The organism is Marinovum sp. (assembly GCF_048263515.1).
GTDB lineage: Bacteria > Pseudomonadota > Alphaproteobacteria > Rhodobacterales > Rhodobacteraceae > Marinovum.
This window is the reverse complement of the sequence record NZ_JBLXEC010000022.1, coordinates 1-55,929: the sequence shown is the minus strand read 5'-3', so window position 1 is coordinate 55,929 and position 55,929 is coordinate 1. Positions and strand designations below refer to the sequence as shown.

Below are 55,929 nucleotides of genomic sequence, written 5' to 3'. Positions count from 1 at the left end.
ACGGCTCGGCCGAGGGAGCCCCCTCGGCCGAGCTGACGGGGTAGGCCAGCACAGCCGCCTATCGTCAAGCCGACAGCTTTTCTCCATCCCTCGCGACCAGGCGAGGGCCTCGGGCCTCTGTCGAGGACGGACCGAAGCGTCGCGTAACCATCGTGAGGTCCAATTGCTCCTGTTCGATATAGGCCTTCAACGTTCTGAGCGGGAATCCCTCAGGGAGATAGTTCGTGATGCCGACATCACCGTTCTTGTGGCCCATCAGATAGCGCCGCGCCGTGTCCGGAACCGATCCCGCAACCAGAGAGCTGTTGAACGTGCTGCGCATGGCGTGCAGATCGCGCCGCTTGTCGTATACCTTGCGTGATGTGCGGTAGTAACTGAATTTCTTGGTGAAATTGGCGGTGTAGGACAGCTTCTTGGACTTCGAGCGCGAGACCTTGTCGAAGATCCGGATCTTGCCGAGGCGACGCTGGCGATCAACCAGCTGGAGAAATCCGAGCTCGATCAACTGCGAGTGTATCGGGACCATGCGACGGGCATTGTTGCTCTTCAGGCTCTGTCCGGTGCCACGTTCGACGTCGAAATAGTGGATATCGGCGTCGTAACGGACGTTGTCGGGCGTCAATTGGAGGATTTCCTCGCTCCGCAGACCATGCAACAGCGCGATGAGAGGGACCCAATAAACGGGATCGTCGATCTCCGTTTTTGCAGATTGCCACCTTTCCGTGGAAAGCAAGGCAGCCAGATCCTTGCTGTGCCAGATGCGACGGGTGGTGTCTTCCCGGCCTTTGCGCAAATCGTTGATGGCATTCTCCCCGAGAACGTAGGGCTTGAAAGGATTGACGGACAACCAGCCGCGATCCACGGCATAGTCGAGCGGGCTGGATAGGTACTTCTGGTGTCGCTGGAACGTCCGGGGCGCAATCCGTGGGTACTTGGAATCCCGGAGGAGCGCTTGCTTCGCATCCCCTTCCAGTCCTTCCTTCTCGATCCTCGCCCGCGCCGATTTCTCCGCGCGGTTTTCCTTCGTCTTGGCGCGCTTGACGATTTCGAAACAGGACATCTGCCGGTGTTCGGAGGGGCGGCCATGGTTCTTGGGCAAGGCCATCACCATATCGTTGAAGCGGATCCAGTCGCTTGTGCCGATTTCGCTCATTCTCCGGTGCCCGAAAGTGTCGGCAACGAGTTTGCGTGTGGAGACAATCGTGTCGGACTCGGCTTTGAAGCGCGCTGCCTTGCCTTCGTCTTCATAGACGTAGGCGCCTTTGATGGTCACCCCGCGGCTGCGTTCCTCGAACCAACGGTCCCAGATCTCCAACAATCGCGGGTCCTCCCCATGTGGGCTCTTTTCCTGCTGCGACGCCCTTGGGTCAACGGTGATCCTGACGCCATCGCCCTCATGGAAAACCCGAGATACCGGTTCAGCGATGTCTTCCAGTTTTTCCGGCTCATCGTGCTGGGAGGGAGCACCTTCATCCTGCGCCTTCGGTCCAGTCGTCGCTTGGGGCTCGATGTCCACGGCACGCGGTGGCTCCGCGAGGGACTGGGTCCCGGCCGTCAGGGCCATGGCGAGATAAGGCTGCGGGTCTGAAAACTGCCCCCGCGCGCGACGTTCCTTTTCCTCGCTGAGTTCGATCAGGAGTCGCAGCATCCGGTCTGCGAGAATGGCGAAGTCGTCCTCGTTTTCGTCGATCTCCAGGCCAAGTCGAGCTGCGATGTCGCGGATCGGCTGCAACGCGGGTTCCCGGTCGCAAAGGAAAATGGCGTCGCGCAGTGAGGCGCGTGCTGCGAGTTCCAGGGCGAGCGAGGCTTCGGCTGCGGCCCGGGTGCGCGGTCCCGTGAGGGCACGCAGGCGGTCTGCAGTGTCGATCTCGAGGCGTGCGTAGGTCACCAGGATCTCGGTCATCATTTCTGGCGGCATGGTCTGCTCCGCGTTGAAGCAAAGCTCGCTGACAGCGGTCAGTCGCCGGGCGAGCTCTGCGGCATCGCGAGGGAGGTGCGTCCGAAGTGAAAAGCAGAAGAATCGTGGTTTGATCCATTTTCTTGCCCGTGCGGGAACGCGACGCCGGAAATAGAAGCCGGTCGGTCGAAGCTCGAGAAACGGATGTTTTGTCGTCATGATGACGTGCCTCCTGATGTGGGAGGTGCCGCGAGAAAACCGGAGAAATGTGCCCAGCATTGTGCCGAGAAAACGAAAAATCCCCGGGTCTCGGCGAGAGACCCAGGGATTTTATCTTTGACTTCAGCGCTTTGCGGAAGTTTTGGCTCCGGCGGTAGGGATCGAACCTACGACCAATTGATTAACAGTCAACTGCTCTACCGCTGAGCTACGCCGGAACACGAGGGGTGATATAGCGATGCCGGTTCGGGGCGTCCAGAGGATTTTGGCAGAAAATTGCAGAAAATTTCAGGACGTCGGGGAAAGCGCAAAATCGCCGGCAAAAGACAGGGTCGAAACCGGCGTGACGCGGTTTTTCCCGGTGAGATCAACGAGGTGGGCAAAGACATTGCGGGCGGCGGCGGGCAGCAGGGCCGGGGGCACGTCGTGATAAATCTGTCGGGCGAGGGCCTGGGCGGTCGATGGCCCTCGGGCGAGGGCTGCGAGGATTTCGGCCTCGCGGGCGCGGCGATGGGTGATCAGCCAGTCGAGGCGGGCAGAGGGGTCCTCAACAGGTGCGCCGTGGCCGGGGTAGAAGCGGCTCCAAGGCCGTGCGGCCAGGCGCGCGCAGGAGGCCATGAAGTCGGTCAGGTCGCCGTCGGGGGGCGAGACCAGCGACGAGGCCCAGCCCATGACGTGATCGCCGGAAAACAGCGCGTCGCCCCAGGCGAGGCAGATGTGGTTGCCCATGTGGCCCGGCGTATGCAGCGCGGTGAGCTGCCATTCGCGGGTGCTCAGGCTGTCGCCATCTCTCAGGACCTCGTCCGGCATGAAGTCGCGGTCGATACCCTCGCCGCCGCCGGTCAGACCGGTCTCGGCCAGCGCCGTCATCACCGCGCTCCGGCCGGCGCTGGCGGGGCCGAAGGCGTAGACCTTGGCGCCGGTGGCCTCTGACAGCGGCCGCGCGAGGGGCGAATGATCAAGGTGCGCATGGGTGACGATGATATGGCTCAGGGTGCTGCCGGCGGGCAGGGCGCGCAGGATCGCCTCGAGATGCGCCGGATCGTCGGGGCCGGGATCGATCACCGCGACCTCGCGTTCGCCCAGCAAATAGGTGTTGGTGCCCCAGAAGGTCATCGGCGAGGGATTGGGCGCGAGGAGGCGGCGCAGCCCGGGGGCCAGCATCTCGGCATGTCCCGGAACGGGCGGGTTTTCCTCGGCGGCCATGCGGGTTTTCCTTCTAAGCTACGAAATGACCGGATAAGCCTTACCCATGTCGTTCGAATGGCTCAAACGTTATATGCCGCGCAGCCTCTATGGCCGCGCCGCGCTCATATTGGTGCTGCCGGTGGTGACCCTGCAACTGGTGGTCACGGTGATCTTTGTCCAGCGCCATTTCGAGGGGGTGACGGAACAGCTCACCCGCTCGGTGCGTGACGAGATCCGGCTGATCTCGGCACAGGCCGAGGGGGTGGCGGACCGCGACGCCGCCCTTGCAGCGATGCAGCCGCTGGCCAGCGCGCTGGACTACACGCTGTCCTGGCAGGAGGCGGCGCCGGCAGAGGACAGCCGTCGCTGGTTCGACCTGTCCGGGCTGGTGGTGATCCGAGAATTGCGCAGCGAGCTGGACGGAATCGCCGCCATCGACCTGCCCAACGACCGCGATACGTTGGTCTACCTCGAGCTGCCGCAGGGGGTGCTGAAGCTGCGCTTCGACCGCAAGGGCGTCTCGGCCTCGAACCCGCATCAGCTGATTCTCAACATGTTCCTGTTCAGCCTGATCATGACGCCGATCGCCTATATCTACCTGCGCAACCAGCTGCGGCCGATCACCCGGCTGGCGGATGCGGCTTCGGCCTTTGGCCGCGGGCGGGTGGTGCCCTATTCGCCGGGCGGGGCCAACGAGGTGCGGGCGGCGGGGCACGCCTTTCTCGACATGCGGGCGCGGATCGAGCGGCAGATCGAACAGCGGACGCTGCTGCTTTCGGGGGTGAGCCACGATCTGCGTACGCCGCTGACCCGGCTCAAGCTGGGGCTGTCGATGCTCGACGACGACGAGGTGATCGACCTCCAGCGTGACGTGCGCGAGATGGAGCGGATGCTGGACGAATTCCTCGACTTCGTGCGCGGCAATGCCGAAGAGACCGAGCCGGACATGGTCGATCCGATCGCCCTGGTGCAGCAGATCGTCGAGGATGCCCAGCGGGCGGAAAAGCCGGTCACCCTGGGCGAGGTCGAAGGCGCCGGTCAGGTGGCGCTGCGGCCCGGGGCGATCCGGCGGGCGGTGGAAAATCTGATCGAGAATGCAACGCGCTACGGGACGAACTGCAGGGTCAGCGTGAGGCTGTCCGGCACTTCGCTGCGCATTCGTGTCGAGGATGACGGGCCCGGTATCCCCGAGGACATGCGCGCGGCCGCGACGCGGGCCTTCGTGCGACTTGACAGCTCTCGCAACCAGAACAGGGCGCCGGGTGTGGGGCTCGGGCTGGCGATTGCCACCGATATCGCACGGGCGCATGGCGGCACGCTGCGGTTGGGGGCGTCAGAGACCCTGGGCGGGCTGCAGGCGGATATCGTCGTCGCACGGTGAAACTACCCTGTTTTCAGAGGTTTGTTTGCAACTTTTGACGTTCTGCCTCAATTGCGGATGTCGGCGCTCTGCCGCGTTCTGTCCTCTCGCCAGGCGGACGGGTCTTCGATCAGCAAGCCGATCTCGGCGAGCGGCGCGGGCGCTGGCGGCGCCAAGTGCACGGGCTCTTCGGCGCTGTCAGACGCCACCGCCTCGGCGGCAGGGAAGTACATCTCCACCGTCGTGCCTTCGCCGGGCTGGCTCTTCAGCGTGATATGCCCGCCGGACTGCGCGATGAAGCCATAGACCATCGGCAGGCCGAGCCCCGATCCCTTGTCGATCGGCTTGGTGGTGTAGAAGGGCTCGAACACACGGGCCTGAGCGTCTTCGCTAATGCCTGTGCCGGTGTCCGAGACCGAAATCACCACGTAATCCCCGGGCTCCGGGCCGCTGCCACCTGCGGGCTCGGTCACCCGTTGATGGCGCGTTTCGACCTCGAGCGCGCCGCCCTCGGGCATGGCGTCGCGGGCGTTGATGGCAAGGTTCAGAAGCGCGCTTTCCAGCTGGATCGGGTCGGCCTTGACCGCCGGAAGATCGCAGTCCAGCCGGGTCCTGACCTTGATGTTGCAGGGCAGCGTGCGACGAAACAGCGTGTCCATCCGGTTGATCACCAGGTTGGCGTCCAGCGCCTCGGGCGCCAGCATCGAGCGGCGACCGAAGGCCAGCAACTGCTTGGTCAGCTTGGCCCCGCGCGAGGCCGCGTCGAGCGCCTCGGTCAGCAGACGGTGCTGATCGGCGCTGGTGCTGTCATAGCGCGACAGCTCAAGTCCCCCGGTAACAACGGTCAGTATATTGTTGAAATCATGCGCAATTCCGGCGGTAAGTCGACCGACGGAATCCAGGCGCTGCGCCTCGGCAAAGAGCCTCTCGTTGGTCTTCTGATCGGTGATGTCGAGCGAGGCGCAGATCTCACGCACCACGCGGCCGCTGTCATCCGTCTGTGGCTGGACGATGGTGCGAATCCACTTGGTGTCGCTGCCGGTCGCAACGCGATATTCCACCGTAACGGGCAGGCCATTGCGCGCCTCTTTGTAACCGGCGATGACCCTGGCGCGGTCTTCGGGATGGACGAGGGTGATGGCGCTGCTGAGCGTGGTGACGGTCCTGAGGAACCCCTCGACGCTGGTGCCGTGGTTGCGGGCATGCTGGTCAGAGACAACCACCGGCTGATCGTTGACCGTGTCCCAGATGTAATAGCCCAGCTTGGCAATCTTGGCGGCCAGCAGGAGGGGCTGTTCCTGCTCGCGCCGCTGCTCCTCGATCCGCTTGTCGATCAATGCGTTACGCTGATCGGCGATGCGGCCGGTCATGTAGCCGATAAGGATGAAGATCGCCATCGATCCAAGCGTCTGCGGCAGCGAAGAGGTCACCGCCTCGGGGCCGATGCCGACCACATGCGCATGCAGCAGCTGGCCGGCGCCGATCATCCCGGCCAGCGCCCCGGCAAAGCGGCCGCCGGTCACGCCGGCATACATCGCCGCCACAACCAGCAGCAGATAAGGGATCGGCAGCCAGGGCCCGAAGTGATGCCCGGCCTCGATGGCGATGACCACGAGGAGGGTGGGAACGACAGCGATGAGGGTTTGCCGAGGATCGGTTGATTTCATGACGCAACAAACTCTCGGCTACCGTTTTCGTAAGCACGTCGAAGTTATATCAATCAGGAGTAGAAATGTAAAAAAATTGCGCAACCTGCGTAGGTGACGCCACGTCAATTGCGCGGCGGGCTTGCACAAGGCACCGTTTGTTGCAGCGCGGCAATTTCGGGGTCTGACAGGCGAGGCGGCGTGGTAGGCCCGGCAGGACTTGAACCCGCAACCAAAGCGTTATGAGCGCTCTGCTCTAACCAATTGAGCTACAGGCCCGCCTGAGGGTGGGATTATCCAGCCACGGCGGGAGCGTCAAGGCTTTCAGATTGCGCCTTCGGGCGTGATGTTTTAACCGGGCTCAGACCAGTTGACAGGACGGAGCGGGCGATGAGCGCTGAGAACGGCAAGACGGGGCTGACCTACAGCCAGGCCGGTGTGGATATCGACGCGGGCAATGCGCTCGTCGAGCGGATCAAACCCGCGGCAAAACGCACGGCGCGGCCCGGCGTGATGTCGGGGCTGGGCGGCTTTGGCGCGCTCTTCGACCTCAAGGCCGCGGGCTATAACGACCCGATCCTGGTGGGCGCCACCGATGGCGTCGGCACCAAGCTGCGCATTGCCATCGACACCGGCGAGGTCGACGGTGTGGGCATCGACCTTGTTGCCATGTGCGTCAATGATCTGGTTTGCCAGGGCGCCGAACCGCTGTTCTTTCTCGACTACTTCGCCACCGGCAAGCTCGAGACCGAGACCGCCGCGCGGATCATCGAAGGCATTGCCGAGGGCTGTCATCGCTCCGGCTGCGCGCTGATCGGCGGTGAGACCGCCGAGATGCCCGGCATGTACACCGAAGGCGATTTCGACCTGGCGGGCTTTGCCGTGGGCGCGATGGAACGGGGCACGGCGCTGCCCGACGGAGTCAAGGTGGGCGATGTCCTGCTTGGCCTTGCCAGCGACGGCGTGCATTCCAACGGCTACAGCCTGGTGCGCAAGATTGTCGAAGTTTCCGGCCTTGGCTGGGACGACGAGTGCCCGTGGGGCGAGGGCACGCTGGGCGCGGCGCTGCTGACACCGACGCGGCTTTATGTCAAACAGGCGCTCGAAGCGGTGCGCGCCGGCGGCGTGCATGCCCTGGCCCATATCACCGGCGGCGGTCTGACCGAGAACCTGCCGCGGGTGCTGGACGAAGGGCAGGGCGCCGAGATCGACCTCGATTCCTGGGAGCTGCCGCCGGTCTTCCAATGGCTCGCCGAAACCGGTGGTCTGGCCGAGGCCGAGATGCTCAAGACCTTCAACTCTGGCATCGGCATGATCCTGGTGGTCGACGCCGATCGCGGCAGCGAGATCATCAAGGTGCTGATCGCCGCCGGCGAGCGGGTGCATGCTCTGGGCCATGTGACCCAAGGTGAAGGTGTGCGCTATCGCGGGACGCTTGCATGAGCCTGCGCGTCGCCATCCTGATCTCTGGCGGCGGATCGAACATGGTGACGCTGGTCGACAGCATGACCGGCGATCACCCGGCGCGGCCCTGTCTGGTGCTGTCGAACCGGCCCGAGGCCGGCGGGCTGGACAAGGCCCGCGCCCGCGGCATCCCTGTAGCTGTTGTGGATCACCGCCCCTTTGGCAAGGATCGCAAGGGGTTCGAGGTTGAACTTCAGGCAGCGCTTGAAGCGGCGAAGCCGGATGTGATCTGCCTTGCCGGCTTCATGCGGGTGTTGACGGCGGAGTTCGTGACCCGCTGGCAGGGGCGCATGCTCAACATCCATCCCTCGCTTCTGCCCAAGTACAAGGGCCTCGACACCCATGCGCGGGCGCTGGCCGCCGGCGATGCCGAGGCCGGCTGTTCGGTGCATCTGGTCACGCCAGAGCTTGATGACGGCCCGGTTCTGGGTCAGACATCTGTGGCAATTGCCCCCGGCGACACGGCTGACAGCCTTGCGGCGCGGGTTCTTGTCGAGGAACACAGGCTTTATCCGGAAGTTTTGCGCCAATTCTGCGAAAACCTCCGGCAATCATAAGAGATCGCACACTCTTTTCATCCCGACTTTTAAAACATATGTTGGTCTAGAGGGAGCGCGAAAAGAAGAAAAAGGGCGCCTATGCGTATCATCACGACGACTGCGGAACTGGCCGAATTTTGCACAGCTGCGCGTCAGGAACGTTATGTCACTGTGGACACCGAGTTTCTGAGAGAGCGCACATATTATTCGAAACTGTGCCTTGTCCAGATGGCCATGCCCGGCAAGGACGACAGCACCGCCGCGCTGATCGATCCGCTGGTCGAGGGCCTCTCGCTCGAGCCGATGTACGAGCTCTTCCGCGACAGCAACGTGGTCAAGGTCTTCCATGCCGCGCGCCAGGATCTCGAGATCTTCTTTGTCGATGCCGGGGTGATCCCGCATCCGCTGTTCGACACCCAGGTCGCCGCCATGGTCTGCGGCTTTGGCGAGCAGGTGGGCTATGAAAAGCTGGTGCGCTCGATCGCGCGTCAGGGGCTCGACAAGACCTCGCGTTTCACGGACTGGTCGCGCCGTCCGCTGACCGAGGCGCAGCAGAAATACGCTCTGGCTGACGTGACGCATCTGCGCACGATCTACGAATTCCTCGCTGCCAAGCTGGAAAAGACCGGCCGCGCGCCCTGGGTCGAAGAGGAGATGTCGATCCTCGAGGACCCGGAAACCTATATCATGCGGCCGGAAGAGGCCTGGCAGCGGGTGCGCACCCGCACCACCACGCCGAAATTCCTCGCCATCGTGCGGGAACTGGCCAAGTTCCGCGAATCCTATGCCCAGACCAAGGACATCCCGCGCAACCGGGTGTTCAAGGACGACGCCATGCTCGAGCTGGCATCGACCAAGCCGACCTCGGCCGCCGATCTCAGCCGTTCGCGGCTGCTGTTGCGCGAGGCGCGGCGCGGCGAGATCGCCGATGGCATCCTCGAGGCGGTCAAGGCCGGGCTGAACTGCCCGCCCGAGGACATGCCCGAAATCGACCGTTCGCGCGACAAGCTGCAGGTCAACCCGGCGCTGGCCGATCTTCTGCGGGTGCTGCTCAAGGCCAAGACCGAGGCCAGCGATGTGGCCTCGCGCCTTGTGGCGCCGTCCTCGGACCTCGATGCGCTGGCGGCGGGGTTGCGGGATGTGCCGGCGCTGCGCGGCTGGCGGCACGAGGTCTTTGGCCGCGATGCGCTGCGGCTTTGCGATGGCAAGGTGGCGCTGACCGTGCGCGGCAACGACGTGCAGATCGTCGAGCTCTGACACGAAAAAGGGGGCCTCGGGCCCCCTGATTTTTGCCTGACTTCCTGGCCTGACCTCAGCGCTGTGCGCTGCGAATATTGTTCCGCGCCAGCACGCGGATGGTCTGCACCCCGGCCAGTTCCTGATCGGTCAGCTTGACCGCAGCGGTGACCGCGCGGGCATGGGCATTGCCGACGCCTGTGCCGTATTGCGGCTGAACGGCGCGGAATTCATAGCTCAACGTGCCGGCATCGCCATCCTCGACCGGGATCAGCCGCACGTCGAAGCCTTCGATTGAGGTCAGCACGCCCGACACCTCGATCAGCGCGCCGCCACCGACGCGGCGGACGTGCAGCTCGGTCACCTGTTCCACCAGCTCGCCGGCGTAGGGCGGCGCATCGCGCTTGCCGAAAAAGGCGCGGCGTTCGGGGATCAGGGTGTTGACCTCGCTCTCGCCGGGGGAGACCTCGACCGACTGGCTGCGGCCGAACCAGTTGAAGGGATTGACCCGCGACTCGCGCACCGTGGCGCAGCCGGCCAGCGAGGTTGTCACCACCAGTGATGCCAGAACCAGTTTGCGCATGGGTCACTCCCTTTGTCTTTGCCTTGGGTTAGCGCATTGGCTGCGGGTTGAAAAGCGATTGCCGCTGGACCTTTGGCATTTGGCTCCCTAGGTGAGGGGCAGTTGCATCGGAGGGGTTATGGCCAGCGCTGCATTTGAAGAGATTGTCGAGGATTTCGAATTCCTCGAGGACTGGGAAGACCGCTATCGCTACGTGATCGAGAAGGGCCGCGACATGGCGCCCCTCGATGACGCGCTGAAGGTGCCGGCGACCAAGGTCGATGGCTGTGCCAGCCAGGTCTGGCTGCACATCCGGCCCGAGGGCGACCGGTTCCATTTCGACGGCGACAGCGACGCGATGATAGTGCGCGGGCTGATCGCCGTGCTGCGGGCGCTCTATAACGGGGTGCCGGTGGGTGAGGTGCCTGCCGTCGACGCCGGGGGCGAGCTGGCGCGGCTGGGGCTCAACGATCATCTGTCGGCGCAGCGGTCGAACGGGTTGCGGGCGATGGTGGAGCGGATCCGCGAACGGGCGGCAGAGGCGGCCTGAGGGCATGGGTCTTTCAACGAGAGGCCCGAACAGCGCCGAAGGCGCCGGGCCAGCGGCTGCCCGCCCCCCGGGCTGCCGCTTTGGCTGAGGTGGGCGCATCGCTCAGAGGTCTTCCGGATTTGGCTGAGATAAAACGCTGCTGAACAGATGTTGAGGCGGCATCCCGCGGGCAGCCACTGCCCCGGCCTCCCAATGGTTGACGCTGACGGTCAAACCCTCAGATCACAAAGCGAAACAGGCGGTCTTCTCGCAGCCCGACCAGCGCCGAAGGCGCCGGGCCAGCGGCTGCCCGCCCCCCCGGGCTGCCGCTTTGGCTGAGGTGGGCACATCGCTCCGAGGTCTTCTGGATTTTGCTTAGATAGAGCGCTGCTGAACAGATGTTGCAGCGGCATCCCGCGGGCAGCCACTGACCCGACTGGCCATTGACTGACGTTGAGGGGCAAGCCCTCAGATCACAGAGCGAAACGGGTAATCTTCTCGCAGCCCGAACAACGCCGAAGGCGCCGGGCCAGCGGCTGCCCGCCCCAACGGGTTGCCGCTTTGGCTGCGGCAAGCACCTCGATCAGAGGTCTTCCGGGTTTGGCTGATATAAAGTGCCGCCGAACAGGCGTCGCAGCGGCACCCCTTGGGCAGCCGCAGGTCCGGCGCGCAGCAGACCGCGCGCCGGGGGATGGCTCAGAACGGGATTTCGTCGTCGATGTCGCGGCTCGGCGGAGTTCCGCCGCCTTGACCGCCGCCCTGGCTGCCACCACCGTAGCCGCCCTGATCCTGCGGACCGCTGTCGTAGCCGCCGCCAAAGCTGCCACCACCGGCGCCGCCGCCGAAGCTGCCACCGCCACCGCCGCCGCCAGCAGCGCCGTCACGACCGTCGAGGAAGGTCAGCTCGCCGGCGAAGGGCCGCAGCACCACCTCGGTGGAATAGCGGTCCTGGCCGGACTGGTCCTGCCACTTGCGGGTTTCCAGTTTGCCTTCGACGTAAACCTTTGAACCCTTGCGCAGATATTGCTCGGCCAGCCGCGCGAGGTTCTCGTTGAAGATGGCGACCGAATGCCATTCGGTACGCTCGCGCCGCTCGCCGGTGTTGCGGTCTTTCCAGTTTTCCGAGGTCGCGATGCGCAGATTGCAGACCTTGCCGCCATTCTGAAATGTCCGCACTTCCGGGTCGCGCCCGAGATTTCCGATGAGAATGACTTTGTTGACTGACCCGGCCATATTGCCCCCAAGTTGCACGTTCTGATTGCGCCGAATTCCGAATCCGGCGGCGAAGTTCGGCAGAGCCTACCTCACCTGATCATGGTTGATAAATGGCAAACGGGCGCCGGTCTGGCGTAATCGGGAAATTTGGGTATATTCGGGGAAAACGACGTAGGGACAGTGGGTATGCGCAAGGTTTTGAGCGTAGCGTTGGTGGCGGCCCTAACGGCAGTGCCGCAGGTCTTTGTGCCGACGGCCGCATCGGCCGAGACGATCTCGACGAAGGGCAGGGCGTCGCTCTTCAAGTCCAAGACCGGCGTGCTCGACCGCCGGGCCGCCCAGCAGTACAAGAGCTCGGTCAGGCTGCAGCCCCCCAAGGTTGTCACCCCCACCAAGTGGGACGCCGAGAAAGCCCCAAATCACCGCTATACCGGCAAGTACAAGGGCGTCTATTCCGGCATGGCCCGTGATGCTGCCCGCGCCCATGGCGTGCCGGAGGACCTCTTCCTGCGGCTGGTGCAGCAGGAAAGCGGCTGGAATCCCAAGGCGTTGAGCCACAAGGGCGCCTATGGTCTCGCGCAGCTGATGCCCGGCACCGCTCGCAGGCTTGGCGTCAACCGCGAGGATCCGGCGCAGAACCTCTCTGGCGGGGCGCGCTATCTCAAGCAGCAATACGACCGCTTCGGTTCGTGGAAACTGGCGCTGGCGGCCTACAATGCCGGGCCGGGCGCGGTCACCAAGTACGGCGGCGTGCCGCCTTACAAGGAAACCATGAACTACGTGAAGGTGATCTGGGGCAGCTGAGCCACTCAGGCCTCGTCCCAGCCCTCCGGCAGCGGGCGGAAGGGATAGTCCGCCAGATCGTCATAGACCGGCGCGCCGCCGCCCAGCGTGGACCGGGTGAGGGTAAGCCCCCGCGCCACGAAGCCGGGGAGCTCGGCGCGCGCAGTGTCTGACAGGTAGCGTTGCACCTCATCGGCCAGAGAGGCCGGCGGTCGCGCACCGAACCGTGCCAAGGTCACATGCGGTTTGAACTTCTGCCGGTCCGGCGTCAGCCTGGCCTGTCGCGCCGCGCCCTGCACCGCGCGGTGCAGGGTGTCGAGCTCCGGCGAAGGGCGCACCATGGCCGCCAGCAGCCGTGGGCGGCTGCCGCCGAAGATATCGACCCCGGAAAAGGCGACATCGAAAGGCCAGGCGGTGATTTCGTCCAAAGCGGCATCGAGATCGGCGCAGGCCTGCGGTGCGACCTCTGGCAGGAAGGCCAGGGTGATGTGGAACTGATCGGGGTCAACCTGACGGCCGACGCGCAGGCCTGCCTGCAGATCGCTCAGCGTATCGCGCGCGGCATCGGGCAGGGGGATCGCCACAAAGAGCCGCATGGCGGTTCAGCTTCCGCTGGTGTGACGGCGAAACATCGGCCCGGGCGCCGGTTTCGGCCGGGGCGGCGCATCGGGCTGGGCGGCACGGCGCAGGGCCGAGGGCGGCTTGCCGGTGTGATGCTGTACAAAGCGCGAGAAATAGGCGGCCGAGCCAAAGCCCAGGTGCCGCGCCACCTCCTGCACCGGCGGGTCGGCCTGCATCAGCAGGGTCCGGGCCTCGTGCAGCACCCGCTGGGTGATCATCTCGGCGGCGGTCAGCCCGGCGTTTTCACGACAGACCCGGGTCAGATGGGTCGGCGTCACCTCGAGCATTTTGGCGTAATCGGCCATGTTGCGGCCACTGCGGAACTCGGCCTCGAGCAGATCGGCAAAGCGCCGCACCAGCCGCTGGCCGGCGGTCTCGCGGCTCATCAGCGCCGGCGAGACCTTGTCGCCCTCTTCGAGCATCACCAGCATCTGCCGCCGCAGCCAGACCGCGGCGAGGTTGAACCGCGCGACCAGCGCCTCGGCCTGAAGCGGTTGTTGCGTGGTAAGTTCGCGCTGCAACATCTCAAATATGCCCGACAATTCGCCTTGGGCCACCACGTCGCGCATGCGCAGATGCTGGGGGTCTTCCGGCAGCAGCGGATAGGCGCCATCCTCGATCAGGATCGTCTGGCCGAAACATTGCGGCCCGGTCTCGATCGAGAACTGCGTGCCGCGCGGCAGGTAGATCACGTTGTTCGCGCCGATGCCGCGGCGGATACCGCGGATCGTGGCGCGCCCCTGTCCTCGGGTGATCCAGATGAACAGGTGGTCCGGGCGGCCATGCGGCAGGCTGGCCTGCCAGCTGCCGGCCGGGGTCATCTGCGCCAGCGTCACCACCCGCAGGGGCAGGGCCGCGCGCTTTGCAGGCTCTGATCGATCAACCGTCACGCCACACCGGTCCTTTCGGTCACAGGGGCTTTGCAAGTCAGATACCTGTTGATGCCGCGACGCAGCATCAATCGCAAGAGAATTCCGGGTGTTCAACACAAAGACGCCGCCTCCACCGCCCGCCAGAGCTTCATCCGTGACCGTAGCCAGGTGCGCTGGCGTTTTGCAAACTGGCAGGTGGCGATGGTGGCCTTTTCCCGCGCATCGGCGAGCGAAAGTTCGCCGCGCAGATGGGCGATCAGCTCCGGCGCGCCGATGGCCTTGAAGCTGAGCAGCGCCGGGTCCCAGCGCGGCAGGTTCTCGCGCGCCTCGTCAAGCGCGCCGTGCTCGAGCATCAGATCGAAGCGGCGGGCGATGCGGGCATTCAGCCAGTCGCGCTCGACATCGACGCGCAGCGCCTGAGCCTGAGACAGGGGCAGCAGCGGCGGCGGCGTGTCATCCTGCCAACTGGCCAGCCCGCGACCGGTGGCGCGCTGCACCTCCCAGGCGCGCTGCACCCGCATGGGGTTGAGCGTGTCGATGCGCGCGCGGGTCTCGGCGTCGATCTCCGGCAGAAAGACGTCATGACCGTGCTCGCGCCGGCGGGCATCGGCCTCGGCCCGCACCTCTGGCGGCGTGGCGGGTATCTCCGCCAACCCCTCGGTCAGCGCCGCGAAATAGAGCCCGGTGCCGCCGATGATGATCGGCCGTTGCGGCCCGTCCAGCAGCGGCGCCACCTCGCGCAGCCAATGGCCGACGGAATACTCCGCGTCCCAGGCGACATGGCCATAAAGCAGATGCGGCGCGCGCGCGAGATCCTCGGGCGCGGGCCGCGCGGTCAGCACCCGCCAGTTCCCGAACACCTGGATCGCATCGGCGTTGACGATCACGCCGCCCTGATGCTCGGCGATCTCCAGCGCCAGCGCCGACTTGCCGCTGGCGGTGGGCCCGGCGATCAGAACCGGCTGTTCCGGCGACAGATCCGCAAGCTCAGGCCGCATCCCGACTGCCCCCTGTGCAAGGGATCTCGCTTTCCCCCGAATGCTGCATTGAACTGCCCCGCGTTTTCCGACATTTTGCCGCCAATTTAGCCAGCCGCCTCACCGGAGTACACCATGTCAGCTGCCACCGACACCGATGCCCGCGCCACCAAGTACAAACGCGTCCTTCTGAAAATTTCCGGCGAGGCGCTGATGGGCGACCAGGGCTACGGGTTGCACCCGCCCACCGTCGAACGCATCGCCCGCGAGGTGCAATCGGTGCACGCCCTAGGTGTCGAGATCTGCATGGTCATCGGCGGCGGCAACATCTTCCGCGGGCTGCAGGGCTCGGCCCAGGGGATGGAGCGGACCACGGCCGACTACATGGGCATGCTGGCCACGGTGATGAATGCGCTGGCGATGCAATCGGCGCTCGAGGGGCTTGGCGTCTTTACCCGGGTGATCTCGGCCATTCCGATGGACCAGGTCTGCGAGCCCTACATCCGTCGCCGCGCCGTGCGCCACCTGGAAAAGAAGCGGGTCTGCATCTTTGCCGCCGGCACCGGCAATCCCTATTTCACCACCGACACCGCCGCCACCCTGCGCGCCAACGAGATGTCCTGCCAGGCGATCTTCAAGGGCACCAAGGTCGACGGCGTCTATGACAAGGACCCGGTCAAACACGCCGACGCGGTGCGCTACAAGGAGGTGAGCTACGACGAGGTGCTGCAGAAGCATCTCGGCGTGATGGACGCCTCGGCGATTGCGCTGGCGCGCGACAATTCGCTGCCGATCATCGTCTTCTCGCTGGACGAACCCGGCGGCTTCCGCGGCATCCTGGCGGGCGAGGGCACCTATACCAAGGTCGGCCCCTGATCCGTTTGTCCCCGGCCCGCGCCGGGCGTCTGCGCCGGTTTGACGGCGCGGGCGCGCGGGCCAAGAGCGCTATACATCGGCGTTCCAATGTCTTATGACCCGGGAAATACCGCCTGTACCCAAGGGGAATGAGCAGAATGTCCGACGATTTCATTCTTGATACCGACGATCTCGAGCGCCGCATGCAGGGCGCCATGGCCAGCCTGAGAACCGAGTTCGCCTCGCTGCGCACCGGCCGGGCCTCGGCCTCGATGCTGGAGCCGGTGATGGTCGATGCCTATGGCAGCCCGACGCCGATCAACCAGGTCGGCACCGTCAACGTGCCCGAGCCGCGCATGGTCACCATCAACGTCTGGGACAAGGGCCTTGTCGGCAAGGTCGAAAAGGCGATCCGCGAAAGCGGTCTGGGCATCAACCCGCAGCTCAACGGCACCATCATCATGCTGCCGATCCCCGAGCTCAACGAAGAGCGCCGCCGCGACCTGACCAAGGTGGCCGGGCAGTACGCAGAGCACGCCCGCGTGTCGATCCGCAACATCCGCCGCGACGGCATGGAGCAGATCAAGAAGGCCAAGTCCGATGGCCTCTCCGAGGACGACCAGAAATTCTGGGAAAACGCTGTCCAGGAGCTGACCGACACCTATGTCAAGAAGGTGGACGAAGCGCTCGAGACCAAGCAAGCCGAGATCATGCAGGTCTGAGCGACCTTGCCGCCCCGCCTGCGGGGCCGGTTCGACACCTACGGAGGATCAATGGCGCGCGACGCAAACCATCCGGAGACGCACCGCGGCCCGCGCCATGTGGCGATCATCATGGACGGCAACGGCCGCTGGGCGCAGCTGCGCCACCGGCCGCGGCTGTTCGGCCACCAGGCCGGCGCCCGTCGGGTGCGCGAGATCGTCGAGGCCTGCCCGGATTTCGGGGTGAAATACGTCACCATCTTTGCCTTCTCGACCGAGAACTGGAAACGCACCCAGACCGAGGTCGCGGGGCTGATGAGCCTGTTCCGGCGCTACATCCACAAGGAGATGGAGGCGTTCCGGCGTGAAAACGTTCAGGTCCGCTTCATCGGCGACCGGGTCAAGCTCGACGCCAAGCTGCGCGCGCTGATGGACGAGGCCGAGGCGCTGACCGCGGAATGCACCGGCACCAACCTCACCATCGCGCTGAACTACGGCGGCCGGGACGAGGTGGCCCGCGCCACCAAGCGGCTGGCCCGCGACGTGCGCGACGGCAAGCTCGATCCCGAAAGCGTCGACGAGGAAACCCTGCCGAAATACCTTGATACCTGCGTGCTGCCTGATCCCGACCTGGTGATCCGCACCAGCGGCGAGGCGCGGGTCTCGAACTTTCTGCTCTGGCAATCGGCCTATGCGGAATACGAATTCATCGACACGCTCTGGCCCGACTTCACCCGCGAGGAATTCGGCAGGCTGGTCGGCGCCTATGGCAAACGCGAGCGCCGCTTCGGCGCAGTAAAGGTCTGAGATCATGGCTGACAAAAGCGGCAAATGGGATGACCTGATCGTGCGCCTCGGCTCGGCCGTGGTGATGGTCGGCGTCGGTCTGGTGGCGATCTGGATCGGCGGCTGGGTCTTCGGCGCGCTGGTCGCGCTGATCGGCGGCGCGATGATCTGGGAACTGGTGCGGCTGATCGGCGGCGGCTCGCAGCAGGCGCTGATGCTGGCGGGACTTTCGGGCCTCTGCCTGCTGGTCGGCGGGGTGATCCCGGCGGGCTTTGCGCTGCCGCTTCTGATGGCGCCGGCCTTCGTGGGTCTCAGCCAGCTCAAGGCACATCGCACGGTTTTCATGACCTTTTCGGCGGCGATCCTGCTGGCGTCCTTCGGCATGGTGGCGCTGCGGCAGGACTACGGCATGGCCTGGCTGATGTGGCTGGTGTTGGTGGTCGTGGTCACCGATGTGGCGGGCTATTTCGCCGGGCGGATGATCGGCGGTCCCAAGTTCTGGCCCCGCGTCAGCCCCAAGAAGACCTGGTCTGGCACCGTCGCCGGCTGGATCGGCGCGGCGCTGATCGGGCTGATCTACTGGCTGTCCGGTACCGCCACGGCCAGCGTCATCGGCGTGTCGATCGCGGTCTCCATGGCCTCGCAGATGGGCGACATCGCCGAAAGCGCGGTCAAGCGGCGGGTTGGCGTCAAGGATGCCTCGACGCTGATCCCGGGCCACGGCGGGCTGCTCGACCGGTTTGACGGCATGCTGGGCGCGGCGCTCTTCCTGCTGCTGGTGGCGCAGTTCCTGATCTTTCCCGCCGGGGGCACGCCATGACGCGACGCGTCTCCATTCTTGGCGCGACCGGCTCTATCGGACAGAACACCATCGACCTGATTGCCCGCGATCCGCAGGGCTATCAGGTCGAAGCCTTGACCGGCGGTCACAACATCAGGCAGCTCGCCACCGATGCGCGGCGGCTGGGCGCGAAGCTGGCTGTCACAGCGCATGACGGGCGGCTCGACGACCTGCGCGCGGCGCTCGACGGATCCGGCATCGAGGCGGCGGCGGGGGCGACCGCGCTGATCGAGGCAGCAGCACGCCCGGTCGACTGGGTGATGTCGGCAATTGTCGGCGCGGCGGGGCTGGCGCCGGGGCTCAGGGCGCTGGAACATGGCGCGACACTGGCGCTGGCCAACAAGGAAAGCATGGTCTGTGCCGGCGCACTGGTCAGCGCCACGGCCAAGGCCCACGGCGGCCGGGTGCTGCCGGTCGACAGCGAACATTCGGCGGTCTTTCAGGCGCTGATCGGCGAGGATATCGCGGCGGTCGAACGGGTGATCATCACTGCCTCGGGCGGCGCCTTCCGCGACTGGCCGCTGGAAGACCTGCAAAAGGCCACGCCGGAGCAGGCGGCGACCCATCCCAACTGGGACATGGGCCAGCGGATCACCATCGATTCAGCCTCGATGTTCAACAAGGCGCTGGAAGTCATTGAAACGCGAGAATTCTTCGGATTGTCGCCTGACAAGATCGAGGTGCTGGTCCACCCCGAAAGCCTGGTGCATGCGCTGGTGGGCTTCTGCGACGGCGGGCTGATGGCGCACGTCGGACCGCCAGACATGCGCCATGCCATCGGCTTTGCGTTGCATTACCCCGAACGCGGAGTGGTGCCGGTGGAACGGCTGGATCTGGCACAGATCGCCACGCTGTCGTTCCGCGCGCCTGACGAAAAGCGCTGGCCGGCGCTGCGGCTCGCGCGCGAGGTGATGGCGATGGGCGGGCTGGCCGGGGCGGCCTTCAACGCCGCCAAGGAGCGCGCGCTCGATCGCTTCATCGCCCATGACATCGGTTTTACCCGGATGGCCGAGGTGGTCGAAGAGGTGCTCACCCGATTGTCAGGTCAACCGGGCCTCATTGACGCCGCAATGACCCTTGATAACGTCGCGCGCGTAGACCATTTGGCACGGAAAGAAGCAGACCGGGTCATCCGGGACAAAACATAAAACAAAGGTAGGGCGGCTTGGATATCTCGCAGTTGATTCCGCAATTCGGCGGCACGTTGTTCACATTGGCGGCCTTCGTGGTGGCCCTGTCGATCATCGTCGCCATCCACGAATACGGCCATTACATCGTGGGCCGCTGGTCGGGGATCAAGGCGGATGTCTTCTCGCTGGGGTTCGGGCCGGTGCTGTTCAAGCGCACCGACAAGCACGGCACCGTCTGGCAGGTCGCGGCACTGCCCCTGGGCGGCTACGTCAAGTTTCGCGGCGACGCCGATGCGGCCTCGGCCGGCAAGGACGACGCCGCGCTGGCCGAGATGAGCGAGGCCGACCGCCGCACCACCATGGCCGGCGCACCGCTCTGGGCGCGAACCGCCACCGTCGCTGCCGGGCCGATCTTCAACTTCGTGCTGGCCTTCGTGCTGTTCTCGGCGCTGTTCCTGACCCGGGGCGTGATCTCGGAGCCGCTGACCGTGGGCGAGCTGCGCCCGATGCCCACCACGCAGGAGCTGCAGGAGGGCGATGTTCTGCTCTCGGTCGCGGGCCAGGACGTGCCGGACTTCAGCGACAGCCAGGGTTTTGCCAATTTCGTGGCGGCGCTGCCGCCGTCGAACGACCTCGACTACCGCATCCTGCGCGACGGTGACGAGATCACGGTGACCGGGCCGTATCCCTATCCGCCCAATGTCACCCGGCTGGTGCCGCGTTCGGCCGCCTATGACGTCGGGCTGGAGCCCGGCGACGTGATCCTTTCGGTCGATGGCGAAGAGATCGCCACCTTCGACCAGATCAAGGAAAAGGTCGAAACCTCGGAGGGCAGGGCGCTGCTGCTCGACGTCTGGCGTGATGGCGAGGTGCTGGAATTTGCCCTGGCGCCGCGCCGCGTGGACGAACCCGGCGCCGAGGGCGGCTTTGTCACCCATTGGCGCGTCGGTGTCGTCGGCGGATTGTTCTTCGAGCCCGCCACCTCGGCCCCCGGCGTGGGCGATGCGCTCAAGGGCGGCGTGCTGCAGACCTGGGCGATTATGAAGGGCTCGGTCTCGGGGCTCTGGCACATCATCACCGGCCAGATCTCGAGCTGCAATCTCTCGGGCCCGGTGGGCATTGCCGAAACCTCTGGGCAGATGGCAGCGCAGGGCACCTCGAACTTCCTGTGGTTCGTCGCGGTGCTCTCGGCGGCGGTGGGGCTGCTCAACCTCTTCCCGATCCCGGTGCTCGATGGCGGCCATCTGGTGTTCTATGCCTACGAGGCCGTGGTCGGCCGTCCGCCGCATGACAAGGTGCTGGGCGTGCTGATGACCATCGGTTTGGGCATCGTGCTGTCCGTCATGGTCTTTTCGCTCTCGAATGACCTGATCCTCTGCCCCTAGGCAGAGGATCGCCGAGCCGCCGGGGCACCCGCGCCTGTGCACAGGCAGGGGGGCACCGGCGCTTTCGGCACATGCCCTAATCTTGCCCAATTCGCCTGCTAGGCTCTTCTTCGTAACACCCGAGAAAGAGCGGAAAAATGCAGACATTGGCCCAGGGATACCGCGGATTGCGCCTGATCGCGCAGCTCAACACCGACCGGATTCTGTTTGTCGGCACGATGGCTGGCGCCTTGATGCTGAGCGGATATCTGGCGACTTTTCTCTGATCACACCCATATTTTGTGGCAACACCCGGAAAATTCCTCGCTTTGCGGGGTTGCATGCTTTTGACAACCCGCCATGATCCCGATACCTACCAAGACGTGGGAAGTTAACGGATTGGCTCATGAAAAATCGAGTGGGAACGCGCGTCAACGAACGTGCGGCAGCAAAAGCGGTCAAATCTGTCCTGTTTGCCAGCGCGGCGGCAATCGCCGTCGAGGCGACGCTGGTGCCGATGCCGGCGCTGGCGCAGAGTTACACCTTTACCGAAGTGTCGATCGAGGGCGCCGGGCGCATCGAGCCGGCGACGATCCTGAGCTACGCGGGCATTGCCCGCGGCCAGACCGTCACCGCCGCCCAACTGAACGATGCCTATCAGCGCATCCTCGGCTCCGGTCTCTTCGAAGAGGTCGAGATCGTGCCGGTGGGCAACAAGCTGGTGATCCGCGTCACCGAATACCCGACGATCAACCGCGTCGTGTTCGAGGGCAACCAGCGGATCAAGGACGAGGACCTTGCCGGTCTGGTGACCTCTGAATCCCGCAAGGTCTTCAACGCCGCCACCGCCGAGCGTGACGCCGAGACCATCGTTCAGGCCTATGCCGAACAGGGCCGCGCCGCCGCACGGGTGACGCCCAAGCTGATCCGCCGTTCTGACAACCGCGTCGACCTGGCCTTCGAGATCCTCGAGGGCGGGGTGATCGAGGTCGAGCGGATCTCGATCGTCGGCAACAACGTCTATTCCGACCGCCGTCTGCGCCGGGTGCTGGGCACCAAGCAGGCCGGTCTGTTCCGCGCGATCATCCGTCGCGACAGCTTTGTCGAGGACCGGATCGAGTTCGACAAGCAGGTGCTGACCGATTTCTACCAGTCGCGCGGCTATGTCGATTTCCGCATCAACTCGGTCAATGCCGAGATCGCCGAAGAGCGTGACGGCTATTTCGTCACTTTCAACGTGCAGGAAGGCCAGCAGTTCACCTTCGGCCAGGTCACCGCGACCTCGGACCTGCCGGATGTCGATCCGCAGGACTTTGCCGAGATCATCCGCATCCGCCCCGGCGTGGTCTATTCCCCGGCACTGGTCGAGAGCGAGATCGCCCGGATGGAGCGCCTCGCCAACCGCCGCGGGCTCAACTTCATCCGTGTCGAGCCGCGCATCACCCGCAATGACCGCACGCTGGAACTGGACGTGGAATTCGTGCTGTCGCGCGGACCGCGGATCTTCATCGAGCGGATCGATATCGAGGGCAACACCACCACGCTCGACCGCGTGGTGCGGCGCCAGTTCAAGGTAGTCGAGGGCGACCCCTTCAACCCGCGCGAAGTGCGTGAATCGGCCGAACGCATCCGCGCGCTGGGCTTCTTCAGCAAGGCAGACGTCAACGCCCGCGAAGGCTCCACCCCGCAGCAGGTGATCATCGACGTCGATGTCGACGAGGCGCCCACCGGCTCGATCGGTTTTGGCGGCACCTATTCCACCGATGGCGGCTTCGGCGTCAACCTGTCGTTCAGCGAGCGCAACTTCCTTGGCCGTGGTCAGGCGCTGGGTGTCGAGGTTTCGACCGCGTCGGGCAGCACCAGCTACGCCTTCAACTTCGCGGAACCGGCATTTTTGAACCGCGATCTGCGCTTCGGCATCGGGCTCAGCTATTCCGAGACCGACAACCAGTATGACGACAGCTACGACACCGCGATCGGCCGGTTCTCGACCAGCCTGACCTTCCCGGTGGCGGAATACAGCACGCTGCAAACCCGCTACACCGCGCGCTATTCCGAGATGCTCAACGCCGGCAGCGATCTGGGCGACATCCTTAGCGCCGAGGTGGCGCAGGGCCCGCTCTATTCCAGCGGTCTGGGCTATACCTACACCTATGACACCATTGACACCGGGCTCGATCCGACCGCCGGCGTGCGGTTGCAGTTCAGCCAGGATTTCAACGGCTTGGGCGGCGACGTCAAATCGGTCACCACGACCGCCCGCGCCATCGGCCAGAAGAAGGTGCGCAACGAAGAGGTCACCCTGCGTGCGGTGATCGAGGGCGGCGCGCTCTGGACCGGCGACACCGACAGCCGGGTGATCGACCGCTTCTCGCTTGGCTCGTCGCGGATGCGCGGCTTTGAACCCGGCGGCATCGGCCCGCGCGAGATCGGCCCAGATGTGAACGATGCGCTCGGCGGCAATTACTACGCGGTGGCCCGGCTCGAGGCCGAGTTCCCGCTGGGTCTGCCAGAGGAATACGGCCTGTCCGGCGGTGTCTTCTACGATGTGGGCTCGCTCTGGGGGCTCGACAATACGACGACCACTTCTGCCGGCCATTCCGTGGTGCATGACGAGCCTGCGGCGCGTCACGTGGTGGGGGCGTCGCTGTTCTGGACGACGGCCATCGGGCCGCTGCGGTTCAACTTCACCAAGACGCTGAAAAAAGAAGAACATGACGAGGATCGCTTCTTCGAGTTCACGCTTGCCACCAGCTTCTGATCCGGCGCCATCGGGCCGGGCACAGGCGCTGCGGCGTGCCGTGGCGCGGGGGCTTCTGGCCCTGGCGCTGCTGGCGCCGGGGCCTGTGCTGGCCGCCGATGACACCGAGCAGAGATCGCCGGTGCTGGTGGTGGATTTCGACGAGGTCTTTCGCCAGTCCGACCGCGGCCAGGAGATCCTGCGCGAGTTCGAGACCCGCAGCCGCGAGCTTGCGGATGAGATCGCCCGCATCGACCTCGAGATGGCGGCCGAGGAAAAGCTGCTGACCGAAAAACGCGCGACGCTGCCGGCGGCCGAGTTCCGGACGCTGGCCGATGCCTTTGATGCCAAGGTCCAGGCCCTGCGCGCCGCCCAGGATGCCCGCGCGCTGGAGCTGAACCGCGATCAGTCCAATGCCCGGCTCGAATTTCGCCAGACCGCCTTTCCCATCCTCGGCCAGCTGATGCTGGATGCCGGCGCGGTGCTGGTGGTGGAAAAGCGCAATGTTCTGGTCTTCAACGATGCCATCGACGTGAGCCGGATCACCGCGCAGCGGCTGGACGCGGCCTTTGCCGAACGTGCGCCGGGCGATGCGGCGGTCGACGAAACCGTGCCCGAACGCCCGCCAGAGCCGCAGCCCGACAGCCCCCCCGGCGTCAGCGTTCCCGACGCCGCGTCAGAGCCGCAAGAGAGCGCCGAGCCTACCGAGAGCCGGCCCGCCCCGGTGGAGTGAGCGCCGCCGGAACGCTTGCCGTGACGCCCCCCGGTTGCTAGGGACAAGGCAGGAGCCGCGCGCCTTCGGGCACCGCACAGGACGAAGAAGGACGAAAGAATGACCGAGACACTCAAAACCGCGGATATCCAGCTGATTCAGCGCATTCTGCCGCACCGCTATCCCTTCCTGCTGGTCGACAAGGTGGTCGATATCGACGGCTACAAATCGGCCAAGGGCATCAAGAATGTCACCATGAACGAGCCGCATTTCCAGGGCCATTTCCCCGGCACCCCGATCATGCCCGGCGTCACCATCGTCGAGGCGATGGCGCAGACCTCCGGCGTGATGATCGGCGTGGCGATGGATCTGGCCGACAAGGACCTGCTGATCTACTTCATGGCGATCGACAAGTGCAAGTTCCGCCGCAAGGTGATCCCCGGCGACGTGCTCGAGATGAACGTCAGGACCGAGCGCGGCAAGCCCGGCGGCAAGGTCTGGAAATTCTCGGGCGTGGCCACGGTCGATGGCGAGATGGCGGCGGAATGCGAATTCACCGCGATGATGGATATCTGATGACCGAGACCTTCATCCATCCCAGCGCGGTGATCGAGGATGGCGCCGAGATCGGCATCGGCTGCCGCATCGGCCCGTTCTGTCACGTCGGGCCCAAGGTCACCCTGGCGCCGCGGGTCGAGCTGAAAAGCCACGTGGTGGTGACCGGCGTGACCGAGATCGGCGAGGACACGGTGATCTTTCCCTTCGCGGTGATCGGCGAGATCCCGCAGGACCTCAAGTTCGCCGGTGAAGAGACCCGGCTGGTGATCGGCAAGCGCAACCGCATCCGCGAGCATGTGACGATGAACACCGGCACCGCCGGTGGCGGTGGCGTGACGCGGGTGGGCGATGACGGGCTGTTCATGGCCGGCTGTCACGTCGCCCATGACGTGCAGATCGGCAACAAGGTGATCGTGGTGAATTCCGCCGCTCTGGCCGGCCATTGCATCATCGAGGACGAGGTGATCATCGGCGGGTTGTCCGGCGTGCACCAGTTCGTGCGCATCGGCCACGGCGCGATCATCGGCGCGGTCACCATGGTGACCAACGATGTCATTCCGCACGGTCTGGTGCAGGCCCCGCGCGGCAAGCTCGACGGGCTCAACCTCGTCGGTCTCAAGCGGCGCGGCGTGGCACGGTCGGACATCACCGCGCTGAGGGCGGCGTTCCAGATGCTGGCGCAGGGCGAGGGCGCCTTTGTCGAGCGCGCCCAAAGGCTGGGCGCCGAAACCCAGAGCGACTATGTGCGCGAGATCGTCGATTTCATCCTCGGCGACAGCGACCGTCACTACCTGACCCCCGGAGGCTGAGGCGGCATGTCTGGCGATTTGGCCATCCTGGCCGGGCGCGGGGCGATGCCCCGGGCGCTGGCCGAGGCGTATCCGCAGGCGCTCTGCGTGGCCTTCGACGGTGTCGAGACCGATCTGCCGCGCGCAGGCGCGCAGCACGGGTTCGAGGCCTTCGGCGCGCTGCTCGACGACCTGAAGGCGCGCGGCATCACGCGGCTGGTGCTGGCCGGTGGCGTCGGCCGCCCGCCGCTCGATCCCGGCGCCTTCGATCCCTTCATGCAGGCGCTGGCGCCACGGCTTCTGGCGGCGCTGCAGGGCGGCGACGATGCGCTGGTGCGGCTGGTGATCTCGGTCTTCGAAGAGGCCGATTTCGCGGTGATCGGCGCGCATGAGTTGCTTCCCGATCTGACCGCCGCTGCGGGACTGCTTGCTGGCACCGAGCCCGACGAGGCCGCGCGTGCCGACATCACCCGGGGCCGCGAGATCCTCGCCGCCCTCTCGCCACTCGACGTGGGCCAGAGCGCGGTGGTCGACACCGGCATCGCGCTGGGGATCGAGACGCAGCAGGGCACCGACGCCATGCTGCGCTTTGTCGCCGAGACGCCCGCGAACCTGCGCGGCACCGGCGGTGTGCTGGTCAAACGCCCCAAGCTGGGCCAGGACCTGCGCGTCGACATGCCCGCCATCGGTCCCGAGACGGTGCGCGGCGCCGCCAAGGCCGGGCTGCGCGGCATCGCAATTGCTGCCGGTCAAGTCGTCCTTATCGAGCGCGAGGCGCTGATCGCGGCGGCGCAAGAGGCCGGGCTGTTCCTGCTGGCAGAGGCGCCCTGATGCGGGTCTTCGTGATCGCCGGAGAGCCCTCGGGCGACAAGCTGGGCGCGGCGCTGATGGCGGGCTTTCGCAGCCTGATGCCCGAGGCAGAGGTCGAATTCATCGGCGTCGGCGGGCCGCGGATGGAAGAGGCGGGCCTCGACAGCATCTTTCCGATGGACGACATCTCGATCATGGGTCTGACCGAGATCCTGTCGCAATATCCCGCGCTGAAACGCCGGGTGAACGAAGCCGCAGAGGCCGCCATCGCCGCGCAGCCCGACGTGCTGGTGACCATCGATCTGCCGGAATTCTGCCTGCGCGTGGCGAAAATCGTCAAGGCGCGCTCCTCGATCCGCACGGTGCATTACGTCGCGCCGACGGTCTGGGCCTGGCGTCCGGGGCGCGCCGCCAAGATGGCCAAACATATCGACCAGGTTCTGGCGCTGCTGCCGTTCGAGCCGCCCTACATGCAGGCCGCCGGCATGCGCTGCGATTTCGTCGGCCACCCGGTGGTGACCGATCCGGTGGCCAGCGAGGCCGAGGCGGCGGAGTTTCGCAATCGCCACGGGCTGGACTCCGCGCCGATGCTGCTGGTGCTGCCCGGCTCGCGCCGCAGCGAGGTTGCGCGCATGGGACCGGTCTTTGGCGAGGTTCTGCGCGCGGTCTGCGCCAAGCGCCCCGAGATGCGCATAGTCGTGCCGGCAGCGGGGCCGGTGGTGGGCATGGTGCAGGCGGCGGTGGCCGACTGGCCCGGCGCGCCGCTGGTGCTCGACGGCGCGGCCGAAGGCGCGCAGGCCGAGAAGCGCGCGGCCTTTCGCGCCGGTGACCTGGCGCTGGCGGCCTCCGGCACGGTCTCGCTGGAGCTGGCGGCGGCGGGCACGCCGATGGTCATCGCCTATGACATGAACTGGCTGTCGCGGCAGATCATCGGCCGAATGCTGCGCGTCGACACGGTGACGCTGGTCAACCTGGTGTCAGACACCCGCGCGGTGCCGGAGTTCGTCGGCAAGGCCTGTGTGCCCGCCGAGATCGCCAAGGCGGTGCTGGCGCTGGCCGAGGCGCCGGAGGCGCAGGCCCATGCCATGGCGCTGACCATGGAGCGGTTGGGGCAGGGGCAGGAGCCGCCCGGCATCCGCGCCGCCCGTGCCGTGCTGGACGGGTTGGGCCGCAGCCCGGACAACAGCCCCGAGACATGAAAAACGCCGCCCCGATCAAGGGCGGCGTTTCGGATTTCAGCAGGGGCGCTCAAGCTTACTGGTTGATCACGCTGGCCTTGTCGTAGCCCGCGGTAAAGCCCTTGAGCGACATGGTCGAGGCGACCACCTGATCGGGCGCCGCGAAGGGCCGGATCATCACCTTGGCTGCCGCACCGCGTTTGAAGGCGGCGACATCCTCGGCGGTCAGGCCGATCCGCGCGTAGCAGCCCTGGCGGTTGCAGAACGAGAAGGGATAGCTCTTGGGCTGGTTGCCGTCGACCGAGATGCCGAGCTGACCGGTCAGCAGCGTCTCGAGCGGCACGATCACCGTCGCCCCGGCCGGCAGCTTGGAATCCTTGGGCAGGCGGAACAGCGAGATCTCGGCCAGCGGATTGCCGTCACCCTCTTTCAGCAGCTGGTAAAGCTGGCAGGGGTCGCTCTCGGGCGTCTCGGTGCGGATGCAGCGCAGCTCCCAGTCGCCGACCTCTTCCTTGACATAGGTCTGGCCCAGCGCCGGCTCGCCGCTCTCGGCCTCGACGGTGTCGCCTGTGGCGGCCTCTGCGGCGGGTGCTGCGTCTTCGGCCTCGGCCTCTGGCGTGGCCTCGGCGGGCGCTTCGGTTTCGGTGGTTGCTTCCGCGGCGTCATCCGCTGCGGTCTCCTGCGCCATCACCGGGGCCGTGGCGGCCAACAGGGCGATCAAAGGCATGAAGGAAAGAATTCTGGGCATCTTGCCCCCCTCTGGTTGAGATGTCGTCGGTTGGATGGGTCGGCTCCATCCTGCATCGAGCGCTTAGCATGCGGGCTCGGCCCTGTCAGGCTGTCTTCGCCATCCGCTTGGGCGTAATCGTGCATATATCCGTGAAGAGATGTCAACGCATCGGAGCCAACCCCTTGGCGGAAAAAAGAAAAGAGGCCGTTGAACCGGCCCCTTTTCCATTTTTCTTGCTCCCCGTCGGACTGGCCGACTTAGTCATTGCCCGGACGCTACGAATAATTTTGGCTTCGGTCAACAGGCAAGTTTTCACTTTTTCGGGGTCCGGCTCGAAAGCGCTTTGGTTTGCTGACGCGAGGTCCGCGAAAAAAGGCCGTACCTTTGCAGGCACGGCCCAGTCTGACAGGGAGGAAGTCAATCCGGCAAAAGGCGATTGCCCCGCACCGGACATTGCCCACAGTGACGCAGAAAGGTTAAGTTAGGGTTGCCCGGGCGTTTTTTGCGCACCGGGCGCGATTTTGTCAGGGGGATGCAGGGCATGGCAGAGATTTTCATCGGCGGCGGCGGGCCGGAGTATGGCGAACGGCAGGGGCTGGCGCTGGGCTATGCCAACCGTCACGGCCTGATCGCCGGCGCCACCGGCACCGGCAAGACGGTGACCCTGCAAATCCTCGCCGAGGGCTTTTCCAATGCCGGTGTGCCGGTCTTTCTGTCTGACGTCAAAGGCGATCTCTCGGGCCTTGCCGCCGCCGGCAGCGAGGGGTTCAAGCTGCACCAGGCCTTCGCCGAGCGTGCCGCCAAGATCGGCTTCGACGACTACGCCTATCAGGCCTTCCCCGTGACCTTCTGGGACCTCTTCGGCGAACAGGGCCACCCGGTGCGCACCACGGTGTCAGAGATGGGGCCACTGCTGATCTCGCGCCTGCTGGAGCTGTCGGAGGCGCAGGAAGGCGTGCTCAACATCGCCTTCCGCCTGGCCGACGAACAGGGGCTGCCGCTGCTCGATCTCAAGGACCTGCAAGCGCTGCTGGTCTGGGTCGGCGAGAGCCGCAAGGACCTGTCACTGCGCTACGGCAATATCTCCACCGCCTCGATCGGCGCGATCCAGCGACGGCTACTGGTGCTGGAAAACCAGGGCGGCGCGCGGCTCTTTGGCGAACCGGCGCTCGAGCTGGGCGACCTGATGACCTGTGACGCCGAGGGACGGGGACGGATCAACATCCTGGCCGCCGATACGCTGATGGCCTCGCCCCGGCTTTACGCCACCTTCCTGCTCTGGCTGCTGTCCGAGCTCTTCGAAGAGCTGCCCGAGGTCGGTGATCCGGACAAGCCGAAGCTGGTCTTCTTCTTCGACGAGGCGCATCTGTTGTTCGACGGTGCGCCGCCGGCGCTGGTCGACAAGGTGGAACAAGTGGCTCGGCTGATCCGCTCCAAGGGCGTCGGTGTCTTCTTCATCACCCAGAACCCCGATGACGTGCCAGAGGACATCCTGGGCCAGCTCGGAAACCGCATCCAGCATGCCCTGCGCGCCTTCACCGCCCGCGACCGCAAGGCGCTGCGGATGGCCGCCGAGACCTATCGCGACAACCCGCGTTTCGACATCGAAGAGGCGATCCGCGAGGTCGGCGTCGGCGAGGCGGTGACCTCGATGCTGCAGAAGAAGGGCGTGCCGGGGATGGCAGAGCGCACACTGATCCGGCCGCCGTCGTCGCAGCTCGGGCCGCTTGCGGCCGGGGTGCGGGCGCAGGTGATGGCGGGCTCGCCGGTGGCGGGGAAATACGATGCGCTGCAGGACCGGCATTCGGCCTACGAGATCCTGGCGAAACGGGCCGAAGAGGCGGCGCAAGCGGCCGAAGAGGCCGAGCGCCGGGAAGAGGCGGCCGAGGTGGCCGAGCGCGAATACCGCGCCGGGCGGCGCTATTCCGGAACGCGCGTCACCCGCTCGACCTCGCGCCGGCGCAGCACTGGCGGTTCGATCGGCGAGGCGATGACCCAGGCGGTGATCAAGGAGCTCAAGGGCACCACCGGTCGCCGTATCGTCCGCGGCATCCTGGGCGGGCTGTTCAAGGGGCGGTAGACGGTTCCGCAAGCTCACTTCCGAAGTCCCGGCCCGGAACAAGGCCGAAGGCCGCCGGGCCAGCGGCTGCCCGCCCCCCGGGCTGCCGCTTGGCTGACGCTAGCGCGTCAATCAGAGGTTATCCGGATCTGTCGGACATAAAGCGCTGCCGAACACCCGGAGCAGCGGCACCCCGCGGGCAGCCACTGGCCCGGCTCAATCTCTGACCCGGGCCGAGCAAAGCTCACCGCTCCGGTAACAGCCCCCTTGGCGCAAACCGCAGCACCAAGAGCAGGATCACCCCCATGGTCAGCAGCCGCATGTGCTGCACCGAGCCCTGCAGATGCGCCTTGAGCGCCGAGCCATCCGCCATGCCGGCGGTCGCCAGGTCCATCACCGCAGCCCCGATCGGCTCGACCTGCACCCAGAGGAACCAGATCAGGAACCCGCCCAGCACCGCGCCGAAGTTGTTGCCGGACCCGCCGACAATCACCATCACCCAGATCAGGAAGGTATAGCGCAGCGGCTGATAGGACGCCGGCGTCAATTGACCGTCCAGCGTCGTCATCATCGCCCCGGCCACGCCGCAGATCGCCGAGCCCAGCACGAAGACCTGCAGGTGCCGCGCGGTGACATCCTTGCCCATCGCCCGCGCCGCCACCTCGTTGTCGCGGATCGCGCGCATCATCCGGCCCCAGGGCGACTTCAGCGCCAGCTGCGCCAGCACCAGAACCAGGATCAGCACCGCGGCAAACATCAGCCCGTAGCCGAGCTTGACGTAGAGCGTCGAGGCGGTGGTGACGTCGATCCCCAGATCGGTGGCACGCGCCACGAACTCCGGATCATTCTGCAGGTCGATCTCGTTCGGCACCGGCCGGGGCAGGCCGATCACGTTCTTGACCCCACGCGCCAGCCAATCCTCGTTCTTGAGCACCGCGATGATGATCTCGGCAATCCCCAGCGTCGCAATCGCCAGGTAGTCCGACCGCAGCCCCAGCGCCGTCTTGCCGATCACCCAGGCGGCGGCCGCGGCAAACAGCCCCCCAACGGGCCAGGCCAGCACGATCGGCAGACCCAGACCGCCCAGGTATCCGGTCAGCGCCGGGTTGATGCTCTCGATCGCATCGACCGCCGGGTCGAACAGCCCGCGATAGATCACGAAGCCCGCCACCAGCACCGCCAGCATCACCAGCGCCCGCAGCCAGCCCTTGGCCATCCTGCGCGTCAGCCAGACCGCCAGCGCAAGGGTCGCGGCCCCCACGGCCAGCGCCGCCAGCACGCCGGTGGCGCCGACCTCCCAGGCCTCCTTGACCGGCGGCATGGCGATCACCACGGTTGCCAGCCCGCCAAGCGCCACGAACCCCATGACACCGACGTTGAACAGCCCGGCAAAGCCCCATTGCAGGTTCACCCCCAGCGCCATCAGCGCCGAGACCAGCCCCATGTTGAGAATGAGCAGCGCCGAGTTCCAGCTCTGCACCACGCCGGTGCCGATGATCAGCAGCGCCACAAAGGCAAAGAGCGCGAGGGTTTTCACAGTCTGGCTCATACCGATTTCCCCTTGAACAGACCGGTGGGCCGGATCAGCAGCACGATCACCAGGATGACGAAGCTCACGGCGAACTTGTAGTCCGTCCCCAGCAGCTGCAGCAGGCTCTCCGGCGCCCAGGCCTCGGGCAGCAGGTATTCCGCCACCTTCTTCCAGGCATAGGTGATGCCGACCTCGGAAAAGGCGATGACAAAGCCGCCGGCAATGGCCCCCAGCGGCGAGCCCAGCCCGCCGACAATGGCACTGGCAAAGACCGGCAGCAGCAGCTGGAAATAGGTGAAGGGCTTGAAGGTCTTGTCGAGACCGTAAAGCGTGCCGGCAATCGTCGCCAGCGCCGCAACCAGCAGCCAGGTGATCATCACCACCCGCTCGGGGTTGATGCCCGACAAGAGCGCTAGGTCCTCGTTGTCGGAATAGGCCCGCATCGACTTGCCGGTGCGGGTGCGGTTGAGAAACCAGAACAGCGCTGCCACGGTGATCACCGCGGTCACCACGGTCAGACCTTGCGTGGTGCGGATGCCCAGGCCTTCGTCCAGCCCCGTCAGTTCCTTGAAATCGCGCACCGAGATGATGAAGCGCTCGCCATCGGCAAAACGCTGGTCATCAGCGCCGATGATGAAGCGCACCACGCCGTTGTAGACGAACATCACCCCCATCGAGACGATCACCAGGATCACCGGCTTGACCCGCTGCGACCGGTAGAAGCGATAGACCATGCGGTCGGTCAAAAGCACCAGTGCCATGCAGCCGAGGATGCCGAAGGGCAGGGCGAGCAGGGCGGTGGGCAGCGGCCCCAGGCTTACGCCCCAGCCCTGCAAGAGCCAGGTCACCAGGATGGTGACCATGGCGCCAAAGGCCATGGTGTCGCCATGGGCAAAGTTGGAAAACCGCAGGATGCCATAGATCAGCGTCACCCCCAGCGCCCCCAACGCCAGCTGCGCGCCATAGGCCACGGCCGGGATCAGGACGAAATTGGCCAGAACCACCAATGCGTTCAGTATGTCCATCGGCTACCTCTTGCGGATCGGCCCGCAATGGCCGGCATAGGCCATTGTCTTGCCGTCGTTGAAATTGATCTGCCAGAGCGTTTCGCCGCCTGGCGCGATTGTCATGATCTCGCGCGACACATCCGTCGCAAAGGAGACCGCGCTCGCCCCGGCGCTGTTGCGCGTCTGGCGGCCGGCATAGCGCCGGCCATTGCCGACCAGCACCGAGGCGCGCGCCCCGTCACTGTCGATGTCTGCATGCAGCAGGACCGCGCGGCTCACCCCTTCGTAGATCTGCCGCTCGAACCGGCAGGCGCGTGCTTCCGGCGCCGCCGCGGCCGCCTGGGCCAGCAGAACCAGCGCCGCGGACCCGGACATCAGGAAATGCCACGTCACCTCAGCCCCCCAGAAAACTGCGCCGAACCTCTGGGTCGGCCAACAGGTCCTTGCCGGTGCCGGTATGGGCATTGCGCCCCTGGACCAGCACATAGCCCTTGTCGGCGATCTCCAGCGCCTGGCGGGCATTCTGTTCCACCATCAGGATGGAGATCCCGGTGCGTGCCACCTCGATGATCCGGTCGAAAAGCTCGTCCATCACGATGGGCGAGACGCCCGCCGTCGGCTCGTCCAGCATCAGCACCTGCGGTTTGGTCATCAGCGCACGGCCCACGGCGACCTGCTGGCGCTGACCGCCAGACAGCTCGCCCGCCGCCTGGTTGCGCTTGTCGCGCAGGATCGGGAACAGCTCGTAGACCTGCTCCATGGTGCCGCGAATGTCGTCGCGGCGGATGAAAGCGCCCATCTCGAGGTTCTCTTCCACCGACATGGAACCGAAGATATTGCTGGTCTGCGGCACGAACCCCATGCCCCGCGCCACCCGGTCCTGCGGGCTGAGCGTGGTGATCTCCTGGCCGTCCAGCCGAACCGCGCCGGACCGCACGTCGAGCATGCCGAAGACCGCCTTCATTGCGGTCGACTTGCCGGCGCCATTGGGGCCGACGATCACCGCGATCTCGCCTTTCTCGACCGCGATGGTGCACTCATGCAGAATATCCGGGCCCTTGCCATACCCGCCGGTCATGGCCTCGCCGATCAGAAATGGTTCAGCCACGCCCCGCTCCTCCTTCCTCTTGCCGGAAATACCCTCGGGGAGCGCGAGGGGCTGGCCCCTCGCATGTTGTGGGAGCGCGAGGGGCTGGCCCCTCGCTTGCGCAACGCTGCTGCCATCACACCGTTTCCTTGTTCTTCAACCCGGTGCCGAGGTAGGCCTCGATCACCTGTTCGTTTGCCTTGATCTCGGCGATCGTGCCCTGCGCCAGCTTCTTGCCCTCGGCCATGACGATCACCGGATCGCAGAGCCGGGCGATGAAATCCATGTCGTGCTCGATCACGCAGAAGGTATAGCCGCGCTCCTTGTTGAGCCGCAGGATCGCGTCGGCGATGGTGTTGAGCAGGGTGCGGTTCACCCCGGCGCCGACCTCGTCGAGAAAGACGATGCGCGCGTCGACCATCATCGTGCGGCCCAGTTCCAGCAGCTTCTTCTGACCACCGGAAATCGCGCCCGCCGGGTGATCGGCCAGATGCGAGATGGTCAGGAAGTCCAGCACCTCGTCGGCCAGGGCGCGCAGCGCGCGCTCTTCCTCGGCAATCCGCCGCCGGCCGAACCATGTGTTCCAGAGCACCTCGCCGGATTGCCCGCCCGGCACCATCATCAGGTTCTCGCGGCAGGTCATCGAACTGAATTCATGCGCCACCTGAAAGGTGCGCAGCAAGCCCTTGGAAAACAACACATGTGGCGCAAGACCGGTGATGTCTTCCTCGTCCATGTACACCTTGCCGGAGGTTGGTGGAAGAACCCCGGCGATCACGTTGAAAAGTGTGGTCTTTCCGGCGCCGTTGGGCCCCACCAACGCGGTGACCGAGCCTTTCTCGATCTCCAGAGTCGCGCCGTCCACGGCGTGAAAGCCGCCGAAATGTCTGTGCAGGTTCTCAACCCGGATCACGCCATCATCCCCCTCGTGGCAAAACAGCCCGGCGCTCTGCCGGGCTGTCTCTGTCTTGTGACGTCAACTGCGGATCAGCGGTAGCCGATCTCTTCCAGCTTGCCGTCCTTCATCTCCATCTCGACGTAACCGCCAGAGGCTTCACCGGGCTCGATCAGCTCGACCGAGGAGGCGCCGACATAGTCGATGTCGGTGCCGGCCGACACCAGCTCGATCGCCTTGGCCAGCTCGCCGGCATAGATCTTCTCGCCGGGCGCGTTGGCCAGGTCCATCACCTTGGCCGCCGCTTCGGCGCCATTGGTCGAACCGGCTGCCGCCATCGACAGCAGGATCAGCGCCATCGAATCATAGGCTTCCTTGGCATAGACCGAGGTGCCGTCGAAGCCGGCGGTTTCCGCCAGGGCCAGGAACTCGTCGCCGCGCTCGTTCTCGACGCTGGGGTTCTGGCCGAAGGAGCCGTCGATGTCGGCGCCGAAGTTGTTCTCGAGCGCGTCGCCGATCATGCCGTCGGGCAGGACAAAGGTGTCGAACGCACCGGTGTCGAGCGCCGCCTGGATGATGCCGGAACCGCCCTGGTCGACATAGCCGATCACCACCAGCGCGTCGCCGCCGGCCGAGGCCAGCGAGCCGACTTCGGCCGAGTAATCCGCCTTGCCGTCTTCGTGGCTGGTCGAGAGGGTGACCGAGCCGCCGGCCGCTTCGAACGCCTGCTGGAAGCTGTCGGCGAGGCCCGAGCCATAGTCGTTGTTGGTGTAAGTCACGGCGACGCTGTCGATGCCGCGGTCCTTGATGATCTGCGCCATCACTTCACCCTGGCGCGCGTCGGACGGGGCCATGCGGAAGAACAGACCGTTGTCCTCGATCGACGACAGGCCCGGCGAGGTGGCCGAGGGCGAGATCTGCAGGATGCCGTTGGGCACCGAGACGTTGGTCAGCACGGCACCGGTGGCGCCGGAGCACATGGCGCCCATGATCGCCGCGACACCGTCAGAGGTGACAAGGCGTTCGGCCGCGGCGGTGGCTGCTGCCGCGTCGGCACAGGTGCCGTCGCCACGGACCGCTTCGGCCATCTTGCCGTCGAGGATGCCGCCGGCGGCGTTGACCTCTTCCAGCGCCATTTCCGCGCCTGCCGCGATGGCCGGGGCGAGGGTTTCCAGCGGGCCGGTAAAGCCCAGGATGATCCCCACCTTGAGCGTCTCGGAATGGCTGGCCGCCTGCGCCGTCATTGCGGTCAGGCTGGTCAGCGCTGTTGCCAGCAAAAACTTTTTCATCGTGATGTCTCCCTGATTGGATAACACTATCCGGCGGCCAGCCTATGCGCGGATTTGCGGGAAGAAAAGACCGATTGCCGCCATGTCATGGGACGATCTTCACGAAAACATCATGACTGTGGGTACGGCAAACCGGTGCACTATCCTATTGGTAGAACAAAGGAGGTTTTCATGCTGCGCCTGATCCTGACCCTGCTGCTGGCCGGCAGCCCGCTTGCCGCCGACCCACTGCGCACATCCGCCGGCACCGTCGAGGTCACCGCCGTGGTGCGCGGTCTCGACGAGCCCTGGTCGGTGGGCTTTCTGCCCGGTGGCGGGCTGTTGATCACCGAGCGGGACGGCAAGCTGCTGCATGTGGGCGGCGACGGCAGCCATTCCACCGTCACCGGCCTGCCGCCGATTGCGGCGCTGGGGCAGGGTGGCCTGCTGGACGTGCTGGTGCCGAATGATTTCCGCCAGCGGCGCGAGATCTTCCTGTCCTACGCCAAGCCCGAGGGTCGCGATGCCGGGACCGCCGTCCTGCGCGCGCGGCTGAGCGAAGACGGAAAGAGCCTGGAACAGGTCAGGACGATCTTCTCGATGACCCGGCCCACCGGCAAGGGTCAGCACTTCGGCTCGCGGCTGGTCGAGGCGCGCGACGGCACGCTGTTCCTGACCATCGGCGACCGCGGCGACCGGCCGGCGGCGCAGGACCTGTCGCGGCACAACGGCTCGGTCCTGCGGATCACCCGCGATGGCGCGCCGGCACCGGGCAACCCAGATCTCGGGGCTGATGCGCTGCCGGAGATCTGGTCCTACGGCCATCGGAACCCGCAGGGCGCGGCGTTGGATCTGCAGGGCAATCTCTGGGTCAACGAACATGGCGCCAGGGGCGGTGACGAGGTCAACCGCATCCGCAAGGGCGCCAACTATGGCTGGCCGGTGATCGCCTATGGCCGGCATTATTCCGGCGGCCGGATCGGCGAGGGCACGTCAAAGCCCGGCATGGAGCAGCCGGTGCATTACTGGGACCCCTCGATCGCGCCTTCGGGGATGATGTTCTATTCCGGCAAGCTCTGGCCCGAGTGGAAGGGCGATCTCTTTGTCGGCTCGCTCAAGTTCGACTATATCGCGCGGCTCGACGGCTCACCGCTGCGCGAGGTGGAAAAGATCGGCTCTGGCGCCACCGAGCGGGTGCGCGACATCCGCGAAGGGCCGGACGGGTCGATCTGGTTTCTCAGCGTCGGGCAGGGCGCGCTCTACCGGATGACACCCGGCTAGGCGCGAGACACTGGACGCAACGCGTGCCACGCGCCAAACTCCCGACATTCATCCGGGAGATTTCCATGAGGCTCATTGCACGACTCGCCGTCCTCGTTGCGCTCTTGCCAGCGCCGGCGCTGGCGCAGAACACCCAGGCGTTCTACGACAACTACCTCGCGCTGCGCGCCCGGCTCGACACGCTGGTCAAGAACCGCGACATCGCCGAGGTCATGCCGGCCTTTGGCGACCAGTCCGATCCCGACGAGCTCGAGGCGCTGGAACTGCGGGTGCGCGAGATCTATCCGCGCGATTTCGAGAACGTCGCCCTGATCCGCCGCCACGACATGGACCACGGCTTCCGGCAGGAGCTGATCGCCTTCTGGGTCGGCGGGCAGTACATCTATGTCTACCTGCTGCTGCATGACCGCGAGGACGGGATCGTCGCGCTTGGCTTCAACTTCAACAGCGATTTCGACGAGCTGAATACCAAGTTCTAGGGCGCCGACCGCGCCCCTTGCGAGCCGCGTTCCCGGTAGGGCGTGGTGTTGTAATGCGCCCGGTAGCATTTCGAGAAATGCGAGGGCGAGGCAAAGCCGCAGGCCAGCGCCACGTTGATCACGCTCATGTCGGTCTGCATCAACAGGTTGCGCGCCTTTTCAAGCCGCAGTTCCATGTAATAGCGCTTGGGGCTCCGGTTCAGATAGCGCCGGAACAGCCGCTCGAGCTGTCGGGTCGACATGCCGACCTCCTTGGCCAGGATCGACGGGCTGATCGGTTCCTCGATATTGGCCTCCATCTTCTGGATCACCTGGCTTAGCTTGGGGTGGCGCACGCCGATGCGGGTGGGCACCGAGAGCCGCTGGCTGTCCTGGTCGGTGCGGATCGAGGAATAGATCATCTGGTCGGCCACCGCATTGGCCAACTCTGGCCCGTGATCGTCGGCCAGCACCTTGAGCATCATGTCGAGCGACGAAGTGCCGCCGGCGGTGGTGATGCGCGGGCCGTCGATGGCAAAGATCATCTTCGACAGGCCGACATCCTCGAATTCCTCGGCGAAACTGTCGTAGTTTTCCCAATGGATCGTGGCGCGGCGCCCGTCGAGCAGACCGGCCCGGGCCAGAGCATAGCTTCCCGTGCAAAGCCCGCCGATCACCGGCCCCTTGCGCGCCTCGCGGCGCAGCCAGTTCAGCAGACGTTTGGTGGTGGCCGCCTGAATGTCGATGCCGCCGCAGACAAGGATCACGTCGTCGCGCTGCAGCTCTTCCAGATCGCCCTGAAGCTGGAACGAGGTGCCGGCCGAGCAGCTCTGGCTCTCGCCGCCTTCGCCGAGAATGCGCCAGTCATAGAGCCTTTTGCCGGACATGCGGTTGGCCAGACGCAGGCATTCCAGCGCCGCCGAGAACGGCAGCAGAGAGAAATTCTCGAGCAGCACAAAGACGAACCGGCGCGGCTTGGCCGGTGCGTCAACCTGAACGTCTTCGATCTTGGAGTTCATTCGCGGCGGACCTTTGAAGTGGAGGTCTCTTTTCGACTTTTAATGTGTCGCAAAAGGACAGGTGGCCTCAGTTGGACCCAAGCCCTAGGCAAGGTCAAGCCCCAGACAATTCGCGTATGGTCACTCTGGGTTCGACTTTGTATAAGCGGGCCGTTCCGATATCGCTAACCACCGGAGATGTAGAGATGAGCGAGTGGCAAAAATCTGACTGGCGCAACAAGCCCCGGGTTCAGATGCCCGAGTATACCGACGCGGAGGCCCTGCACGCCGTAGAGGCGCAGCTGGCCCAATATCCGCCGCTCGTCTTTGCCGGCGAGGCCCGGACGTTGAAGGCCCGCCTGGCCGATGCGTCGCGCGGCGAGGCCTTCCTGTTGCAGGGCGGCGACTGCGCCGAGAGCTTCCAGCAGTTCTCGGCCGACGGCATCCGCGACACCTTCAAGGTGATGCTGCAGATGGCCATGGTGCTGACCTTCGGCGCCAAGGTGCCGGTGGTCAAGGTCGGCCGCATGGCCGGCCAGTTCGCCAAGCCGCGTTCGGCCCCGACCGAGGTCAAGAACGGGCAGGAGCTGCCGAGCTACCGTGGTGACATCATCAACGAGCTCGACTTCACGCCCGAAAGCCGCATTCCCGATCCGAAGAAGATGCTGCAGGCCTACACCCAGGCGGCGGCGACGCTGAACCTGCTGCGCGCTTTTTCGACCGGCGGTTATGCCGACGTGCATCAGGTGCACCAGTGGACGCTGGGCTTTACCGACCGCGAGGAAAGCGAAAAGTACCGCGACATGGCGAACCGCATCTCCGATGCGCTCGACTTCATGATCGCCGCCGGCGTGACCAGCGACAACAACCACGCGCTGCAGACGGTGGATTTCTACACCAGCCACGAGAGCCTGCTGCTGGAATACGAAGAGGCGCTGACCCGTCAGGACAGCACCTCCGGCAAATGGCTGGCCGGCTCCGGCCACATGCTCTGGATCGGCGACCGCACCCGTCAGCCCGACGGCGCGCATGTCGAGTTTGCCCGTGGCGTGCTTAACCCGATCGGTCTGAAATGCGGCCCGACCACCACCGCCGATGACCTCAAGGTGCTGATGTCGAAGCTGAACCCCAACAACGAGGCCGGCAAGCTGACGCTGATCGCGCGCTTTGGCGCAGGTTCGGTGGGCGAGCACCTGCCGCGGCTGATCAAGGCGGTTCAGGAAGAGGGCGCCAACGTGGTCTGGTCCTGCGATCCGATGCACGGCAACACCATCAAGTCGGCCACCGGCTACAAGACCCGGCCGTTCGACAGCGTGCTGCGCGAGGTCAAGGAATTCTTCGCCGTGCACAAGGCCGAGGGCACCATCCCCGGCGGCGTGCATTTCGAGATGACCGGCCAGGACGTGACCGAATGCACCGGCGGTGTCCGCGCGGTGACCGAAGAGGACCTGTCCGACCGCTACCACACCGCCTGCGATCCGCGTCTCAACGCCTCGCAGTCGCTGGAACTGGCCTTCCTCGTGGCCGAGGAACTGGTGGCGCGCCGCGACGCCAATGCCTCGAGCATGGCCGGCTGAGCACACTGACTGTCTTGCACAGAGAAACGCCCCCGCGATCTGCGGGGGCGTTTTGCTGTCAGGGGGTCAGCTGTCGGACTTGACCACCGTGAGATAGGGCACCCGGCTGGCGCTGCCCCCTTTGCGCGGCGGAACGCGCTGCGGCACCGGCGCCGCCAACCCGCCGCCCAGCGGCATCACGTCGGACCGGACGATCTCGAACCGCCGCGGGGCGCGGCCAACCGGGCCGTCGGTCACGAAACAGCCCAGCGCCCGGTTCACATCACCGAAATCATCCACCAGCGGCAGAAGCAGCAGGCGCCCGCAGAGCTCTGGCTTGCCCAGCCGCTTTTCGGCGATCAGCGACAGTTCGGCGCGCGCAGGGGCCGCAAACACCTGCGCCAGCGCATGCGACAACCGCTCGCGCGAGACCGGGACGATCATTGCCGACAGCGGCATGCCGCGCACCTCCATGCCCATCAGGTCGCACAGATGGGTGCCGCCAAGGCGCAGCCGCGCATGCGTCGGCGCGACCTGCTCGGCGATGAAGGCAAACTCCAGCGCGTGCTCGATGCCGCGCGGATCGATCTCCGACCGGGGCGGCACGTTGCGCCCGCCGCGCATCGCTTCCCAATAGGCCTCGACCTGTTGCAGCGGGCGGCACCAGCTCGCCCGCAGTTTTTCGTTCAGCGGCAGGACATCTGCCGCACCGCCCGAACCCTGGGATGCGTCGAATGGCACCCCGGGATGACTGTCACGTGAAGACATGGTTTCTTCCTCAACTCCGCCCTCCCATTGTCGCCTGAAAGGTTGCGGCTTTCACTTTGCGCGGCAATGGTTACCCAATTCCTAATATGCCACCATTATCTTTAATTGGGGGGACTTTCGGACCGGAAGGTTAACCCCGGCGGCGGGGCTGTCGTGGGGTTTCGGCTTGCCCGACCGGCAGGGATTGCCTATTCCGGTCGATAAATCATGCGGATAAGGGCGATTTCGCCGCCAGATCGGGCGGCCGCGCGGGGGATCAGGATGCTGCAATCGATGACAGGCTTCGCTGCCGGCCAGGGCGCCACCGGCGATTTCAGCTGGACCTGGGAAATCCGCGGGGTCAACGCCAAGGGGCTCGACCTGCGGATCCGCGTGCCCGACTGGATCGAGGGGCTCGAGGCCGAGCTGCGCAAGCAGGTCACCGGCGCGCTCAAACGCGGCAACGTCACGGTCAACCTGCGGCTCTCGCGCGAGGAAACCGCCGGCCGCCAGCGGCTCAACACCCAGCAGCTCGACGTGGTGCTGACCGCGCTGGCCGAGATCGAGCAGCAGGCGATCACCCGCCATGTCTCTCTCGCGCCCTCGACCGCGGCCGAGATCATCGCCCTGCGCGGCATGATGGAGATGGACGAGAATGAAACCGACACGGCGGCCCTGAAAGCCGGACTTCTGTCGGATTTTCAGGGAGTTCTGGCCTCTTTCTGCGAGATGAGATCAGCCGAGGGAAATTCCCTGCATGCGGTGCTCATCGCGCACCTGGACGAGATCGAAACCCTTGTCACCAAAGCGAAAACCGCCGCCGAGGCCCGCCGTCCGAAGGCCCGCGAGACACTGCGCCTGGCGCTGGCCGCGGTGATGGAAGGTGCCGCCGAGGTCGAGGAAGATCGTATCCTGCAAGAGTTGGCATTGCTGGCCGTCAAGGCGGATATCACAGAAGAAATCAATCGCTTGCACTCGCATGTGAAGGCAACACGTGAACTCTTGGCAAGCCCCGCCAGCGTGGGACGCAAGTTGGATTTCCTGATGCAGGAGTTCAACCGCGAGGCCAATACGCTCTGTTCCAAATCCGGCGACAGCGCGCTTACCGCCATCGGGCTCGATCTCAAGGCGGTGATCGACCAGATGCGCGAGCAAGTGCAGAACGTGGAGTAAAGAAGATGTCCGATCCCAAGCGCCGCGGCCTGTTGATCATCCTGTCCTCGCCCTCTGGCGCCGGCAAATCCACCCTCGCAAAACGGCTGCGGGCCTGGGACGACTCGATCGTCTTTTCGGTCTCGGCCACGACCCGAAAACCGCGCCCGGGCGAGGTTGACGGCGTCGACTATCACTTTGTTTCCGAAACGGAATTCAAGAAGACCGTGGCCGAGGGCGGCATGCTGGAACACGCCCACGTCTTCGGCAATTTCTACGGCTCGCCCAAGGCCGCGGTGGAAGAGGCGATCAACGCCGGCAAGGACGTGCTGTTCGACATCGACTGGCAGGGCGCGCAGCTGATCGAGAACTCCGATCTCGGCCGCCACACGCTCTCGGTCTTCCTGCTGCCGCCCTCGATCACCGAGCTGCGCCGCCGGCTGGAAACCCGCGCCCAGGACAGCGCCGAGGTGATCTCGAAGCGGATGCAGAAGAGCTGGGACGAGATAAGCCACTGGGGCAGCTACGATTTTGTTCTGGTGAACGACGATCTTGACGCCACCGAGGACAAGCTCAAGACCATCGTGACCGCCACCCGTCTGCGCCGGCTGCAACAGCCCGACCTGACGGACCACGTGCGCAAACTGCAATCGGAATTCGAGGATTTGCCATGACATTCTATGCACTTGACGGGCAGAGCCCCGAGGTGGACGAAGACAGCTGGATCGCCCCCGATGCCAATCTGATCGGCCGGGTCGTGGTCGAGGCCGGAGGCTCGGTCTGGTTCGGCAGCACCCTGCGCGGCGACAACGAGGAAATCCGCGTCGGCGCCGGCAGCAATATCCAGGAAAACGTTGTCTGCCATACGGATATGGGCTTTCCTTTGAGCATCGGGGCAGGGTGCACCATAGGCCACAAGGCGATGCTGCACGGCTGCACGATCGGTGAGAACTCGCTGATCGGCATGGGGGCGACGGTGCTTAACGGCGCAAAGATCGGCCGCAACTGCCTGATCGGCGCCAACGCGCTTATTACCGAGGGCAAGGAGATCCCGGACGGCAGCCTGGTGATGGGCGCGCCGGGCAAGGTGGTGCGCCAGCTGGACGAGGCGGCGATCGAGGGGCTGCGCAAATCCGCCAGACATTACCAGGACAACATGCGGCGGTTCCGCGCCGGGCTGAAGGCTCTCTGACATGCGCAACGACAAGGGAACGCTGATCCGCCCCGAGGTTCTGACCGAGGGCATCAGCCGGCCGGTGGTAACACCTCTTTCACCTTCTGTGGTCTACGCTTCGGAAACGCCCGACACGCTCGATTCGCAATACGAGGGTCGGGCGCAGGGGTACACCTATGCGCGCGAGGGGCATCCCAACGCCGATCTGCTGGCACGGCGGATCGCGGCGATGGAGGGCTGTGACGACGGGCTGATGCTGGGATCCGGCATGGCGGCGGTGACGGCGGTGCTGCTGGGGCTGTGCGAGAGCGACGATCATGTGATCGGCGGCGACCAGCTCTATGGCCGCTCGCTTCGGATGATGCGGGATGATCTGCCGCGGCTGGGCATTGCGACAAGCCTGGCCGATCCGACCGATGCCGAGGCCTTTCGCCGCGCGCTGCGGCCGGAGACCCGGCTGATCCTGCTGGAAGTGGTGTCGAACCCGACGCTGCGGGTGGCGGATGTGAAAGGGATCGCCGCGGTGGCGAAAGAGGCGGGCGTGCTGCTGGTGGTGGACAACACCTTCACCACGCCGCGCGGCATTCGGCCATTCGATCTGGGCGCGGACGTGGTGCTGCACTCGGTGACCAAGCTCTTGGCCGGGCATTCCGACGTGACGCTCGGCTGGGTCGCGGCGCGGGACGCGGGCCTGCAGAAGGCGATGTATGATTTCGCCGTGACCACCGGCATGACGCCGAGCCCGTTCGACTGTTGGCTGGCGGAACGCGGCATGCTGACCTTCGACCTGCGCTTCGAGCGGGCGCAGGCCACGGCCGAGGCACTGGCCGAGGCGCTTTCGGGCCTGCCGGGCGTCAAGCGCGTGCTTTATCCGACGCGCGGCGATCACCCGGACCGGGCACTGGCCGAGGCGCTGCTGACCGGCGGGTGCAACATGGTCTCCTTCGAGATCGAGGGTGGCAGGGCGCAGGCCAATGCGCTGACCGAGGCGGCCAAGGGCGTGGCCTTTGCTCCGACGCTGGGCGATGTCGGAACGACGCTGTCGCACCCGGCCTCGTCGTCGCACCGCGGGCTGACCGAAGAGGGGCGCGCGGCGCTGGGGATTACCGAGGGCTTCTTCCGGGTCTCGGTCGGGCTCGAGGAGCCGCAGGCGCTGATCGCGGAATTCACCCGCGCGGTGGCGGCAGCGCGGGCTGTCTGAGCATGCCCAACACCCGCGAGCTTCTGCAGTCGGTGGTCGACGCGCTGCCGCAGCCGATGGTGGTGATCGGCGACGACGAATACATCCACCACGTCAACGAGGCGGCGCAGCGGCTGGTGGGGCAGGCGGCGGTCGGCCGGCATTTCATCACCGCGCTGCGGCAACCGGCGCTGCTCGATACCGTCGAGGCCACGCTGCGCGATCACACTGCGCGACAGACCAACTTCCTGACGCGCGAGGATGGCCAGGACGTCACCTATTCGGTGCGCTGCGCCGCGATCCATGGTGGCGAGCGCCACGGCGTGCTGCTGAGCTTCGAGGATGTGACCCATGTCGAAGCCGCCAGCCAGATGCGCCGCGACTTCATCGCCAATGTCAGCCACGAGCTCAAGACACCGCTGACCGCGCTTCTGGGCTTTATCGAGACCATCCTGCATGGCCCCGCGCGCGAGGATGCCGCCGCGCGCAACCGCTTTCTCGGTATCATGGAATCCGAGGCAGAGCGGATGAACCGGCTGGTGGGCGATCTGTTGTCGCTGAACCGGGTCGAGGCGACCGAGCGGATGCGGCCGACCTCGCGGATCGACCTGGCGATACTGATGCGCTCGGTGATCAAGAGCCTGAGCGGCATTGCCGGTGAGGCGGGGCTCGAGATCCGGACACAGATGCCGGAGCCGCCGGTTTCGGTGCCGGGCGATGAGGACCAGCTGCGGCAGGTGCTGACCAACCTGATCGAGAACGCGGTGAAATATGCGGCCGATGGGGGCCGGATCGACATCACCCTGACGCCGCCGGCCTATCACCCGCGACTGCGGTGCGACGCGGTCGAACTGGTGGTGCGCGATTACGGGCCGGGCATCGACCCGGTGCATATCCCGCGGCTGACCGAGCGGTTCTATCGCGTCGACAGCCATCGGTCGCGGCAGAAGGGCGGCACCGGGCTGGGGCTGGCGATCGTCAAGCACATCGTCGGCAGGCACCGCGGACGGTTGCAGATCGACTCGGAACTGGGGCAGGGCACGTCCTTTCGGATCGTGCTGCCGGCGTGATTGGGCGGTTAGTCGAGTCGGCCTGACGAATCCGTTTGTAACAGAGCCCTGTCAAAGCGTGCATGACCCTAGGTCAACAACCACGGCACGACAGATTTCTTCCTTCTTCCAGCGAGAGAGCGGCGCGCTCGGTCGATGGAAATAACCGCCCTAAATCAACCAGTTGCAGCAACGCTCGCATGCTCCTCCGAAGAAAATCCGCAGATCGGTCAAGATTCCTGACCCTTGTCATAAAAGCGTTACGCAAGTGTCACAAAAGCATTGCCGACGATGACTAGCAGTGCCCGCAGCGGACGCCACGACGCAAGCAACCCCGGCGTCCCGACATGAGACAACAGGAGCTCTTCATGACCTTTGTGAAACTGACCGCCTCTGCCCTGGCGATCGCTGCCGTTTCCGCAACTGCCGCTTCGGCGCGCGATCAGATCCGCATCGTCGGCTCGTCGACCGTGTTCCCGTTCTCCACCGCCGTGGCCGAGCAATTCGGCAAGTCGACCGATTTTGCGACGCCCGTGGTTGAATCCACCGGTTCGGGTGGCGGTGTGAAACTGTTCTGCGCCGGCGTTGGCGAAGAGCACCCCGACATCACCAACGCCTCGCGCCGCATCAAGCAGTCCGAAGTCGAGCAGTGCATCGAGAACGGCGTCAACCTGACCGAGATCGTCGCCGGCTATGACGGCATCGTCATCGCCAACGCCAAGTCCGGCCCGGATTTCGAACTGACCCTCGGCCAGGTCTGGGAAGCTCTGGCGGCCAACGGCCCGCTGCCCACCACCTGGGACGAGATCGACCCGGCGCTGCCCGCGGTGGAAATCGAAGTGCTCGGCCCGCCGCCGACCTCCGGCACCCGCGACGCCTTTGAAGAGCTGGCCATGGCGGCTGGCTGCGAAGAGGCCGGTGGCGACGATTGCGAAGGCGAAGGCCTGCACATCCGCGACGACGGCAAGTTCATCGAATCCGGCGAGAACGACAACCTGATCGTGTCGAAGCTGGAAGCCAACGACCGCGCTCTGGGCATCTTCGGCTTCTCCTTCCTCGACCAGAACGCCGACGCCCTGAAAGGCGCCGTCGTCAATGACGTCGAGCCGACCTTCGACGCCATCGCCGCCGGCGACTACCCGGTGTCGCGCTCGATGTACTTCTACATCAAGCACGCGCATGTCGGCGTCATCCCCGGTGTCATCGAGTACGCCACCGAGTTCGTGAACGCCAATGGCGAAGACGGCTACCTGATCGATCTCGGCCTGATCCCGGTCAGCGAAGAGCTGATGGCTCAGAACCAGGACGCCGTGGCCAACCTGCCCGAGCTGACTGCCGAGAACTACTGATCGCTGATCGCGACTGACATCACCGAGGGCGGATCTCCGCCCTCGGTTCGCTTTTCCGGGTTGCCAAAGCCCGGACCCGACGCCCGTATCACCGCCCGAATACCCGGAGCCTGACTGATGGTTTTCACCCTAACGCTGGTCATTTTCGCGCTGGCAGTTGCGGCCTATCTGCTGTCGAGCCGCCGTGCCGCCAACGTGGCCGCGAGCGACGACGTCCACCTGCATTCCCGTCCGTCCTACCATGGTCTGCACAGCTTCCTCTGGGTGTTGATCACCGGCTGGGGCGTGCTGATCCTTCTGGTGATCTTCGGCAACTGGTGGGTGACCTCCAGCCTGATGTCGCAGATCGGCGAGGCGCGGCCCGATGCCGTGATGATCGAACGCCAACTGATCCTTTCCGACGCCCGCGCCATTGCCGAGGGCCGCATCTCGTCGGAAGACGGCGACCTGCGTCAGGCAGTGGCCCTGCGCTTTGCATCGCTCGACGCCATTCATTCCTGGGCGCTGATCGTGCTGGGGCTGGGCGGGGCCTTCCTCGCCGGGCTCTATTCCTATTCCCGCGTGGCGCCCGAATGGCGCGCCCGCAACCACAGCGAAAAGGTGATCCGCGCCGTGCTTCTGGTCATGGCCGGCATCGCCATCCTGACCACCATCGGCATCGTGCTGTCGCTGATCTTCGAGACCATGCGGTTCTTCAACGCCATCGACTGGCAGGTGCACAAGTATCTCTTCGGCACCACGTGGAGCCCACTGTCCGGCGTCTTCGAAGGCAAGATGGACGCTGACAAGGTGGGCGCGCTGCCGCTCTTTGCCGGGACGCTGCTGATCACCGCGATTGCCATGGTGGTCGCGGTGCCGGTGGGGCTGTTTGCCGCCATCTACCTGTCGGATTTCGCCTCGACCCGGGTGCGGGCCTTTGCCAAGCCGATGCTGGAGATCCTCGCCGGCATCCCGACCGTGGTCTACGGCTTCTTTGCCGCGATCACCCTGGCACCCTTGCTGCGCGACGGTGGCGAGGCGATCGGCATCCGCGTCGCCTCTGAATCGGCGCTGGCGGCGGGGATCGTGATGGGGGTGATGATCATCCCCTTCATCTCGTCGCTGTCCGATGACGTCATCAACTCGGTGCCGCAGTCGCTGCGCGACGCCTCGCTGGGGATTGGCGCCACCAAGGCCGAGACCATGCAGCAGGTGGTTCTGCCGGCGGCACTTCCGGGCATCGTCTCGGCGGTTCTGCTGGCCGTCAGCCGCGCCATCGGCGAGACGATGATCGTGGTGATGGCGGCCGGGCAGGGCGCCAACCTCACCGCCAACCCGCTCGAGGCGGTGACCACCGTGACCGTGCAGATCGTGGCGCTGATCACCGGCGACACCGAGGCCGAAACCGCGGCCGGACCGGCCTTTACCCTGGGGTTCACGCTGTTCGTGCTGACCCTGATCATGAACATGGCGGCGCAGCGGCTTGTCGCGAAGTACCGTGAAAAGTACGACTGAGAAGGCATTGAGACATGGCTGATATCTCTACCAATCCCCAAGACGGTCGCGGCTTTGATCACGGCACCATCCTCGGCGGCTCGTCGCGCTTGCGCCGTCGCCGCTGGGCCGAACTGCGGCTCAAGGCCTATGGCATTGCCGCCATCGGCGTGGCCGGTTTCGCCCTCGTGGCGCTGCTCAGCTCGGTCGTGATGCAGGCGTCCAAGGCGCTGACCGAACATTACATCACTGCCGAGGTGACGCTCGACCCCGAGGTGCTGGGCATCGCGCCCGACGCCACCGGCAACGAGCTGCTGCGCGCCGATTTCGACGGTCTGACCACGCAGATGCTGCGCGAGGCCTTCCCCGAGGCCAGCGGCCGCACCGTGCGCCGGGCGCTCGGCAACCTCGTCTCGGGCGGCGCGCCCTTTGAACTGGCCGACAAGATCACCGCCGAGCCCGAGCTGCTGGGCCAGACCATCACCTATGATTTCCTGGCCTCGGACGTGACCGACCTTTACCTCAAGGACGAATACGGCACGCTGAACGCCGAGACCGTGACCGGCACGCTGAGCGTGACCGAAGGCGAGGGCGGCGATCTGGTGCTGACCTCCAGCGCAGACGATTTCCTCGGCGCGCTGATGGCGGTGAAGGAACAGCTTTTCGTCGATGTCGAGGACCTGCGGGTCAAGGCCGCGCGCCAGGCCAATGCCGTCGCCGTCTATGGTGAGCGCGCGTCTGCCGCCGAGACCGCCGAAGAACGTGAGAAACAGCTCGCCAAGGCCGAAAAGGCCCGGACGCAGGAGCAGGAGTTGCTCGATGAGGCCAATGCGCTCGAGGCGCGGGCCCGTGGGGCAGGCGGCTCGGAAGCGGTCGACGACGAGAACATCTCGCTTCTGGTCAAGGCCGGTGGCGGCTGGATCCGCCTGACCGAGGTCGGCGCCCGCGAGGCCAAGGGCGAAGCCCTGACCGCCGTGACCCTGCCGGTCGACGGCAGCACCGACTGGGGCTTCTACACCACCAGCCAGCCGGAATCGGCGCGCAAGGTCAGCGATCACCAGATCGTCTGGATCGAGACGCTAAAGGAACGCGGTCAGATCAAGGAGACCTTCAACTGGCGCTTCTTCACTGCCGCCGACAGCCGCGCGCCGGAACTGGCCGGTATCCGTGGCGCGCTGGTGGGCTCGCTGCTGACCATGGCGGTGACCTTTGGCCTCGCGTTCCCCATCGGCGTGCTGGGCGCGATCTATCTCGAGGAATTCGCACCGAAAAACCGCTTTACCGCCTTCCTCGAGGTGAACATCAACAACCTCGCGGCGGTGCCTTCGATCGTCTTCGGCCTGCTGGGGCTGGCGGTTTTCCTCAATGTCTTCGGCGTGCCGCGCTCGGCGCCCCTGGCCGGTGGCATCGTGCTGGCGCTGATGACCTTGCCGACGATCATCATCGCCGCCCGCGCCGCGATCCAGGCGGTGCCGCCGTCGATCCGTGAAGCGGCGCTGGGTGTCGGTGCCTCGAACGTGCAGGCGAGCTTCCACCACGTGCTGCCGCTGGCGATGCCCGGCATCCTGACCGGCACGATCATCGGCATGGCGCAAGCCCTGGGCGAAACCGCGCCGTTGATCATGATCGGCATGGTGGCCTTCATCGTCGACGTGCCGACCTCTCTGACCGACAGCGCCACGGTGCTGCCCGTGCAGGTCTATCGCTGGTCCGACTTCCCCGAACGTGCCTTCGAGGCACGCACAGCGGCGGCGATCTGCGTCCTGCTTCTCTTCCTTGTCCTCATGAACCTTCTGGCCATCGTGCTGCGCCGCCGGTTCGAGCGCCGCTGGTAACGAAAGGAACCCCCATGTACGATACCCCGAAAGCGGAGACTGCAGTGACGTCCAACGAGATCAAGTTCTCGGCCCGGAATGTCGATGTGTTCTACGGCGACACCCATGCCATCAAGAACATCGACGTCGACATCGAGGCCAACACCGTGACGGCCTTCATCGGCCCGTCGGGCTGCGGCAAGTCGACCTTCCTGCGCTGTCTCAACCGGATGAACGACACCATCGAGATCTGCCGGGTCAAGGGCGACATCCGCCTCGATGGCGAGGACATCTACGACAAGAAGGTCGATCCGGTGCAACTGCGCGCCAAGGTGGGCATGGTGTTCCAGAAGCCGAACCCCTTCCCCAAGTCGATCTACGACAATATCGCTTATGGCCCGCGCATCCACGGCCTGGCCCGCAGCAAGGCCGATCTCGACGTGATCGTCGAGAAATCGCTCCGCCGCGGCGCGATCTGGGACGAGGTCAAGGACCGGCTGCACGCGCCCGGCACCGGCCTTTCCGGCGGCCAGCAGCAGCGTCTGTGCATTGCCCGCGCGATTGCCACCGAGCCCGAGGTGCTGTTGATGGACGAGCCCTGTTCGGCGCTCGACCCGATTGCCACCGCCCAGGTCGAAGAGCTGATCGACGAGCTGCGCTCGCAGTATTCGGTGGTGATCGTCACCCACTCGATGCAGCAGGCCGCCCGCGTCAGCCAGAAGACCGCCTTCTTCCACTTGGGCAACCTCGTGGAATTCGGCGACACCTCGAAAATCTTCACCATGCCCGACGATCCCCGGACCGAAAGCTACATCACCGGTCGGATCGGGTAAGGAGCACATCATGCAAGAGCACATTGTCAGTTCCTTCGACCGCGACCTCGAAAGCATCCAGGCGCGGATCATGAAAATGGGTGGCCTGGTCGAACAGGCGATCCGCGACGGCGCCGAGGCGCTCGAGGCCCGCGACGAAGAGCTCAGCGACAAGGTTCGCCGTGGCGACAAGGCGATCGACGAGCTCGACGAGCTGATCCACGAGGAAGCCGCCCGGGTGATCGCCCTGCGCGCGCCCACCGCCGTCGACCTGCGGGTGATCCTGTCGGTGATGAAGACCGCCAACGATCTGGAACGGATCGGCGACCTCGCCAAGAACATGGCCAAGCGCAACTCGGTGCTGATGCAGCTGGCGCAGATCGACGGCACCACCTCGGCGCTGCGTCGCATGGCGCGGGTTGTCGAGGTGATGCTGAAGGACGCGCTCGACAGCTACATCCAGCGCGACGCGGCGCTGGCCCGTGATGTCATCCAGCGCGACCGCGACGTCGACCAGATGTACAACGCCACCTTCCGCGAATTCCTGACCTTCATGATGGAAGACCCGCGCAACATCACCGCCTGCATGCACCTGCATTTCATCGCCAAGAACATCGAGCGCATGGGCGACCACGTGACCTCGGTGGCCGAACAGGTGGTCTTTCTCGTCGAAGGCGCGATGCCGGCCGAGCGCGAGAAGGGCGACCGCACCTCGCTCGACAAGTCGCTTTCGCCGGAAGCGGGGGCCTGAGCATGTCGGTGGATCAACCCACGGTGCTGATCGTCGAGGATGAGCCGGCGCAACGCGAGGTGCTGTCCTACAACCTCGAGGCCGAGGGCTTTCGCGTCAGCCGCGCCGAGGACGGCGAGCAGGCGCTGCTGCTCGCGGAAGAGGAAGCGCCGGACATCATCGTGCTGGACTGGATGCTGCCCAATGTCTCGGGCATCGAGGTCTGCCGCAGGCTGAAATCGCGGCCCGAAACCCGGGCCGTGCCGGTCATCATGCTCTCGGCCCGGGCGGAAGAGGTCGACCGGGTGCGCGGCCTCGAGACCGGGGCCGACGACTATGTGGTGAAGCCTTACTCGGTGGTCGAGCTGATGGCCCGGGTACGCGCGCAGTTGCGCCGCACGCGGCCCGCCAGTGTGGGTGAACGGCTGGAATACGAGGATATCGTGCTGGATGCCGAGACCCACCGGGTGACCCGCGCCGACCAGCCGCTGAAGCTCGGGCCGACCGAGTTTCGCCTGCTGACCACCTTCATGGAAAAGCCCGGCCGGGTCTGGACCCGCGAACAACTGCTCGACCGGGTCTGGGGCCGCGACATCTATGTCGACACCCGCACCGTCGACGTGCATATCGGCCGGCTGCGCAAGGCGCTCTGCCAATTTGGCGGCAGCGATCCGCTGCGCACCGTGCGCGGTGCCGGCTACGCGCTGGGCTGACCGACCGAAGACGACCGCAAGGGCGGAGGAGGGCGCTCCTCAAGCCCTTGTGGGCTTTCCTCGCCGCCGCGGCGTCATTTGATCAAATCCCGGTTTCCTTCGCCCGTGCCGATGCGCTACTCTCGGCGCAATTCAGCGAATTCCACGGGAGGCCCGCGATGTCTGCATTAGATGTGACCCCTTTGAAGCCCAAGGACGCGCCCGATCTCGGCCGGTTCGACTGGTCCGATCCGCTGCGGCTCTCGGCCCAGCTCACCGAGGAAGAGCGCATGGTGGCCGAGTCCGCCCGCGCCTATGCCAGCGAGAAACTGGCCCCGCGGGTGATCGATGCTTACGAGAATGAGACCATCGCGCCCGAGCTTTTCGCCGAGATGGGCGAGATGGGCCTTCTTGGCACCACAATCCCCGAGGCCTATGGCGGCATCGGCGCGGGCTATGTCTCCTACGGCCTTGTAGCGCGCGAGATCGAACGGATCGACAGCGGCTATCGTTCGATGATGTCGGTCCAATCCAGCCTAGTAATGTATCCGATCTACGCCTATGGCACCGAGGAACAGCGCCAGAAGTACCTGCCGAAGCTCGCCAGCGGCGACTGGATCGGCTGTTTCGGCCTGACCGAGCCCGATGCCGGCTCCGATCCCGGCGGCATGAAGACCCGCGCACAGAAGATCGACGGCGGCTATCGGTTGACCGGCTCGAAGATGTGGATCTCCAACGCGCCGATCGCCGATGTCTTCGTGGTCTGGGCCAAGTCGGATGCCCACGACGGCAAGATCAAGGGCTTCGTGCTGGAGAAGGGCACCAAGGGGCTCAGCGCGCCCAAGATCGGCGGCAAGCTGTCGCTGCGCACCTCGGTCACCGGCGAGATCGTGCTGGATGGCGTCGAGGTCGGCGAAGACGCGCTGCTGCCCAATGTCTCGGGCCTCAAGGGACCATTCGGCTGCCTCAACCGGGCGCGCTATGGCATTGCCTGGGGCGTGATGGGTGCCGCCGAGTTCTGCTGGCAGGCGGCGCGCAGCTATGGCCTCGACCGGACGCAATTCGGCAAACCGCTGGCCGGAACGCAACTCTACCAGAAGAAATTGGCCGACATGCAGACCGAGATCACCCTGGGCCTGCAGGCCGCGTTGCAGGTCGGCCGGCTGATGGACGAGGCCAATGCCGCGCCCGAGATGATCAGCCTGATCAAGCGCAACAACTGCGGCAAGGCGCTGGATATCGCCCGGATGGCGCGCGACATGCACGGCGGCAACGGCATTTCCGGCGAATTCCAGGTGATCCGCCACATGGTCAACCTCGAGACGGTGAACACCTACGAGGGCACGCATGACGTCCATGCGCTGATCCTCGGCCGGGCGCAGACCGGGCTTCAGGCGTTCTTCTGAGCCTTTGTCCGGCGGCACGCCCGCCGGACACCTTCAGAAATCGAGGAACTTGGCGCTGGCAAAGCCGGTCTTGCCATTGGGCCCCGTGATCTGCCACCACATCCAGTTTTCGTCAACGCAGGTCGCCAAGGCCCCGCGATCAAACGGTTTGTCCGCATTGGCCGCCTCGCAGAGCGCGGCACAGGCGGCGTGATCCGGGTGGTCGGTATTGGCGGCGAAGCTCTCGCCGATCTCGAAGGTCTTGCCCAGCGGCAGCTCGCCCAGCTTTTCAGAGTCTACCGTAGGTTCAGCCCGCAATGACGTGTAATTGTTCACGTTTATGACTTCGGCCACACCATCCTCCGAGCGGCACGGCGTCGGCTTGGTCAGCTCGGCGGCCTCGGATCTGGCGGGCAGGGCGCTGCCATCCTCCAGCGCCGAGAGGCTGGTCTCCGCCGGGAACTTCGCCAGGGCCGGAATGGGCGCCCAGAGGTACATCAGGTCCGGGTCGCCGCAGTCATCCGGGCCGATGCCGGTGTTGGTCTCGCCATCGACGCCACAGATCAACGGCAAGGGCGTGCCATCCCCGGAGGCAGCCACGGTGGCGGAACATTCCTGCACATCCTCGCTGGCGAACTGCAGCTCGTAGCGGTCCCGTATCGCGCCGCCGGCGGTCCAGCTGGAAACCGAGAGCTGAAAGACCTCGCCATTGCCTTCGAAGTCCAGCTGGCCTTCGGCCAGCCGCGAGGGCCATGTGGTAAGGTTCTGACAGGCATTGAAAAACCCGCGATCCGAGAGCGCCGGTTCCTCGAAGCCGGTAAGCTCGATATCCCAGCGGCCGGCCTTGTTGACGCTGTCGATCTCCAGCCGCCGGGTCACGCTCAGCGCCGCCACCAGATCGGCATCAAGGAACGGCCGCGCCTTGTCCGGCCGGGGTTGCGCGGCCAGCGTGTAGAACCGCAGCAGGTCCTCGGCCGTGGCAGTCTCGCCAAGGTCCGGCGCTGAAAACCCCAAGGTACCGCCGACATGCAGAACGCGGTGGGTCAGCCCGGGGGCCGCGCCCTGGGCCACGGTGCCGAACATGAAGACCAACGCACAGCTCCCGGTGCAGGCCGCGCCATCGTCGACAACGGTTCCGATATCATTATCAACCAGATACTGCGCGATCTTCAGGCTTTCATCGAAGTCACCGCCGGGGCTGTCGAGGCACAGGGTCTTCCAGCGACCGTCAGCCTCTGACGGCCAGGTCAGGGGTTGCTCGAAAGACAGCTCAGAGAGCACGTCAGCATCGCCGGGCGCGATCTCGCCACGCAGGGTGGCCTGACAGAGCCCGAGGGTGCCAGGCGCGATCTCCAGCGCCATGGAGGGGTGCGGCAAGAGCATCAGCGACAGAAACGCGGAACTGGTGAGATAGAGGATACGGGTCACTGGAAGCACTCCCAAGTGGGTCCTTGATTTCAAGCGTAGCGTGAGAGGATGGTTCGGATCAAGTGCGGGTGTGAGCGATACTTGAACCGCGACTCCTATTGGCGTTGAGGGTAGGGGCGTCGACCCATTTCCTCCATCATCTTTTCCCGGAACACCTCGGCGGGGGTCTTCCATCCGAGGCATTTTCTGGGTGTTGCGTTGAGGCGGTCACAGATCATCTTCAATTCATGATCTGAGATTGCCGTGATGTCGCGCTTGCGGGGTAGCCATCTTCGGACCCGTCGGTTGGTGTTCTCGACGGTGCCTTTTTGCCACGGCGAGGAGGGATCGCAGAACCACGTCTGGGTACCGATCTCGGCCTGCAGATGCGGCCAGCTGACGAACTCGGTGCCGCGGTCGAAGGTGATGGACTTGCGCGCCAGGTGAGGCAGGTCGCGCACTGCCTTCATGATATTGCCCATGACCGGCTTGGTGCGCTTGTTCGGGTTCTTCAGCAGCACCGT

At 65.4% G+C, this 55,929-nt stretch carries 54 protein-coding genes and 2 tRNA genes; 35 read left to right on the top strand and 21 right to left on the bottom strand.

The features are described 5' to 3' along the window. Positions 1-64: 64 nt before the first annotated feature. From ACN0SE_RS17165 to ACN0SE_RS17155, 3 genes are all read right to left on the bottom strand, one after another. On the bottom strand, positions 65-2,116 hold the full coding sequence (locus tag ACN0SE_RS17165) for a DUF6538 domain-containing protein (RefSeq protein WP_417525757.1): 2,052 nt from the start codon (positions 2,114-2,116) through the stop codon (positions 65-67). A 143-nt stretch (positions 2,117-2,259) separates the two neighbouring features. Continuing rightward, a tRNA-Asn gene (locus ACN0SE_RS17160) sits at positions 2,260-2,334 on the bottom strand. A gap of 70 nt (positions 2,335-2,404) precedes the next feature. Next, entirely contained in the window at positions 2,405-3,322 is a 918-nt protein-coding gene (locus ACN0SE_RS17155; protein ID WP_417525756.1) for an MBL fold metallo-hydrolase, read from the bottom strand. A gap of 46 nt (positions 3,323-3,368) precedes the next feature. Here ACN0SE_RS17155 and ACN0SE_RS17150 point away from each other — a divergent pair, with 46 nt between their 5' ends. Next, positions 3,369-4,685 carry an ATP-binding protein gene (locus ACN0SE_RS17150; protein ID WP_417525755.1) on the top strand — a complete coding sequence of 439 codons (1,317 nt, stop codon included), beginning with the start codon at positions 3,369-3,371 and terminating at the stop codon, positions 4,683-4,685. Positions 4,686-4,732: 47 nt separating this feature from the next. Here ACN0SE_RS17150 and ACN0SE_RS17145 read toward each other — a convergent pair whose 3' ends face one another. Together ACN0SE_RS17145 and ACN0SE_RS17140 are read right to left on the bottom strand one after the other, a co-directional pair. Beyond that, positions 4,733-6,277, bottom strand: coding sequence for an ATP-binding protein (locus ACN0SE_RS17145; RefSeq protein ID WP_417525754.1), 1,545 nt, complete (start codon positions 6,275-6,277; stop codon positions 4,733-4,735). A gap of 235 nt (positions 6,278-6,512) precedes the next feature. Continuing rightward, positions 6,513-6,589: transfer RNA gene (locus tag ACN0SE_RS17140), tRNA-Ile, on the bottom strand. Positions 6,590-6,700: 111 nt separating this feature from the next. On the opposite strand from ACN0SE_RS17140, the gene purM reads away from it, so the two are divergent. The 3 genes from purM (at position 6,701) to rnd (ending at position 9,570) form a co-directional block, all read left to right on the top strand. Next, on the top strand, positions 6,701-7,753 hold the full coding sequence (purM, locus tag ACN0SE_RS17135; RefSeq protein ID WP_417525753.1) for a phosphoribosylformylglycinamidine cyclo-ligase: 1,053 nt from the start codon (positions 6,701-6,703) through the stop codon (positions 7,751-7,753). Beyond that, positions 7,750-8,331 (top strand): phosphoribosylglycinamide formyltransferase, encoded by a 582-nt coding sequence (gene purN, locus ACN0SE_RS17130; RefSeq protein ID WP_417525752.1) that lies wholly within the window; start codon positions 7,750-7,752, stop codon positions 8,329-8,331. The genes purM and purN overlap by 4 nt, the downstream gene beginning before the upstream one ends. A gap of 81 nt (positions 8,332-8,412) precedes the next feature. After that, positions 8,413-9,570, top strand: a complete 1,158-nt coding sequence (rnd, locus tag ACN0SE_RS17125; protein WP_417525751.1) for a ribonuclease D — start codon at positions 8,413-8,415, stop codon at positions 9,568-9,570. Positions 9,571-9,625: 55 nt separating this feature from the next. On the opposite strand, the gene ACN0SE_RS17120 is transcribed toward rnd, so the two are convergent. After that, entirely contained in the window at positions 9,626-10,132 is a 507-nt protein-coding gene (locus tag ACN0SE_RS17120) for a hypothetical protein (RefSeq protein ID WP_417525750.1), read from the bottom strand. Between the two features lie 118 nt (positions 10,133-10,250). Between ACN0SE_RS17120 and ACN0SE_RS17115 the strand changes: the two genes are divergently transcribed. Continuing rightward, entirely contained in the window at positions 10,251-10,661 is a 411-nt protein-coding gene (locus ACN0SE_RS17115) for a SufE family protein (protein ID WP_417525749.1), read from the top strand. Positions 10,662-11,336: 675 nt separating this feature from the next. Here the strand turns inward: ACN0SE_RS17115 and ssb are convergent. Then, positions 11,337-11,873 (bottom strand): single-stranded DNA-binding protein, encoded by a 537-nt coding sequence (gene ssb / locus ACN0SE_RS17110; RefSeq protein WP_417525748.1) that lies wholly within the window; start codon positions 11,871-11,873, stop codon positions 11,337-11,339. 168 nt (positions 11,874-12,041) lie between these two features. Between ssb and ACN0SE_RS17105 the strand changes: the two genes are divergently transcribed. Beyond that, positions 12,042-12,659 carry a lytic transglycosylase domain-containing protein gene (locus tag ACN0SE_RS17105; RefSeq protein ID WP_417525747.1) on the top strand — a complete coding sequence of 206 codons (618 nt, stop codon included), beginning with the start codon at positions 12,042-12,044 and terminating at the stop codon, positions 12,657-12,659. A 5-nt stretch (positions 12,660-12,664) separates the two neighbouring features. Here ACN0SE_RS17105 and thpR read toward each other — a convergent pair whose 3' ends face one another. The 3 genes from thpR to miaA form a co-directional block, all read right to left on the bottom strand. Further along, entirely contained in the window at positions 12,665-13,234 is a 570-nt protein-coding gene (thpR, locus tag ACN0SE_RS17100; RefSeq protein WP_417525746.1) for an RNA 2',3'-cyclic phosphodiesterase, read from the bottom strand. 6 nt (positions 13,235-13,240) lie between these two features. Beyond that, entirely contained in the window at positions 13,241-14,149 is a 909-nt protein-coding gene (locus ACN0SE_RS17095; RefSeq protein ID WP_417525745.1) for an AraC family transcriptional regulator, read from the bottom strand. A gap of 92 nt (positions 14,150-14,241) precedes the next feature. Further along, the gene (gene miaA / locus ACN0SE_RS17090) at positions 14,242-15,129 is read right to left on the bottom strand and encodes a tRNA (adenosine(37)-N6)-dimethylallyltransferase MiaA (RefSeq protein ID WP_417525744.1); all 888 of its coding nucleotides are present in this window, start codon (positions 15,127-15,129) and stop codon (positions 14,242-14,244) included. Between the two features lie 114 nt (positions 15,130-15,243). On the opposite strand from miaA, the gene pyrH reads away from it, so the two are divergent. The 13 genes from pyrH (at position 15,244) to lpxB (ending at position 27,592) form a co-directional block, all read left to right on the top strand. Further along, complete coding sequence (gene pyrH, locus ACN0SE_RS17085) at positions 15,244-15,984, top strand: UMP kinase (protein WP_417525743.1); 741 nt, start codon at positions 15,244-15,246, stop codon at positions 15,982-15,984. Between the two features lie 137 nt (positions 15,985-16,121). Next, complete coding sequence (gene frr, locus ACN0SE_RS17080) at positions 16,122-16,685, top strand: ribosome recycling factor (RefSeq protein WP_417525742.1); 564 nt, start codon at positions 16,122-16,124, stop codon at positions 16,683-16,685. Between the two features lie 51 nt (positions 16,686-16,736). After that, the gene (locus ACN0SE_RS17075) at positions 16,737-17,471 is read left to right on the top strand and encodes an isoprenyl transferase (protein WP_417525741.1); all 735 of its coding nucleotides are present in this window, start codon (positions 16,737-16,739) and stop codon (positions 17,469-17,471) included. A gap of 4 nt (positions 17,472-17,475) precedes the next feature. After that, a complete protein-coding gene (locus tag ACN0SE_RS17070) occupies positions 17,476-18,270 on the top strand; it encodes a phosphatidate cytidylyltransferase (protein ID WP_417525740.1) in 795 nt (264 codons plus the stop codon). Continuing rightward, on the top strand, positions 18,267-19,439 hold the full coding sequence (gene dxr / locus ACN0SE_RS17065; RefSeq protein ID WP_417525739.1) for a 1-deoxy-D-xylulose-5-phosphate reductoisomerase: 1,173 nt from the start codon (positions 18,267-18,269) through the stop codon (positions 19,437-19,439). Before ACN0SE_RS17070 ends, dxr begins: the two co-directional genes overlap by 4 nt. Before the next feature lie 17 nt (positions 19,440-19,456). Further along, positions 19,457-20,806, top strand: coding sequence for an RIP metalloprotease RseP (gene rseP, locus ACN0SE_RS17060; RefSeq protein WP_417525738.1), 1,350 nt, complete (start codon positions 19,457-19,459; stop codon positions 20,804-20,806). Positions 20,807-20,943: 137 nt separating this feature from the next. Then, on the top strand, positions 20,944-21,072 hold the full coding sequence (locus ACN0SE_RS17055; protein ID WP_417525737.1) for a hypothetical protein: 129 nt from the start codon (positions 20,944-20,946) through the stop codon (positions 21,070-21,072). 119 nt (positions 21,073-21,191) lie between these two features. Continuing rightward, complete coding sequence (bamA, locus tag ACN0SE_RS17050) at positions 21,192-23,546, top strand: outer membrane protein assembly factor BamA (protein WP_417525736.1); 2,355 nt, start codon at positions 21,192-21,194, stop codon at positions 23,544-23,546. After that, positions 23,530-24,258, top strand: a complete 729-nt coding sequence (locus ACN0SE_RS17045) for an OmpH family outer membrane protein (protein ID WP_417525735.1) — start codon at positions 23,530-23,532, stop codon at positions 24,256-24,258. The genes bamA and ACN0SE_RS17045 overlap by 17 nt, the downstream gene beginning before the upstream one ends. A gap of 99 nt (positions 24,259-24,357) precedes the next feature. Next, complete coding sequence (gene fabZ, locus ACN0SE_RS17040) at positions 24,358-24,813, top strand: 3-hydroxyacyl-ACP dehydratase FabZ (RefSeq protein WP_417525734.1); 456 nt, start codon at positions 24,358-24,360, stop codon at positions 24,811-24,813. Then, positions 24,813-25,604, top strand: a complete 792-nt coding sequence (lpxA, locus tag ACN0SE_RS17035) for an acyl-ACP--UDP-N-acetylglucosamine O-acyltransferase (protein ID WP_417525733.1) — start codon at positions 24,813-24,815, stop codon at positions 25,602-25,604. Before fabZ ends, lpxA begins: the two co-directional genes overlap by 1 nt. Positions 25,605-25,610: 6 nt before the next feature. Beyond that, positions 25,611-26,414: an LpxI family protein gene (locus tag ACN0SE_RS17030; RefSeq protein WP_417525732.1), complete on the top strand. Its 804-nt coding sequence runs from the start codon at positions 25,611-25,613 to the stop codon at positions 26,412-26,414. Beyond that, a complete protein-coding gene (gene lpxB, locus ACN0SE_RS17025; RefSeq protein ID WP_417525731.1) occupies positions 26,414-27,592 on the top strand; it encodes a lipid-A-disaccharide synthase in 1,179 nt (392 codons plus the stop codon). The genes ACN0SE_RS17030 and lpxB overlap by 1 nt, the downstream gene beginning before the upstream one ends. 55 nt (positions 27,593-27,647) lie before the next feature. On the opposite strand, the gene ACN0SE_RS17020 is transcribed toward lpxB, so the two are convergent. Continuing rightward, positions 27,648-28,319 carry an invasion associated locus B family protein gene (locus ACN0SE_RS17020; RefSeq protein ID WP_417525730.1) on the bottom strand — a complete coding sequence of 224 codons (672 nt, stop codon included), beginning with the start codon at positions 28,317-28,319 and terminating at the stop codon, positions 27,648-27,650. A gap of 523 nt (positions 28,320-28,842) precedes the next feature. On the opposite strand from ACN0SE_RS17020, the gene ACN0SE_RS17015 reads away from it, so the two are divergent. Further along, the gene (locus ACN0SE_RS17015) at positions 28,843-30,381 is read left to right on the top strand and encodes a helicase HerA-like domain-containing protein (RefSeq protein ID WP_417525729.1); all 1,539 of its coding nucleotides are present in this window, start codon (positions 28,843-28,845) and stop codon (positions 30,379-30,381) included. A gap of 223 nt (positions 30,382-30,604) precedes the next feature. Here ACN0SE_RS17015 and ACN0SE_RS17010 read toward each other — a convergent pair whose 3' ends face one another. From ACN0SE_RS17010 to ACN0SE_RS16985, 6 genes are all read right to left on the bottom strand, one after another. Then, on the bottom strand, positions 30,605-31,909 hold the full coding sequence (locus ACN0SE_RS17010) for a branched-chain amino acid ABC transporter permease (protein WP_417525728.1): 1,305 nt from the start codon (positions 31,907-31,909) through the stop codon (positions 30,605-30,607). Next, positions 31,906-32,916: a branched-chain amino acid ABC transporter permease gene (locus tag ACN0SE_RS17005; RefSeq protein ID WP_417525727.1), complete on the bottom strand. Its 1,011-nt coding sequence runs from the start codon at positions 32,914-32,916 to the stop codon at positions 31,906-31,908. Before ACN0SE_RS17005 ends, ACN0SE_RS17010 begins: the two co-directional genes overlap by 4 nt. A 3-nt stretch (positions 32,917-32,919) precedes the next feature. After that, positions 32,920-33,291, bottom strand: coding sequence for a hypothetical protein (locus ACN0SE_RS17000; RefSeq protein WP_417525726.1), 372 nt, complete (start codon positions 33,289-33,291; stop codon positions 32,920-32,922). A gap of 1 nt (position 33,292) precedes the next feature. Beyond that, positions 33,293-34,006 (bottom strand): ABC transporter ATP-binding protein, encoded by a 714-nt coding sequence (locus tag ACN0SE_RS16995; protein ID WP_417525725.1) that lies wholly within the window; start codon positions 34,004-34,006, stop codon positions 33,293-33,295. Between the two features lie 115 nt (positions 34,007-34,121). Further along, positions 34,122-34,898 carry an ABC transporter ATP-binding protein gene (locus ACN0SE_RS16990; protein WP_417525724.1) on the bottom strand — a complete coding sequence of 259 codons (777 nt, stop codon included), beginning with the start codon at positions 34,896-34,898 and terminating at the stop codon, positions 34,122-34,124. Positions 34,899-34,972: 74 nt separating this feature from the next. After that, on the bottom strand, positions 34,973-36,169 hold the full coding sequence (locus ACN0SE_RS16985) for an ABC transporter substrate-binding protein (protein ID WP_417525723.1): 1,197 nt from the start codon (positions 36,167-36,169) through the stop codon (positions 34,973-34,975). A gap of 171 nt (positions 36,170-36,340) precedes the next feature. Between ACN0SE_RS16985 and ACN0SE_RS16980 the strand changes: the two genes are divergently transcribed. Beyond that, positions 36,341-37,429, top strand: coding sequence for a PQQ-dependent sugar dehydrogenase (locus tag ACN0SE_RS16980; RefSeq protein ID WP_417525722.1), 1,089 nt, complete (start codon positions 36,341-36,343; stop codon positions 37,427-37,429). Positions 37,430-37,494: 65 nt separating this feature from the next. Beyond that, entirely contained in the window at positions 37,495-37,908 is a 414-nt protein-coding gene (locus tag ACN0SE_RS16975) for a hypothetical protein (RefSeq protein WP_417525721.1), read from the top strand. On the opposite strand, the gene ACN0SE_RS16970 is transcribed toward ACN0SE_RS16975, so the two are convergent. Next, on the bottom strand, positions 37,905-38,906 hold the full coding sequence (locus tag ACN0SE_RS16970; RefSeq protein WP_417525720.1) for a GlxA family transcriptional regulator: 1,002 nt from the start codon (positions 38,904-38,906) through the stop codon (positions 37,905-37,907). The genes ACN0SE_RS16975 and ACN0SE_RS16970 overlap by 4 nt on opposite strands. A gap of 185 nt (positions 38,907-39,091) precedes the next feature. Between ACN0SE_RS16970 and ACN0SE_RS16965 the strand changes: the two genes are divergently transcribed. Continuing rightward, positions 39,092-40,462 (top strand): class II 3-deoxy-7-phosphoheptulonate synthase, encoded by a 1,371-nt coding sequence (locus ACN0SE_RS16965; protein ID WP_417525719.1) that lies wholly within the window; start codon positions 39,092-39,094, stop codon positions 40,460-40,462. Between the two features lie 66 nt (positions 40,463-40,528). Here ACN0SE_RS16965 and ACN0SE_RS16960 read toward each other — a convergent pair whose 3' ends face one another. Beyond that, the gene (locus ACN0SE_RS16960) at positions 40,529-41,209 is read right to left on the bottom strand and encodes a PAS domain-containing protein (protein ID WP_417525718.1); all 681 of its coding nucleotides are present in this window, start codon (positions 41,207-41,209) and stop codon (positions 40,529-40,531) included. Positions 41,210-41,482: 273 nt separating this feature from the next. Between ACN0SE_RS16960 and ACN0SE_RS16955 the strand changes: the two genes are divergently transcribed. The 12 genes from ACN0SE_RS16955 (at position 41,483) to ACN0SE_RS16900 (ending at position 54,019) form a co-directional block, all read left to right on the top strand. After that, positions 41,483-42,361: a YicC/YloC family endoribonuclease gene (locus ACN0SE_RS16955; RefSeq protein WP_417525717.1), complete on the top strand. Its 879-nt coding sequence runs from the start codon at positions 41,483-41,485 to the stop codon at positions 42,359-42,361. A 5-nt stretch (positions 42,362-42,366) separates the two neighbouring features. Further along, on the top strand, positions 42,367-43,014 hold the full coding sequence (gmk, locus tag ACN0SE_RS16950) for a guanylate kinase (protein ID WP_417525716.1): 648 nt from the start codon (positions 42,367-42,369) through the stop codon (positions 43,012-43,014). Continuing rightward, complete coding sequence (locus tag ACN0SE_RS16945; protein WP_417525715.1) at positions 43,011-43,532, top strand: gamma carbonic anhydrase family protein; 522 nt, start codon at positions 43,011-43,013, stop codon at positions 43,530-43,532. Before gmk ends, ACN0SE_RS16945 begins: the two co-directional genes overlap by 4 nt. Position 43,533: 1 nt before the next feature. Beyond that, positions 43,534-44,715: a trans-sulfuration enzyme family protein gene (locus ACN0SE_RS16940; protein ID WP_417525714.1), complete on the top strand. Its 1,182-nt coding sequence runs from the start codon at positions 43,534-43,536 to the stop codon at positions 44,713-44,715. A 2-nt stretch (positions 44,716-44,717) separates the two neighbouring features. Next, positions 44,718-45,764 (top strand): ATP-binding protein, encoded by a 1,047-nt coding sequence (locus ACN0SE_RS16935; RefSeq protein ID WP_417525713.1) that lies wholly within the window; start codon positions 44,718-44,720, stop codon positions 45,762-45,764. 347 nt (positions 45,765-46,111) lie between these two features. Beyond that, positions 46,112-47,092 carry a substrate-binding domain-containing protein gene (locus tag ACN0SE_RS16930; RefSeq protein ID WP_417525712.1) on the top strand — a complete coding sequence of 327 codons (981 nt, stop codon included), beginning with the start codon at positions 46,112-46,114 and terminating at the stop codon, positions 47,090-47,092. Between the two features lie 117 nt (positions 47,093-47,209). Continuing rightward, the gene (pstC, locus tag ACN0SE_RS16925) at positions 47,210-48,586 is read left to right on the top strand and encodes a phosphate ABC transporter permease subunit PstC (RefSeq protein ID WP_417525711.1); all 1,377 of its coding nucleotides are present in this window, start codon (positions 47,210-47,212) and stop codon (positions 48,584-48,586) included. A gap of 14 nt (positions 48,587-48,600) precedes the next feature. Continuing rightward, positions 48,601-50,400 carry a phosphate ABC transporter permease PstA gene (gene pstA, locus ACN0SE_RS16920; RefSeq protein ID WP_417525710.1) on the top strand — a complete coding sequence of 600 codons (1,800 nt, stop codon included), beginning with the start codon at positions 48,601-48,603 and terminating at the stop codon, positions 50,398-50,400. A gap of 14 nt (positions 50,401-50,414) precedes the next feature. Then, positions 50,415-51,212: a phosphate ABC transporter ATP-binding protein PstB gene (gene pstB / locus ACN0SE_RS16915; RefSeq protein WP_417525709.1), complete on the top strand. Its 798-nt coding sequence runs from the start codon at positions 50,415-50,417 to the stop codon at positions 51,210-51,212. Between the two features lie 10 nt (positions 51,213-51,222). Continuing rightward, positions 51,223-51,942 (top strand): phosphate signaling complex protein PhoU, encoded by a 720-nt coding sequence (phoU, locus tag ACN0SE_RS16910; RefSeq protein WP_417525708.1) that lies wholly within the window; start codon positions 51,223-51,225, stop codon positions 51,940-51,942. Positions 51,943-51,944: 2 nt separating this feature from the next. Further along, complete coding sequence (phoB, locus tag ACN0SE_RS16905; protein WP_417525707.1) at positions 51,945-52,634, top strand: phosphate regulon transcriptional regulator PhoB; 690 nt, start codon at positions 51,945-51,947, stop codon at positions 52,632-52,634. Between the two features lie 158 nt (positions 52,635-52,792). Further along, positions 52,793-54,019 (top strand): acyl-CoA dehydrogenase, encoded by a 1,227-nt coding sequence (locus ACN0SE_RS16900; RefSeq protein ID WP_417525706.1) that lies wholly within the window; start codon positions 52,793-52,795, stop codon positions 54,017-54,019. 33 nt (positions 54,020-54,052) lie between these two features. Here the strand turns inward: ACN0SE_RS16900 and ACN0SE_RS16895 are convergent, their stop codons facing one another. After that, positions 54,053-55,426 carry a hypothetical protein gene (locus ACN0SE_RS16895; RefSeq protein ID WP_417525705.1) on the bottom strand — a complete coding sequence of 458 codons (1,374 nt, stop codon included), beginning with the start codon at positions 55,424-55,426 and terminating at the stop codon, positions 54,053-54,055. Between the two features lie 95 nt (positions 55,427-55,521). Beyond that, the coding region (locus tag ACN0SE_RS16890; protein WP_417525704.1) for an IS30 family transposase at positions 55,522-55,929 on the bottom strand (408 nt) is incomplete at its 5' end.

Excerpts from the sequence above, each read along its gene's own strand:
- rnd (WP_417525751.1), top strand. The coding sequence starts at position 8,413 with ATGCGTATCATCACGACGACTGCGGAACTGGCCGAATTTTGCACAGCT.
- ACN0SE_RS16980 (WP_417525722.1), top strand. The coding sequence starts at position 36,341 with ATGCTGCGCCTGATCCTGACCCTGCTGCTGGCCGGCAGCCCGCTTGCC.
- pyrH (WP_417525743.1), top strand. The coding sequence starts at position 15,244 with ATGTCAGCTGCCACCGACACCGATGCCCGCGCCACCAAGTACAAACGC.
- ACN0SE_RS17105 (WP_417525747.1), top strand. The coding sequence starts at position 12,042 with ATGCGCAAGGTTTTGAGCGTAGCGTTGGTGGCGGCCCTAACGGCAGTG.
- bamA (WP_417525736.1), top strand. The coding sequence starts at position 21,192 with ATGAAAAATCGAGTGGGAACGCGCGTCAACGAACGTGCGGCAGCAAAA.
- ACN0SE_RS17070 (WP_417525740.1), top strand. The coding sequence starts at position 17,476 with ATGGCTGACAAAAGCGGCAAATGGGATGACCTGATCGTGCGCCTCGGC.
- pstB (WP_417525709.1), top strand. The coding sequence starts at position 50,415 with ATGTACGATACCCCGAAAGCGGAGACTGCAGTGACGTCCAACGAGATC.
- frr (WP_417525742.1), top strand. The coding sequence starts at position 16,122 with ATGTCCGACGATTTCATTCTTGATACCGACGATCTCGAGCGCCGCATG.
- ACN0SE_RS16935 (WP_417525713.1), top strand. The coding sequence starts at position 44,718 with ATGCCCAACACCCGCGAGCTTCTGCAGTCGGTGGTCGACGCGCTGCCG.
- ACN0SE_RS17005 (WP_417525727.1), bottom strand. The coding sequence starts at position 32,916 with ATGGACATACTGAACGCATTGGTGGTTCTGGCCAATTTCGTCCTGATC.
- thpR (WP_417525746.1), bottom strand. The coding sequence starts at position 13,234 with ATGCGGCTCTTTGTGGCGATCCCCCTGCCCGATGCCGCGCGCGATACG.
- ACN0SE_RS16975 (WP_417525721.1), top strand. The coding sequence starts at position 37,495 with ATGAGGCTCATTGCACGACTCGCCGTCCTCGTTGCGCTCTTGCCAGCG.
- purN (WP_417525752.1), top strand. The coding sequence starts at position 7,750 with ATGAGCCTGCGCGTCGCCATCCTGATCTCTGGCGGCGGATCGAACATG.
- ACN0SE_RS16960 (WP_417525718.1), bottom strand. The coding sequence starts at position 41,209 with ATGTCTTCACGTGACAGTCATCCCGGGGTGCCATTCGACGCATCCCAG.
- dxr (WP_417525739.1), top strand. The coding sequence starts at position 18,267 with ATGACGCGACGCGTCTCCATTCTTGGCGCGACCGGCTCTATCGGACAG.
- ssb (WP_417525748.1), bottom strand. The coding sequence starts at position 11,873 with ATGGCCGGGTCAGTCAACAAAGTCATTCTCATCGGAAATCTCGGGCGC.
- ACN0SE_RS17150 (WP_417525755.1), top strand. The coding sequence starts at position 3,369 with ATGTCGTTCGAATGGCTCAAACGTTATATGCCGCGCAGCCTCTATGGC.
- ACN0SE_RS17155 (WP_417525756.1), bottom strand. The coding sequence starts at position 3,322 with ATGGCCGCCGAGGAAAACCCGCCCGTTCCGGGACATGCCGAGATGCTG.
- ACN0SE_RS16945 (WP_417525715.1), top strand. The coding sequence starts at position 43,011 with ATGACATTCTATGCACTTGACGGGCAGAGCCCCGAGGTGGACGAAGAC.
- ACN0SE_RS16985 (WP_417525723.1), bottom strand. The coding sequence starts at position 36,169 with ATGAAAAAGTTTTTGCTGGCAACAGCGCTGACCAGCCTGACCGCAATG.
- ACN0SE_RS16940 (WP_417525714.1), top strand. The coding sequence starts at position 43,534 with ATGCGCAACGACAAGGGAACGCTGATCCGCCCCGAGGTTCTGACCGAG.
- ACN0SE_RS17055 (WP_417525737.1), top strand. The coding sequence starts at position 20,944 with ATGCAGACATTGGCCCAGGGATACCGCGGATTGCGCCTGATCGCGCAG.
- ACN0SE_RS16900 (WP_417525706.1), top strand. The coding sequence starts at position 52,793 with ATGTCTGCATTAGATGTGACCCCTTTGAAGCCCAAGGACGCGCCCGAT.
- pstA (WP_417525710.1), top strand. The coding sequence starts at position 48,601 with ATGGCTGATATCTCTACCAATCCCCAAGACGGTCGCGGCTTTGATCAC.
- ACN0SE_RS17020 (WP_417525730.1), bottom strand. The coding sequence starts at position 28,319 with ATGCCCAGAATTCTTTCCTTCATGCCTTTGATCGCCCTGTTGGCCGCC.
- gmk (WP_417525716.1), top strand. The coding sequence starts at position 42,367 with ATGTCCGATCCCAAGCGCCGCGGCCTGTTGATCATCCTGTCCTCGCCC.
- purM (WP_417525753.1), top strand. The coding sequence starts at position 6,701 with ATGAGCGCTGAGAACGGCAAGACGGGGCTGACCTACAGCCAGGCCGGT.
- miaA (WP_417525744.1), bottom strand. The coding sequence starts at position 15,129 with ATGCGGCCTGAGCTTGCGGATCTGTCGCCGGAACAGCCGGTTCTGATC.
- ACN0SE_RS17015 (WP_417525729.1), top strand. The coding sequence starts at position 28,843 with ATGGCAGAGATTTTCATCGGCGGCGGCGGGCCGGAGTATGGCGAACGG.
- ACN0SE_RS16930 (WP_417525712.1), top strand. The coding sequence starts at position 46,112 with ATGACCTTTGTGAAACTGACCGCCTCTGCCCTGGCGATCGCTGCCGTT.
- ACN0SE_RS17120 (WP_417525750.1), bottom strand. The coding sequence starts at position 10,132 with ATGCGCAAACTGGTTCTGGCATCACTGGTGGTGACAACCTCGCTGGCC.
- lpxB (WP_417525731.1), top strand. The coding sequence starts at position 26,414 with ATGCGGGTCTTCGTGATCGCCGGAGAGCCCTCGGGCGACAAGCTGGGC.
- ACN0SE_RS17030 (WP_417525732.1), top strand. The coding sequence starts at position 25,611 with ATGTCTGGCGATTTGGCCATCCTGGCCGGGCGCGGGGCGATGCCCCGG.
- phoU (WP_417525708.1), top strand. The coding sequence starts at position 51,223 with ATGCAAGAGCACATTGTCAGTTCCTTCGACCGCGACCTCGAAAGCATC.
- ACN0SE_RS17075 (WP_417525741.1), top strand. The coding sequence starts at position 16,737 with ATGGCGCGCGACGCAAACCATCCGGAGACGCACCGCGGCCCGCGCCAT.
- pstC (WP_417525711.1), top strand. The coding sequence starts at position 47,210 with ATGGTTTTCACCCTAACGCTGGTCATTTTCGCGCTGGCAGTTGCGGCC.
- fabZ (WP_417525734.1), top strand. The coding sequence starts at position 24,358 with ATGACCGAGACACTCAAAACCGCGGATATCCAGCTGATTCAGCGCATT.
- ACN0SE_RS16965 (WP_417525719.1), top strand. The coding sequence starts at position 39,092 with ATGAGCGAGTGGCAAAAATCTGACTGGCGCAACAAGCCCCGGGTTCAG.
- lpxA (WP_417525733.1), top strand. The coding sequence starts at position 24,813 with ATGACCGAGACCTTCATCCATCCCAGCGCGGTGATCGAGGATGGCGCC.
- phoB (WP_417525707.1), top strand. The coding sequence starts at position 51,945 with ATGTCGGTGGATCAACCCACGGTGCTGATCGTCGAGGATGAGCCGGCG.
- ACN0SE_RS17010 (WP_417525728.1), bottom strand. The coding sequence starts at position 31,909 with ATGAGCCAGACTGTGAAAACCCTCGCGCTCTTTGCCTTTGTGGCGCTG.
- ACN0SE_RS16970 (WP_417525720.1), bottom strand. The coding sequence starts at position 38,906 with ATGAACTCCAAGATCGAAGACGTTCAGGTTGACGCACCGGCCAAGCCG.
- ACN0SE_RS17115 (WP_417525749.1), top strand. The coding sequence starts at position 10,251 with ATGGCCAGCGCTGCATTTGAAGAGATTGTCGAGGATTTCGAATTCCTC.
- ACN0SE_RS16955 (WP_417525717.1), top strand. The coding sequence starts at position 41,483 with ATGACAGGCTTCGCTGCCGGCCAGGGCGCCACCGGCGATTTCAGCTGG.
- ACN0SE_RS17165 (WP_417525757.1), bottom strand. The coding sequence starts at position 2,116 with ATGACGACAAAACATCCGTTTCTCGAGCTTCGACCGACCGGCTTCTAT.